Origin of the sequence: Thioclava sp. DLFJ5-1, from assembly GCF_002020115.1 — a bacterium.
GTDB lineage: Bacteria > Pseudomonadota > Alphaproteobacteria > Rhodobacterales > Rhodobacteraceae > Thioclava > Thioclava sediminum.
Genome location: NZ_MPZU01000001.1, coordinates 892,346 through 948,257, shown reverse-complemented (window position 1 = coordinate 948,257; position 55,912 = coordinate 892,346). Strand labels below are relative to the sequence as shown.

The following is a 55,912-nucleotide window of genomic DNA, read 5'->3' as shown; positions in this document are numbered from 1 at the left end:
CGCTTCATTGGCTCGCCGCCCCGGTTTTCCCCGGCCCGCAACTGGCCGACGAGATGCATGAATTTTCCGGCCGTTGGATCGGTGAATTCCAGATCGAGCCGACCCCGTGGCGTCCCGGTCAGCGCGTGCGTGACAACCATACGGGCCGCATTGGGCACGAGCATTTCCCCGGGTTGATCCTGCCTGCGCGCGGGGCGACCAAGACCCAAGGCGAAACCCGCGCCTTTCATTATGGCTGGTCGGGCGGGCATCGGATGGTGGCCGAGGAGCTTCCTGACGGACGCAGGCAAATCCAGTTCGGTCATGCGAGCGGCTCCGAGGCCGAACCGGCGACGCGGTTTGAGACTGCGACGCTCTATGCGGCCTTCTCGGCGGCCGGCTCGAATGGTTGCGCGGTCGCCTTCCAGCGCCATCTGCGCAAACGCGCCCCTTGGGCCAAGGCGCGCCCGGTGCATTACAACTGCTGGGAAGCGATCTATTTCGACCACGATCTGGTCGAATTGAAAGCCATCGCAGAGCGCGCCGCAGCACTTGGCGCGGAGCGTTTCGTGCTCGACGATGGTTGGTTCGGCAAGCGCGACGACGACACCACTTCGCTGGGCGACTGGACGGTCGATCCGCGCAAATATCCCGACGGGCTGACGCCGCTGGTCGATCATGTGCAAAGCCTTGGGATGGAGTTCGGCCTCTGGTTTGAGCCGGAAATGGTCAATCGCGACAGCGATCTGGCGCGCGCCCATCCCGACTGGCTGCTGGGCCCGGAGGATCAGATCGAAGGCCGCCAGCAGCGTGTGCTCGACATGGCGAACCCGGCGGTGCGCGATCATCTTTTCGCGGCGATCGACACGGTGCTCTCGGCCTATGCGATATCCTACGTCAAATGGGACCATAACCGTGTGCTGCCGCATCCCGATGCCGCGCAGGCGCGCGGCCTCTACGATTTGCTCGACCGGTTGCGCGCGGCCCATCCGGGGGTGGAGTTCGAAAGCTGTGCCTCGGGCGGCGGCCGGATCGATTTCGGCATTCTCGAACGCACCGGCCGGGTCTGGCTCTCGGACAGTAACGACGCGCTCGAACGCTTGCGCATCCAGCACGACGCGGCGCTGTTCCTGCCTGCTTGCGTCACCGGCTCTCATGTCGGCCCGCGCCATTGCCACACCTCGGGCCGGGTGATCGACATTCGCACCCGGGCCTGGGTCGCGGCGCAACGACACATGGGTTTCGAGATGGACCCGCGCGAGTTGACCGCGGAGGAGGCAGAGGTTCTGACCTCCGTCACCCGCTGGTGGAAGGACAACCGGGACTGGCGGATGCGCGCGGATATCCTGCGGCTCGACAGCGCCGACCCGGCCGTGATCGCGGAGTTGCAACTGGCCGAGGATGGCAGCCGTTTTGTGGCCTTCGCGGGTCAGGCGGCAACCTCTGCGCAGATCCTGCCGCGCCCGCTGCGGCTGACCGGGTTGGACCCGGCGGCGCGCTATCGGTTGCGGCTGATCACCGCGGAAGACCTGCCCCGGTTGTCGCGTGGGACGCCTGCGCTCAAGACCGGACCGATTACGCTCAGCGGGCAAGCGCTGATGGGGCAGGGGCTTACCCTGCCCTGGACCTTCCCCGAGCGCATTCACGTGATTGAAGGAGAAAGACTATGAGTGACGCGGTTCCCGACTGGATCGCCGCCGATTGGGGCACGACGCATCTGCGCGTCTGGGCGATGCGCGGGCGCGAGGTGCTCGACCGACGGAGTTCCGAGCAGGGGATGGGAAAGCTTACCCCCGCCGAGTTCGGCCCGGTGCTGGAAGAGGCCGTCGCGGGCTGGGGTGCGGCCCCGGTCGTGACCTGCGGCATGGTCGGCTCGCGTCAGGGTTGGGCCGAGGCGCCTTACGCGCCGGTGCCCTGCGCCGCTCAGCCGCGCCTCGTGCGGGTGCCGGATCACGCGGCGCGCCCGGTCTATATCGCCTGCGGCCTGCGTCAGGACAGCCCGCCCGACGTGATGCGCGGCGAAGAGACCCAGATAGCGGGCTTTCTGCTGCGCACGCCCGATTTCGAGGGCACGATCTGCCTGCCGGGAACCCATACGAAATGGGTGGCCCTGCGCGCGGGCCGGATCGAGCGGTTTCGCAGCTGCATGACCGGCGAGATCTACGACCTGCTCGCGCATCGCTCGGTGCTGCGCCACACGATCGGGGAAGGGTGTTCGGACATGGCCGCGTTCGATGCGGCGGTGGCAGAGGCGCTGGCCGACCCGGCAGCAGCCTATGGCGCGCTGTTCGCGCTGCGGGCCGGGGCGCTTCTGGGCACGCAATCGCCCGAGACCGCCGCATGCCGCCTCTCCGGGCTGCTGGTCGGCTGGGAGCTGTCCGCCACGCGCGATCTCTGGCAGGGCCAGCCCGTCGCGCTGATCGGAAGTCCGGTTCTCAGCCCTCTTTATACCCGGGCGCTGGCCGGTTGCGGTATCCAAGCCGCCAGCCATGACGCCGAAGACGTGACCCTTGCGGGGCTCTATGCCGCGCGCCAGACCATCGGAGCTGACACATGAGCCGACCCATCATCGCCATTCTGCGCGGGATCACCCCCGCTGAAGCCCTTCCCGTCTGTGAGGCGCTGATCGCCGCGGGCGTGACCCGGATCGAGGTGCCGCTGAACTCGCCCGAACCGCTCTACAGCATCGCCGCGATGGTGGAGCGCTTCGGCTCCGACGCGCTGATCGGGGCGGGAACGGTCCTGACCACGGATCAGGTCGCCGCCGTTGCTGCGACCGGCGCGAAGCTGATCGTCTCGCCCAATTGCAACACCGAGGTGATCGCTGCCTCCAAAGCCGCAGGGCTGCAGAGCTTCCCGGGTGTGATGACCCCGACCGAGGCCTTCGCGGCGCTCGCCGCTGGGGCCGATGGGCTCAAGCTGTTTCCGGGCGAGCTGATCGGGCCGATTGGTCTCAAGGCGATGCGCGCGGTGCTGCCGCCCGAGGTGCCGCTTTATGCGGTGGGCGGTGTCTCGGCCGAGAACATGCGCGAGTGGCACGAGGCGGGCGCGGCAGGCTACGGCATCGGCTCGTCGATCTACAAACCCGGCGACAGCGTCGAGACCGTGACCGAGAAGGCCCGCGCGCTGGTCGCGAGCTACGACGAGGCCTGCACAGCATGAGCTTCGAGATTTACGACGACCGCGCCTGTTTCCTTGGCGAGGGGCCGTTCTGGCATCCCGAACGTGGCCAGTTGTTCTGGTTCGACATCCTCGCGGGGCGGATGCTCAGCCGCGATGCGACCGGGCCGCGCGAATGGGCGCTCGGTCAGATGGCGTCCGCAGCGGGCTGGGTCGATGCCGAGACGCTGGTGATCTCGACCGAGACCGGGCTGCGCCGTTTCGATATCGCCTCGGGCGCGCATGAGCCGCTCGCCGCGATCGAGGCCGACCGCACCGACACACGTTGCAACGATGGCCGGGCCGATCCGATGGGGGGCTTCTGGGCCTCTACGATGGGCAAAAGCGCGGAGACGGGCGCGGGGGCGATCTACCGCTATTCCCAGGGCACGGTGGAGCGGCTCTTTCCTGAGATCACGATCCCCAACTCGATCTGCTTCGCTCCCGATGGGCGACACGCCTATTTCGCCGACACCCCGACCGGAAAGATCATGACCGTCCCGCTCGATGCGCAGGGCTGGCCTGAGGGAGCGCCGGAGATATTCGTCGATCTGAGCGCGGACGGCGTGAATCCCGACGGCGCGCAGACCGATGCCGAGGGCGCACTCTGGAGTGCGCAATGGGGGGCAGGGCGCGTGGCGCGCTACCTGCCCGACGGGCGCTTCGACCGGGCGATCGCGGTCGGCGGGCGGCACAGCTCCTGTCCCGCTTTCGGCGGGCCGGAGTTCACGACACTCTTCGTGACCACCGCGCAGGAAGGGATCGAGACGCCCGACGCCGCGCAGGGCCGGGTCTATTGCGCCCCCGCCGGGATTGCAGGGCGACCCGAGCCCGCGGTGCGACTGAACGGCTGATCGCAATGCGTGCAGCGAAGTTCGGGCGAACACAGCACGGGCTTGCTGCGCTTTCTCGGGGACGATCCGGCTTTCCGGATCGTCTCAGAAGCGGAGCTCAGACCGGAGCCGCTCCAACTCGCCCTCGGGCAACGACTCGACACCCTTCGTCATCTCGTGAAGCTCTTCCAGGAGCGCTCGGGCTTCCTCGGCCTCAGCGTCTTCGATCTTCCGCGAAGGGTGGGTGAAAAATCCAGCGGACCGGGAGGTCTCCCCGATCGCGATGGCCTTCCCGAAGCGCAGTCCGAATTCGGCGGCCTGACCGAACACATTGCTCTCGTCTTGATCCGCGAGCTCGGACCAATCGCAAATACCTGTGTGGGTCATCGCCCATTTGACCGTCGGATCGACGAATACGAGGCCATTTGCGGTGTAGAAATTCATCCATTCTTGTGGATATGTCTGGTAGAGCAGCGTAGGATTGGCGAAGCGAATGTGCAGCCCCAGGGCGAATTTCCAATCCGATACTTCACCCAGACGTTGCAAGCTCTGGCGCATTTCATGCACGTCGATCATGCAGCTATCCTTGTATAAACTTGACAGAAATTCTTGACCAAAACGCCGCGGCACTAGCTTGGCCTAATTGAGCTCTCCTCTTTGGTGACTATAAATCCCTCGGAGGGAATGGAAGATCGAAACGACACGATGCTAAGTGATTTTCAAAGTCTTTTCGCCGAACGCGCTCCAGCCGGTTGCTACATCGCATTGCGGGCGGGTTTCTTCGCGCCTGAGGCTGAGTTGAACCTGTTTCCGGCTGACTGGATCAATCATTATACCTTTTCTGGACTGGCGCTGGCCGACCCGCTGTTGCGTTGGTGTCAGGAAAATTCGGGCTATGCGCGATGGAAGGACATAGACAGCTTCGTCGGCACGGACTTCATGCGTGACTATCGGAAATTTGGCTTCGAATTCGGAAGTGTCGTGTCGATCCATGGGACGGAGGAGATGCCGAAGCGAAGCCTCGGGATCTTTGCGCGCGCTGACCGGGAGCTGCACGTCTCCGAGATGGAAGAGATCGAGACGGTGCTGTCGCGCATCCATGCAGCCGAGCCCGAGATGCCGACAGAGGCGCAGATGCAGGCACTTCAACTCTATTCCAAGGGCTATCTGCACAAGCAGGTCGCCCATGAATTGCAGCTCTCCGTCGGCGGGGTAAAGGCCCGTCTCAGGGGCGCTGCGGACCGCCTCGGGGCCAAGACATTGAGAGAAGCTGCGAGCATCGCTGCAAGTCGCGGCCTGCTGTAAGCTTTGACGCTCCACCGGGTTTTCCTCTTGCGAAGACGATAGCCGAAAGCCGCGTTGCGCCAATCGGCGCGGGGGGGCTTTAGGGGGCTTACGAAGGTCCGCGTCACAGGCGCAGGCCGGTCTCGGCATCGAAGACCTTGGCCTTGCCCATATCGACCTCGAAGCTGAAGGGGGAACCCGGGGGCAGGGCGTCTTCCGGGCGGACCCGGGCGATCACCTCGGTCTCTCCAAGGGCGAAGACGATCATCGTGTCGGGGCCGGTCGGCTCGACCAGGTCGACCGGGCGTTCAAAGACGAAACGGTCGGGGCCGGGCAGTTCGGTTCCGGCCATGAAGATCGCCTCGGGCCGGAGCCCCAGAACGACCTTGTGTCCATCGGGGGCTGTGACCCGCTCGGTGAACCTCGCAGGCAGGGGAAAGCGAAGCGCCCCCGCCGTGCCCTCGGCCACCTCCACCGAAAGCGCGCCCGTCTGCCCATCGCGCCGCAGGGCACCGGGCAGCATGTTCATCGACGGCGACCCCATGAAGCTCGCGACGAAGAGGTCGACCGGATCGTCATATATTTCTCCGGGTTCGGCCACCTGACGGATATGGCCGTTATCCATCACCGCGATCCGGGTCGCCAGCGTCATCGCCTCGATCTGGTCGTGGGTGACATAGACGACGGTCTTGCCCAGCCGCTGGTGCAGCTTCTTGATCTCGGTGCGCATCTCGATCCGCAGCTTGGCGTCGAGGTTCGACAAGGGTTCGTCGAACAGGAAGACCTCGGGCTTACGCACCAGCGCGCGGCCCATCGCGACGCGCTGGCGCTGGCCGCCCGAAAGCTGACCGGGCTTGCGGTCCAGATAGGGGTGGATCTGCAAGAGCGTGCTGAACTCCTCGACCGCGGTGGCCTGTTCGGCGCGCGGGACGTGGCGGGTCTGCATCCCGAAGGTGATGTTCTCGCGCACCGTCTTGGTCGGGTAGAGCGCGTAGGATTGGAACACCATCGCGATGTCGCGGTCGCGCGGCGGGGTGTCGTCGACCAGCCGCCCGGCGATCTCGATATGGCCGTCGCTCAGCGTCTCGAGCCCGGCGATCAGGTTGAGCAGGGTGGACTTGCCGCAGCCCGAGGGCCCGACGAGGACGATGAATTCGCCCGCCTCGATCTCGAGGTCGATGCCCTTGATCACCTCGTTCGTTCCGAAGCGTTTGCGCACGCCCTGAAGGGAAATTCCCGCTGCCATTGCTACCCTTTCACCGCTCCGGCCGAGAGCCCGCGCACGAACCAGGCTCCGGCGACGACATAAACCGCCAGCGTCGGCAGCGCCGCGATGATCGCCGCGGCCATGTCGACATTGTATTCCTTCACCCCCGTCGAGGTGTTCACCACGTTGTTGAGCGCCACCGTCACCGGATTGCTGTCCCCGATGGTGAAGGCCACGCCGAACAGGAAGTCGTTCCAGATCTGGGTGAACTGCCAGATCACGGTCACCACGATGGCCGGCAGCGACATCGGCAGCACGAGCCGGAAGAAGATGCCGAAGAAGCCCGCCCCGTCGACCTTCGCCGCCTGAATGATGCCGCTGGAAACCCCGATGAAGAAGTTGCGGAAGAACAGCGTGGTGAAAGCGAGGCCATAGACCGTGTGTACGAGGATCAGCCCCGGGATCGTGCCCGCAAGGCCGAGCTGGCCCAGCACCCGCGCCATCGGCAGCAAGATCACCTGAAACGGGATGAAGGCGCCGAACAACATCAGCGCGAAGATCGTGTCGGCGCCGCGAAAGCGCCACTTGGTCAGCGCATAGCCGTTCAGCGCGCCGAGTATCGTCGAGATCGCCACCGCCGGCACGGTCATCATCACCGAGTTCCACATATAGGGTGCCAGCCCGTTGCAGCGTACGCCCACGCAGGCGCTGTTCCACGCCTTCTCCCAGGCGCTGAAGTCGAACTCTTTCGGCAAGCTGATCAGCGAGCCCTCCCGGATCTCGGTCAGCGATTTCAGAGAGGTCGAGATCATCACCAGAAGCGGGATCAGGTAGTAGATGCAGAACACCCCGAGCACGGCGAACAGCACGGCGCGCATCAGGCTGTGATGCAGCCCCCTGCGTTGGACGATCCCGCTTGTGTTGCGCTGCCTCATCCGCTGGTCTTCCTCAGTTCCGAGTAGAGATAGGGCACGATGATCGCGATGACCGTCATCAGCATCATCGTGGCGCTCGCCGCCGCCACGCCCAGCTCGCTGCGCTGGAAGGCGAAGGAATACATGAAGGTGGCGGGCATGTCGGTCGCATAGCCCGGCCCCCCGCCGGTCAGCGCGATCACCAGATCGAAGCTCTTGATCGCGAGATGGGCGAGGATGATGACGGTGGACAAGAACACCGGCCGCAGCATCGGCAGCACGATCCCGGTATAGGTGCGCCACAGCCCCGCGCCGTCGATCGCCGCCGCTTTCAGGACCTCGTCATCGACCGAGCGGAGCCCCGCCAGAAACAGTGCCATCGCGTAGCCGGAGCTTTGCCAGACGGCTGCGATCACCACCGTGTAGATCGCGTAATGAGAGTTCACTAGCCAGTCGAAACTGAAATTCTCGAAGCCCGCCTGATGCATCAGCCGCTCCAGCCCGAGGCCGGGGTTCAGCATCCATTTCCAGACCGTGCCGGTGACGATGAAGCTGAGCGCCATCGGGTAGAGGTAGATCGTGCGGATCACCCCCTCGATGCGCACTTTTTGGTCGAGCAGGATTGCCAGAAGAATGCCGATCGCCATCGAGATCGAGATGAACAGGCCCGAGAAGACGAAGAGATTGCGGATCGCCACATACCAGCGTGGCGTTTCCCAGAGCCGGACATATTGGCTCAACCCGTCGAACTCGTAGTTGGGCATCACCCCCGACCGTGTCAGCGAGATATAGGCCGTCCAGAGGATGAAGCCGTAAACGAAGAACAGGCTCGCCGCGAAAAGCGGCGAGACCACGATCGCGGGCAGGCGCCGTTCCAGCGCCCGCCCGAACCTTGCCATGGGCCCCGTGCCTCCGGGCATTGCAGGCTCTAGTTTTCCTGCGCGCGCTTGATCGCGGCCGCAAGTTGCTTGACCGCGTCCTCAGAACTCATGTCAGAGTTGAAGAAAGCGGTCACGAGATCGAGGAACTCACCCCGCACCGAGCGCGGCACCGCCATCTCATGCGCCATCGACGGCACCAGCGTGTCGTTCTCGATCGCCGCCAGCAGATCGGCATGCGAGCGTTTGGCGCAGGCGTCGAAATCGTCGAGCGGCACGTCGGTGCGCGCCGGGATCGACCCCTTGGCGAGGTTGAACACCTTCTGGAACTCGGGCGACATGATCAGTCGTGCGAGCACTTTCTGGCCCTCGATACGGTCCTCGCCCTCCACCTTGAAGAAGGTGAAGCTGTCCGAATTCAGCACGAAGCCCTTGCCCGGCGTGGGCCAGCACAGGAAATCCTGTTCCGGTACTTTGCCAGCAGCAAGGAATTCGCCCTTCGCCCAGTCGCCCATGATCTGGAACCCGGCCTCGCCGCGCATTACCATCGCGGTCGCGAGGTTCCAGTCACGCCCCGAGAAGTTCGGATCGACATAGCCGCGCAGCTTGCGCAGCTGGTCGAAAGACTTGACCATCATGTCCGAGGTCAGCGCCTCCGGATCGAGCTCCACCAGCGCCTTGCGGAAGAAATCGGCGCCGCCGATCCCCAGTACCACGTCTTCGAACAGCGTCGCGTCCTGCCACGGCTGACCACCATGGGCGAGCGGCACGATACCCGCCGCCTGCAGCTTGTCGGCGGCCGCGTTGAACTCGTCCCATGTCGTGGGCATCTCTTCGACGCCTGCTTTCTTGAGCGCCTCGGGGTTGGCCCACATCCAGTCGACGCGGTGGATGTTGACCGGCGCGGCGACGTATTTGCCCTGGTATTTCATGATCTCGGCCAGCGCCGGTGGCAGGACCGCATCCCAGTTACCTTCGTCCGCGACGGATTGGACGTCGTTGAGCGCGCCTTGCTCTGCCCATTCCTGGATGCCCGGCCCCTTGAGCTGCACGGCCGTCGGCGGGTTCCCGGCCACAACGCGGGCGCGCAGCGCCGTCATCGCGGCATCGCCGCCACCGCCCGCGATCGGCGAGTCGATCCATTCGCCGCCCTCGGCTTCGAAGGCTTTCTTCAGTTCTCCGACGGCCTTGGCCTCGCCGCCCGAAGTCCACCAGTGCAGGACTTCGACCGTGCCATCCGCCCGCGCCGCGCTCGCTGAGAGCGCGCCGGCGACACTCGCGGCCGCCATCATGGCTTTACAAATGTGCATGTTTTCCTCCTCCTCCCGGTCGAGTTCGCGGTCCATGATCGCAGCCCGACACGAGATTTAGGCTGAGACGACAGGCGCAGGACGTCATTGATCTCGATCAACGATTTGTGAATCACGGGTGAGGCGGACGGGGGCAGAGGCGAGTTTGACCCGTGGCATCCCTACACAGGTCCGAGCGATTGCGCTGCCTGCCGAAAGGCTTACCATCGCCTCGGGATGACTGAAGGCCTCGTGATGCAGGATACCGACGCCGCGCCAGCTTTTGCCGAAACCGCCGAGGCGGTGATCGCGCGACTGTCCGTCCCTTTTCCGAACGGGCTGAGCGCTCAGGAAGCCGCCACGCGCCTCGCGCGCCACGGCCCGAACGCTCTGCGTCGTCCCAAGCCCCGAAGCGCATTGCGCATCCTGCTGCATCAGTTTCAGGGGGTGATCGTCGCGCTTCTCGTTCTGGCAACGATATTCTCGCTGGTCATCAACGATATCGTCGAGGCGCTGGCGATCCTCGTCGTGCTGCTCTTGAACGGCGCGATCGGGTTTTTCACCGAGTTGCGCGCCACGCGCTCGATGGAGGCGCTGTTCAGCGTCGCCGAGGTCCGCACCCGCGTCCGTCGGGACGGAATGCTGATCGAGGTGGATGCACGCGATCTCGTGCCGGGCGATCTCGTGATGCTCGAAGCGGGCGATGTGGTGACCGCCGATCTGCGGCTCGTCGAGGCGTCGGGGCTTCATTGCGACGAATCCGTGCTGACCGGCGAGTCCCTTCCGGTGCTCAAGACCACCAAACCGCTACCATCCGATGCGGTGCTGGGGGATCGCACCAATATGGGGTTCAAGGGTGCGGCCGTCACACGGGGGGCCGGAACCGGCGTGGTGGTGCGGACCGGCATGGAGACCGAGATCGGCAAGATCAGCCAGCTTGCGATGGCGGCCAGCACGGAACCCACACCGCTCGAACACCAGTTGACGCGGCTCGGGCAGCGACTGGTCTGGCTGACGATCGTTCTTGCCATCGCGATCATCGTGACGGGGCTGGCGCAGGGCCACCCGCTCACCAGTATGATCCAGACCGGGGTCGCCCTTGCCGTGGCCGCGATCCCCGAAGGCATCCCTGTTGTGGCCACCTTGTCGCTTGCGCGCGGGATGTGGCGCATGGTGCAGCGCAATGCCCTGATCAGCCGCCTGTCCTCGGTCGAGACGCTCGGGGCGACGACGCTGATCCTGACGGACAAGACCGGGACACTGACCGAGAACCGGATGAGCGTGGTGCAGGTCTTGCTCGACGGGGGGAGTGTGGATCTGGATGGGCCGGAGACCGGTATCGCGGAGGACCTTCTGCGTGCGGCGTTGAAGATCGGCATGCTGTGCAACAATGCCGAGCTGGGCGATGGCGATGAGGGCCGGATCGGCGACCCGACCGAACTGGCCTTGCTGAGTGCGGCACGACAGGCGGGGGTGACCGAGGACGAAGCGGAGCCACGCCTGCTCCAACATGCGTTCGAGAGCGACAGCCTGATGATGGCGACCGTCCATGCGTTGCCGGACGGAGGCGCGCTCTATGCGGTGAAGGGCGCGCCCGAGGCGGTGATCGCCTCTTGCTCCGAGGTTCTGGGGGCGGAAGGCCCGCGCCCTCTGAGCGCCGAAGACAAGGCCGACTGGATCGCGCGAAACGCGGACGCTGCGAGCGAGGGGCTGCGTGGGATCGGCCTCGCGATGAAGCGGACGGACGGGGCGGAGGACGCGCCCTATGAGGGGCTGACGCTTGTCGCGATTGCCTGCCTCGCCGATCCGTTGCGCAAGGATGTGCCCCCCGCGATCGCGGCCTGCCAGAGCGCCGGGGTCCGGGTGATCATGCTGACAGGCGATCATGCCGAGACCGCCGCGCGCATCGCGAAGGATGCCGGGATCAGCGGAAACGGTGCGGTGTCGATCGAGGGGCGAGACCTCACCGGGCTCGATCTGGAAAACGCCCCGGAGGAAACGCTCGACCGCCTGCGCAAGGCCAGCGTCTTCGCCCGCGTGGCTCCGGCGACGAAGCTGGACCTCGTCAGCTTCTATCAGCGCGAGGGGGAGACTGTCGCGATGACGGGCGATGGGGTGAATGACGCGCCGGCGCTGAAGAAAGCCGATATCGGCATCGCGATGGGCCAGCGCGGCACCCAGGTCGCCCGCGAGGCCGCACATATGGTGCTCAAGGACGACGATTTCGCGACCATCGTCGAGGCGGTGCGACAGGGCAGGGTGATCTTCGGCAATATCCGCAAGTTCATCGTCTACCTGATGTCGTGCAATCTCTCGGAGATCCTTGTGGTCGGGATCGCCGTGGGAGTGGGGCTTCCTTCACCGCTCCTGCCGCTGCAGATCCTGTTTCTCAATCTCGTCACCGATGTCTTCCCCGCGCTGGCGCTCGGTTTGGGGCATGGGGACGGCCATGAGATGCGCCGCCCGCCCCGTGACCGCGCCGAGCCGATCCTCGCGCGCAGGGAATGGGGACGCATCATTGCGCTCGGGGTCATCGTGACGCTGGCGACGATGCTGGCTTTCGGAGGCGCGCTCTACGGTCTGCAGCTTGCGCCCGCCGCCGCCGTCACCGTGGCCTTCGTCACACTCGCGCTGGGCCAGCTGTGGAACGTGTTCAACATGCGCGAGGCCGACACCCACGCCCTGCGCAACGATGTGACGCGCAACCCCTATGTCTGGGGGGCGCTTGTCCTGTGTCTCGTGCTGATCGCCGGGGCGCTGTGGCTGCCGGGGCTCTCCGATGTGCTGCAGCTGCCGTCGCCCGGAATCGCGGGGCTGACGCTCGCCGGGGCGATGAGCCTGCTGCCGCCGCTGCTGGGGCATCTGGTCGTATCGCGCGCAACCCGCAGATAATTTCCGCTCCCGCGTTGAGCCACATCAATGAAACTGCCTCCTGTCTTCGCCTAGGCAAGATTATGGCCGTTCGTGACAGGGGGCGGCCCATCGACTGGCATCACCTTGGGAGGAGGCGTGATGACTTGGGCGATTATCCAGAAGTCGGATGCCGAACGGGCAGCCGCAACGTTGACCGATGAGGTCCGCAAGGCGTTCACCTGGGACACCGCGCGGGCGATGCTCGACGGCTTTCCCGATGGCGGGTTGAACATCGCCTACGAGGCGGTGGATCGGCATGTCGCCTCGGGGCACGGCGGTGACGAGGCGATCCTGTGGCTCGGCAAGGACGGCGCGCAAGAAAGCCTGAGCTATGGCGACCTCGCCGCCCGGACCGCACGCTTCGCCAATGTGCTTAAAAGCCACGGACTGAAACCGGGCGACCGGCTCTTCGGTCTCGCAGGGCGCGTGCCCGATCTCTACGTCGCGGCGCTGGGCACGCTGAAAGCCGGGATGATCTTCTCGCCGCTCTTTTCCGCCTTCGGGCCCGAGCCCTTGCGCACGCGGCTCGAGATTGGCGAGGCCAATGCGCTGATCACGACCGCGTCGATCTACCGTCGCAAGATCGCGGCGTGGCGCGACCAGATCCCGTCCCTGAAACTGGTGCTGATCATCGGCGACGAGGCGCCCGACGATTGCGTCGCACTCGGCCCCGCGATGGCGACGGCCTCGGAGGAGTTCGAGACGGTCCGCACGGCACCCGAAGATCCCGCGCTGATCCATTTCACCTCCGGCACCACGGGCCGCCCGAAAGGCGCGGTGCATGTGCATAATGCAGTCGTGATGCATGTCGCCGCGGGGCGCTACGCGCTCGAACTGACGCCGGGCACGCGCTACTGGTGCACCGCCGATCCGGGATGGGTGACGGGCACCTCCTTCGGGATCATCTCGCCGCTGGTGAACCGGGTGCGGATGGTCATCGACGAGGCCGATTTCGATCTCGACCGCTGGTATGGCATTCTCGAGCGCGAGCAAATCGAGGTCTGGTACACCGCGCCCACCGCGATCCGCATGATGATGCGCGCAGGGAAAGAGGCAGCCGCGCCTTACGATTTCTCGAAGCTGCGGTTCATGGCCTCGGTGGGCGAGCCGCTCAATCCCGAGGCCGTGGTCTGGGGCAACGAGGTCTTCGGTAAACCCTTCCACGACAATTGGTGGCAGACCGAGACCGGCGGCATCATGATCGCCAATACCCGCGCGATGGATGTGCATCCCGGCTCGATGGGCAAGCCGCTGCCCGGGATCGAGGCGGGGATCGTCGAGCGTGTCGATGAGGGGCTGCGCGAGTGCAAACCCGGCGAGATCGGCGAACTGGCGTTGCGCCCCGGCTGGCCCTCGATGATGCGCGCCTATCTGCACGAAGAGGCGCGCTACAAGAAGTGTTTCGTGGATGGCTGGTATCTCTCGGGCGATCTCGCGATGCGCGACGCGGACGGGTATTTCTGGTTCGTCGGCCGCGCAGACGATCTGATCAAATCCTCCGGCCACCTGATCGGCCCTTTCGAGGTCGAAAGCGCGCTGATCGAGCACCCGGCGGTGGCCGAGGCCGCCGTGATCGGCCTGCCCGACGAGACCGCGGGCGAGGTCGTGAAGGCCTATGTCGCGCTCAATCCGGGGTTTGAGCCCTCCGAGGACCTCGAACGCGACATCCGGGGCCTCGCGCGCAAGAAGCTCGGCGCGGCGGTCGCCCCGCGCGAGGTGGTGTTCCGCAAAACCCTGCCGAAGACCCGTTCGGGCAAGATCATGCGCCGTCTGCTGAAAGCGCGCGAGCTGGGCCTGCCGGAAGGCGATATTTCGACGCTGGAGAGTGACGAGACATGACTGCCGATAAACCGCATCTGACCCATGACCACATCCGCGAATTGCTCACGGCGATGATCCGTGTGCGCCATTTCGAGGATAAATGCGCCGAGCTCTACACGCAGGAAAAGATCCGCGGCTTCCTCCATCTCTACGATGGCGAGGAGGCGGTGGCCTCTGGCGTGATCCCGCGGCTGGGCCCCGAGGATCGCGTGGTGGCCACCTATCGCGAACACGGCCATGCGTTGGTGCGCGGCGTGCCTATGGAGCGCGTGATGGCCGAGATGTATGGCAAGGCCACCGGCGCCTCGGGCGGGCGGGGCGGCTCGATGCATATCTTCGACGCCGAGCGCAATTTCTATGGCGGCAACGCGATCGTGGGGGGAGGGCTGCCGCTGGCCGTGGGCCTCGCGCTGCGCGACCGGATGATGGGTGCGCCCAATGTCACCGCCTGCTTCTTCGGCGAAGGCGCGGTGGCCGAGGGCGAGTTCCACGAGTCGATGAACCTCGCGCAGCTCTGGTCGCTGCCGGTTCTGTTCGTGTGCGAGAATAACGGCTACGCGATGGGCTCGGCCCTGGCGCGCACCGAGGCCGAGACCGATATCCGGCGCAAGGCAGCGGCCTATGGCACGGTGACCGAACAGGTCGACGGGATGGATGTGGTCGCGGTCGAGGCGGCCACCCGTCGCGCGCTCGCCGCGATCCGTGAAACCGGCAAACCCTATTTTCTCGAATGCCTTACTTACCGGTTCCGGGCGCATTCGATGTTTGACGCCCAGCTCTATCGCGACAAGGACGAGGTGGCCGCGTGGCGCGAGAAGGGGCCGATCGTGAGGTTCCAGTCCTGGCTTTTCGAGAGCGGGCTGATGCATCCCGAAGAGGTCGCGCAGATCGAGGCCGGCGTAGAGGATGAGATCGCCGCCGCCGTCGCCTATGCCGAAGCGAGCGAGTGGGAGCCGCTCGAGACCCTCACGCGGCACGTCATGGCCGAGGAGCGCCCGGCGCTGCCCGCGCCGCCCGAACCTAGCGCCGAGACCGTCGAGATGACCTATCGCGAGGCGGTCAAGCAGGGCATCCGCGACGCGATGAGCCGCGACGAGCGGGTTTTCCTGATGGGTGAGGATGTGGGCGCTTACGGGGGGTGCTACGCGGTCTCGAAAGGGTTGATGGACGAATTTGGCGAAGACCGTATCCGCGACACGCCGCTGTCGGAGTCCGGCTTCACCGGGGCTGGAATTGGCGCGGCGGCGGCGGGGATGCGCCCCATCGTCGAGGTGATGACGGTGAACTTCTCGCTGCTCGCGCTCGACCAGATCATGAACACCGCCGCCACGATCCGGCACATGTCGGGCGGGCAGTTCGGCGCGCCCGTGGTGATCCGTCTCGCCACTGGCGCGGGCAAGCAGCTGGCGGCGCAGCATTCCCATTCTCTTGAAGGGTGGTATGCGCATATCCCCGGGCTGCGGGTCCTGGCGCCCGCCACGCTCGAGGACGCGCGCGGGATGCTCTGGACCGCGATTGAGGATCCCGATCCGGTGCTGATTTTCGAGAATGTCATGCTCTACAACATGACCGGGCAGATCGCGGCGAATGCCGGGCCGGTCGATATCGACAAGGCCGCGATCCGGCGCGCGGGCAAGGATGTCAGCCTGATCACCTATGGCGGGTCGCTGTGGAAAACACTTGAGGCCGCCGAAGCGCTGGCAGGCGAGGGGGTCGAAGCCGAGGTGGTCGACCTGCGGTCCCTGCGGCCGCTCGATGACGAGACGATCATGGCCTCGCTTGCGCGCACGCGCCGCGCGGTGATCGTCGACGAGGGCTGGCGGTCCGGTTCGCTCTCGGCCGAGATCGCGGCCCGGATCGGCGAGCAGGCCTTCTGGCATCTCGATGCGCCGGTGGGGCGGGTGTGTTCCGCCGAGGTGCCGATCCCCTATCCCAAACATCTCGAGGACGCCGCCATTCCGCAGGTGCCCGCCATCGTGGCCGCCGTGAAGGCGACGCTTGGGAAAGGGTGACGCGATGGCCGTTTTCAAGATGCCCTCGCTCGGCGCGGATATGGAGGCGGGCAAGCTGGTCGAATGGCTGGTGAAGCCCGGCGATACGGTCAAGCACGGCGATATCGTCGCGGTGGTCGAGACCCAGAAAGGCGCGATCGAGATCGAGGTTTTCGAAGATGGCGTGGTCGAAAAGCTGGTGGCCGAACTGGGGCAGAGCCTGCCCGTCGGCGCGCCGCTCGCCGTTATTCAGGCACCGGGGGAGGCCGGGGAGCACCCTTCGGAGGAAGCGCCGCCAGTCGCGCCGCAGGCCAGCGCCGAACCTGCCGCGCCCGTTGCAGAAGCAGCGCCGCCAAGTGCTCCGCCTGCCGCCACCGGAGCAGGCATCGCAGCATCACCTGCCGCCAAGGCGCGAGCGGCGGAATTGGGGATCGCGCTGGAGAGCCTTACCGGAAGCGGGCCGGGAGGCGCGATCATCCTCGCCGATGTCGAGATGACGAAACCCGCCGCGGCACCGTCTCCTGCGCAAGTTCGCGGCGCCTATCTCGCCGAGATGCGCAAGGCTATCGCCGCCGCGATGGCCCGGTCGAAACGCGAGATCCCGCATTACTACGTCACCCACACGGTCGACCTCAGCGCTGCGAGCGACTGGCTAAGCGCCGCAAATGCCGACCGCCCGCCCGAAGAGCGCATCCTGATGGGCGCGCTCTTGATGAAGGCCATGGCGTTGGCGGCACGCGAGGAAAAGGCGGTGAACGGGCATTTCGGGAAAGAGGGCTTTACGCCCTCCGCGGCAATCCATCTCGGGCTGGCCATCGCGCTCAGGGGCGGCGGGCTTGTCGCGCCCGCAATCCTCGATGCCGACAAGAAGAGCCTGCAGGATTTGATGGAGGCGATGCGCGACCTCACGATGCGCGCCCGTGCCGGGCGGCTCAAAAGCTCGGAGATGAGCATGGCGACGCTGACCTTTTCGGCGCTCGGCGAAAGCGGGGTCGAGGCGATGGCCGGTATCATCGTGCCGCCGCAGGTCGCCATCGTGACGGCCGGTGCGCCTGGCCCGCAGCCGCTGGTGCGCGACGGCGAAGTGATTGCCGCGCAGGCCGTGACGCTGACGCTGGCCGCCGATCACCGTGTGAGCGACGGGCGGCTGGGCTCGAAATTTCTGACCGCGATCGACGCGAAGCTGCAAACCCCGGAGGAGCTATGACCGAAGACGAAATCCGCAGCGCCTATATCGAGGAACTCGTGCGCGTCGCCCCTGATCTCGACCCTGCCGAAATCGCGGGATCGGACCATCTTCAGGACGATCTCGAACTCGACTCGATGGATATCCTGAACCTCGTGATCGCGCTCAACCAGCGCTTCGGCGTCGCGATTGCCGAGGCGGATTATCCCCAGATCGCCACACCGGATCTTGCTGCGGCGTTTCTCGCAAAGCGGGTTTGAAGGATCGGCTTAGGCGGTCAGTTGCGGCATCCGACGTCTGATGGCGTCCGATCCGGGCTGATGCTGATGGGGAGCACTGTCGCACGGATCGCTCTAAATCGGGGCACAAATCGGGGGGCTTCGTTTCTCGCGCGAAGGCCCGACACTCCAATTTGACCCTGCCGGACCACCCGCTGAACATTCAACTCAGGGGGGATTTCGGCACGCCGTGAGTCAATTCACTGTTACCGCGGAAAAAACTGAGGAAATCCGCAATGCGCGGAGTCGCATTCCTTTGTTACCAGTGGGTTATTCGCAACAATTGTCTATTCGCAAAAATGTTATTTTCGGGAGGGCCCCGGCTGTATCGCGAGCCTCTTGCGCCCTTGACGAGTTAGAGATGGAGATCGTTATGATCGAAACGCGTATCGAAGTAGAGTGCTTGGAAGACGGGGCCATCCGGGTGCGCAGAGGTGCGTGGTCGGACCGTGTGCCGCGTGCGCGGATCGACCACTGGGCAGACCACTATGAGCTGATGCATCTCAATAATGGCAATGCCGGCTATCTCGAACTCGCGCATGCCCTGCGGGAGGCCAAGGCGAAACTCCTGTCTTGATTGAACTGGACAGGTTCTCGCGGCTGCCTTCGTCCTGACCCTCTCTCCAGACGTCTGTCGCCCGTAGGCAGAGTTTTCCGGCTTTGCTCAGGGTGACGGGCTGCGGCGCAAGCGATACGCTTGTTTGTCGAGAATGGAGACAAACATGAGAATCGCGCTCGTCCAGCCGCACCCGCTTTCCTCTGATCCGGCGCAGATCTTTACGACGATCGAGGCATGGGTGCGCGGCCTGTCCTCGCTCGGCGTCGATCTTGTCGTGCTGCCCGAGCTGATCCTGCCCGGCTACAATCGGCCCGAGGACCATCGCGTGCAGGCGCAGCCCCTCGGCGCAGAGTGGTGCGCCACGATGGGCGATATCGCGCGCAAATACGACTGCGCGATCTGTTATGGCTGGGCCGAACGGCTGGGCGATGACGTGTTCAACGCGGCGTCTGTGCTCGAAAAGACAGGCGCGCGGGTCGGGCACTATCGCAAGATCCAGCTTTTTGGCGAGATGGAGCGCGCGAGTTTCGCCTTCGGGACGGAAACGCCGCCCGTCTTCGAGCTGAATGGGATCCGGACCGGCCTGCTGATCTGCTACGATATCGAGTTCCCGGAACACGCACGGACCTTGGCGAGAGCGAAGGCAGAGTTGATCCTCGTGCCGACGGCGAACCCGGTTGGCTACGATCACGTCCCCGATCTGCTCGTGCGGGCGCGCGCGAATGAGAACGCGGCCGTCGTGGTCTATGCGAATTACGCCGGACCTGATCGCGATATCGACTTCGGTGGCAAGTCTGTGATCGCGGGTCCCGACGGACAGGCTGTGGCGCAGGCCGGACGTGGGCCGACGACGTTGATTGCGGAGCTGCCGAAACCCAAGGATTATCCCGGCGAGGTCATCTCGGTTCAGCTCGATGATCTGCGCAGCGTCGAATAGCCGAGGGACTTCGCGGCTCCGCGGCATTTGAAATTCTGCCTTCCGAGCATAGCTCCGAGTTACGCGCGGCTTAGGGGCGGTGCGACAGTCCAACCCGGGTTGGGGCAGACATTTCGGAGGACAGATGGAAATCAACGCGGAATTCTCGGAGCGCGTGCTCGTTCATTCCGACACGCTCGACTGGCACGGCTCGCCGTCGGCGGGTGTCGAGCGGCGGATGCTCGACCGGATCGGCGACGAGGTGGCGCGGGCGACGAGCATCGTGCGCTTCGCACCGGGGCATAGTTTCTCGGCGCACACGCATGGCGGCGGCGAGGAATATCTCGTGCTCGAAGGCGTGTTCCAGGACGAGAGCGGCGATTATCCGGCGGGGACTTACGTGCGCAATCCGCCGCAGACCCGGCACCGGCCGGGATCGGAGGGTGGCTGCACGATCTTCGTGAAGCTCTGGCAGTTCGACCCTGACGACCGCAATCAGTTTCACAAGGATATGCGGGCCGATCTGGCCCAGACCGGCGAGGGCGTCGAATGCGCTGAGCTTCATCGCGACGCGCGTGAGATCGTCCGCTACTTCCGGCTCGCGCCGAATGCGAGCCTCTCGCTCGATGATCCGGGCGGGATGGAGTTGCTCGTGCTGGGCGGGACGCTGTCCGAAGGCGGCGATGACCTGCGCGAGGGATCGTGGCTGCGCCTGCCCGTGGATCGATCGCTGCAGGTTCAGGCCGGGCCGGGCGGTGCCGAGTTCTGGATCAAGACGGGGCATCTGCGCTTCGTTGCCGCGCCGGAACAGTGATGGGAATCCATTTCTCAACATGACGGGTGTTCGATGAAAACGCAGGTCGCGATCGTGGGCGGCGGGCTCGCGGGCTTGGCGCTCGCGCGGGATCTGCACGCGCGCGGTGTCTCTTTCGAATTGTTCGAGGCGCGGCCGCGCTTTGGCGGCCGGATCAAGGCGCTTGAAACCGCAAAGGGCAGCGTCGATCTCGGCCCGTCATGGTTCTGGCCAGGGCAACCCCGGATCGCCGCGCTCACCGAGGCGCTGAACCTGCGCAAGTTCGAGCAGTTCGCGCACGGCGCGGTGTCGCTGGAAGATGCGAGCGGCGACGTTCACCGCAATATGGGCTTTGCCAGCATGGCGGGGTCGTGGCGTCTCGAAGGCGGCATGGTCGCGCTGACGAATGCGCTTGCCGCCGCCCTTCCCGCCGCGCAGCTTCATCCCGGGTCGCGCGTCGTCGGGATCGGGGCAGGGCCCTCGGTCACGCTTGAGGATGGCCGGGCCTGCGAGGCCGAGCATGTCGTGCTTGCCGTGCCGCCCCGCGTCGCGGCGCAGATGTCTTTCGCGCCGCAGCTGAGCGATGCGCAGAGGCAGGCGCTCCGCGCGATCCCGACTTGGATGGCGGGGCACGCGAAATTCGTAGCCCTCTACGAGCGACCGTTCTGGCGCGAGGCCGGGCTGACGGGGGATGCGATGAGCCAGCGCGGGCCGCTGGCGGAAATCCACGATGCGTCCGGGCCGGAGGGCACGCCCGCGGCGCTTTTCGGCTTTCTGGGTGTTCCGGCGCGGGCGCGGATCGGGCAAGAGGAGGTGGTCAAAGCGGCCGCGCTCGAACAGCTTGGCCGGGTCTTCGGGCCGGAGGCGGCCAAGCCGCTAACCTATGCGCTCGAAGACTGGGCCGTCGCGCCCGAGACGGCGACGGAGGCCGATCTCGAACCGCTCAGGTTCCACCCCGATTACGGCCTGCCGCCGGTGCTGCGCGGGCTCCATGACGGGCGGGTTCATTTCGCGTCGTCGGAGACCGCGCCCGAGATGGGCGGCTACATGGAAGGCGCGCTGGCGGCGGCAGAGCGCGTGGCGCGTGACCTCGTGGGAGGGTTCGCGGCGACCCCATAGCCCGACGCGCTCAGCCACGCCCCCGTCACAACACGATTGACCCGCCCCGGATTGACCATATTCTTGAGTCTCGGGTGAATCTTGGTTCGCCTCGGCAATCGGATCTGAGGGAGGAGAGACGATATGTGCCATGTTTTCGCGGGTCAGGACCCCGAGCGCTATTCCAGCGAGACGCGCAGGCTGCGGCTCAACGGCCAGAGCACGAGCATCCGGCTCGAGAACGCGTTCTGGGACATTCTCGACGAGATCGCCGCGCGCGATGGGGTGTCCACGCCGACCTTCATCTCGACGCTTCATGCCGAAGTGCTGGAGCTGCGCGGGGAGCCGTCGAACTTCACGTCGCTGCTGCGCTGTGCGTGCCTGAAATTCATGGAAATCTCGAACGATCGCGCCCCGCTCGCGGTCGCGGCAGAGTAAGCGCAAGCCTGACGACAAACATTCTTCAGGGGTAGTATAGACCTACTACCCGCCCCACCGCGGCCCGCTGCTAGGCTCTCAGGACAACTGACAGCACTACAGCGGGAGCAAGCGGTGGCAAAATCCATTCATTCCATGATCCGTGTCCTCGACGAGGACCGCTCGGTCGCGTTTTACGACAAGGCTTTCGGCCTCAAGGTCGCCGACCGTCTCGACTTTCCGGATTTCACGCTCGTCTATCTGAGCAATCCCGAGAGCGAGTTCGAGCTTGAACTGACGATCAACAAGGGGCGCACCGAGCCCTATGACCTCGGCGATGGCTACGGCCATTTCGCGGTCTCGGTCGATGATCTCGAAGCCGAACACAAACGCTTCGAGGCGGAGGGCCTCGCGCCTCGCAAACTCGTGGAATTCGCGCCGGCAGGGGAGGTCGTCGCGAAGTTCTTTTTTGTGGCCGATCCGGACGGATACCAGATCGAGGTGCTCGCGCGCGAAGGCCGCTTCAAGTGAGATTTTCCTAAGGGAGACATCAGGGAGGAGACGACAATGGCAACCAAGGCAAGCTCGAAAGGGCTGACCAGACGGCAGCTGCTGGCGCGGGCAACCGTGGCGGGGGCGAGCTTCGTCGTGGGTTCGGGGTTCATGGCGGCGCGCAATGCCGCCTGGGCCACCGAGCTCTCGGCGCTCAAGCCCACGACCTTCGCGACGCTCGTGCAGATGGCGCGCGATATCTACCCGCACGACAAGGTCGACGACCAGTATTATGTCATCGCGGTGAAGGGCTACGACACCGCCGATGCGGCGCCGGAGATCGAAGCGGGGATCGCCGCGCTCGATGCGGCGGCGCGCGGCAAGGGTTTCGCGAATTACCTCGAGACGGGCTGGGAGAAGGATCGCGTCGCGATCCTGCGGGGCATGGAGGAGAGCCCCTTCTTCCAGAAGATCCGGGGCGGTCTGGTGACAGGTCTCTACAACCAGAAAGCGGTCTGGCCGGTCTTCGGCTACGAGGGCGAGTCCTATTCTAAGGGCGGCTACATCAACCGCGGTTTTGACGACATCGACTGGCTGTAAGGGAGGCAGACATGGTTGCGAAATTTGATCTGAGCGACGACAGCGTCGTTGTCATCATCGGCACCGGCGCGGGCGGCGGCGTGCTGGCCAACGAACTGGCGCAGAAGGGCGTCAAGGTCGTGGCGCTCGAGGCGGGCGGTCGCTATCTGCCCGAGGATTACATCAACGACGAGTGGGAAAGCTTTGGCCAGCTTGCCTGGACCGAGCCGCGCACCACGAGCGGCGACTGGCGCGTCGCGAAGGATTTCTCGGGGCTGCCCGCATGGATCGTGAAAGCGGTCGGCGGCACCTCGATCCACTGGGCCGGCGCGAGCCTTCGCTTTCAGGACCACGAATTCAAGACGAAGACCCATTACGGCAATGTCGACGGGGCGAACCTGCTCGATTGGCCGATCGATCCGGCGGAGCTTGCGCCCTATTACGACAAGGCGGAAGCGAAGCTGGGTGTGACCCGCACCGGCGACCGTCCGGGCCTGCCGGGCAACAACAACTTCAAGGTGCTGGAGAAAGGCGCGAAGGCGCTTGGCTATGCGGAAGTGAATACCGGGCATATGGCGATCAACTCGATCGACTATGACGACCGGATGGCGTGCCAGCAGACGGGCTTCTGTTTTCAGGGCTGCAAATGGGGCGCCAAGTGGTCCTCGGCCTATACCGACATCCCGCGCGGCGAGGCGACCGGCAATCTGGAGGTGCGCGATCACTGCCACGTCGCCCGCATCCTGCATGACGATCAGGGCATGGCCTCCGGGGTCGAGTATTTCGACAAGGCGGGCAATCTGCAGATGCAGAAGGCCAAGATCGTCTGCGTCGCGGGCAACTCGATCGAGAGCCCGCGCGTGCTCCTGAATTCGCATTCGGCAATGTTCCCCGACGGGCTTGCGAACTCCTCGGGGCAGGTGGGGCGCAACTACATGCGTCACACTACGGGCTCGGTCTATGGCGTCTTCGACAAGCCGGTGAAGATGTGGCGCGGCACGACGATGGCGGGCATCGTCCGTGACGAGGCGCGCCACGATCCCTCGCGCGGCTTCGTCGGCGGCTACGAGCTGGAGACGCTCAGCCTCGGTCTGCCCTTCATGGCGGCCTTCCTCGATCCGGGCGGCTGGGGGCGCGAGTTCACGACTGCGCTCGACAGCTACGAGAACATGGCCGGGATGTGGATCGTGGGCGAGGACATGCCGCAGGAGACCAACCGCATCACGCTCAACCATGAGGTCGAGGACGCCTGCGGGCTGCCGGTCGCGAATGTGAACTACACCGATCACCCGAACGACCGGGCGATGCGCGATCACGCCTATGCCCGTGGCGCTGCGATCTACGATGCGGTGGGGGCGACCCGGACCTTCCCGACGCCGCCCTATCCCTCGACGCATAACCTCGGCACCAACCGGATGTCCGAGAACCCGCGCGACGGGGTGGTGAACAAGCACGGCCAGACCCATGACGTGCCGAACCTGTTCATCTCGGACGGCTCGCAATTCACGACCGGTGCGGCAGAGAACCCGACGCTGACCATCGTGGCGCTCGCGATCCGGCAGGCGGATTTCATCGCCGGGGAGCTGTCCAAGGGTAACATCTGATCCCGAGAGGATCAGCTAAGGCAAAAGACGACCGGGCTGCCCATGGGTGGCCCGGTTCTTTTTGCGGAACCTTTGCCCGTCTGCGCGCTTGCGCACAGGACATGCGGGACCTTCGCTAATTCAAATTTCCACGGGAAGCCCCACACTATCACCAACGATATTTGGAGGCTCCCATGACTTTTCGACCTGTCTCGGCCACCAGCCAAGCGCAACCCGCGCTCGAAGGCGCTGGCGTTCATCTTCATCGCGTGTTCGGCTTCGGCGATCCGTCGCTGACCGATCCGTTCCTGATGATGGACGATTTCCGCAACGACGATCCGCGCCTTTATTCCAAGGGCTTCCCGTGGCACCCGCATCGGGGCATCGAGACGATTACCTATGTTCTCGACGGCCAGGTGGAGCACGCGGATTCCCTCGGCAATCGCGGTCTTCTCGGCGCGGGCAGCGTGCAATGGATGACCGCCGGGTCCGGCATCGTCCATCAGGAGATGCCCTCGGGCAACGCGAAGGGGCAGATGCACGGGTTCCAGCTTTGGGCCAACCTGCCCGGCGCGCTCAAGATGACGGCGCCGCGCTATCAGGACATCACCGGCAGCGACATCCCGATCGAAGGCGACGATGACGGCACGACCGTGAAGGTCATCATCGGCTCGTTCTGGGGCAAGACCGGCCCGGTCGACGGTATCGCCGCCAATCCCATGCTGCTCGACGTGTCGATCCCCGCAGGACGCCGCAAGGTGCTGCCGGTCGACACGCACTCCAATGCGCTCGCCTATGTGTTTGCAGGTTCCGGCACCTTCCGCGACGCCAGCGATCCGGTCGGCATCAAGGTCGAGAAGGAATATCGCGGGCAGGAGCTGAATATCCGCGACATGACCGGCAACCGCACGCTGGTCCGCTTCGGCGCGGGCGACGAGATCACGGTGCAGGCCGGGGACGAAGGTCTCCGCTTCCTGCTGATGACCGGTCGCCCGATCCAGGAGCCCGTCGCATGGCACGGCCCCATCGTCATGAACACGCAAGACGAACTGCGTCAGGCGCTGACTGAACTCAACAACGGCACGTTCATCAAACACGGCTGAGGGCGCCGTTGCCCCTCAGACCCTTCCCAACACAGGAGTTAGAAATGGCACAACCGAAGATCGCAATCGTCTTTTATTCCACCTATGGCACCAACCACGCCGTCGCACTGGCGGCAGCGGAAGCCGCCGAGGCAGCCGGGGCCGAGGTGCGCCTGCGCCGCATTCCCGAGACGGCCCCGAAAGCCGTCGTCGAAGGGCAGGACGCCTGGAAGAGCCAGCTCGAGAAGATGAGCGATATTCCGGAAGTGACCGCCGACGACATGGAATGGGCCGAGGGCTATTTCTTCTCCGGGCCGACCCGCTACGGCGTCTCCGCGAGCCAGATGCGCGCCTTCATCGACACGCTGGGCGGGCTCTGGGGCGCGGGCAAGCTGGCGAACAAGACCTTCACCGCGACCACCAGCGCGCAGAACGCACATGGTGGGCAGGAGGCGACGATCCTCGGCCTCTACACCACGGCCATGCATTGGGGCTGCGTCATCGTTCCGCCGGGCTATACCGACGAGGCGATCTTCAATGCGGGCGGCAACCCCTATGGCTTCTCGACCAATGCCGGGGGCGTCGACGAGGCTGGCAAGGCCGCGATCGCCCATCAGGCGAAACGCCTCGTCGAGATGACGGCGAAGCTCGTCGCCTGATCTGACTTCAAGTCTACAAAGCGCCCCCGCCTCTCTCGGCGGGGGCGTGCTTGTTTCCCGATCGCAAAGTGTCCAAACCTTTCAATTCCCCGTGCGTCCGCCGATCAGCGTGGTATTTCGACTGAATGGATATCGTCGTCATCACCACGATTGTCGCGTCGCTTTTCCTCGTCATCGGGGTGGCGGAGCCATTGGCCGCGCGGCTGCGTCTGCCCTTCAGCGTGATCCTTGCGGGCATCGGTATTCTCATCGGTGTGGCGGCTGTGTTTTTCCTCCGGACCGAGCTGACCGACGCGCTCAACCCGGTGGCGGAAGCGATCCTGAACCTGCCGATCCGCTCGAACGTGTTCCTCTACGTGTTCCTACCCACGCTGCTGTTTCAGGCGACGTTGGGGATGGATCTGCGCAGGATGCTGGACGACTGGGTTCCGATCCTGATGCTTGCGGTGGTGGCGGTCGTCGCGGCCACCCTTAGCGTCGGTTACGCGCTGTCCTGGGTCAGTTCGATCCCGCTCACCGCGTGCCTGCTCATCGGCGCGATCGTGTCCACGACCGATCCGTCCGCCGTCGTCTCGATCTTCCGCTCGATCTCTGCCCCGCGCAGGCTGTCGCGGATCATCGAGGGGGAAAGCCTGCTCAACGATGCCGCGGCCATCGCGCTGTTCGGGCTTTTCATGGGCTTCGTCATGATGGGCGTGCCCGATCCGAAGCTGGGCGATGCGCTCGCCCGGTTTCCGTATCTCATCCTCGGCGGCGCGTTCACGGGCTGGCTGAGCGCGCGGATCGCCGTCGGGATGATGTCGTTCTTCCGGCGCCATGAGCTTGCCCAGCTCTCGATTTCGGTGGCACTGCCTTACCTGGCCTATATCGGCGCGGAGCAAAGCATCGGCGCCTCGGGTGTCATCGCGGTGGTCGCAGCCGGTCTGACGCTGAACCTGACCGGGCCCGGACGTCTGCAACCGCAGACATGGATCAATCTGCGCGAGCTCTGGGGCGTCCTGGCGCATTGGGCGGGAGCCCTCATCTTCGTTCTCGCGGCGCTGTTGATCCCGAGACTTCTGGAGGAAATCCGGATCGGGGATATCGCCCTCGTCGGTGTTGTGGTCCTCGCATCCATTTTCGCGCGCGCGGTGATCCTGTTCGGGCTTCTGCCGCTGCTTACGTCGCTGCGGGTCTCCCCCACGGTCGAACGGCCCTATCGGGTCGCCATCCTCTGGGGCGGGTTGCGCGGGGCGGTGACGCTTGCGCTTGCGCTGGCCGTGACCGAGAGTTTCCGCGTCCCCGACGAGGTGCAACGCATGGTCGGCATCCTCGCCACCGGCTTCACCCTGTTCACGCTGATCGGGCAGGGCACCACGCTGCGCTGGATCATCGGTCGGCTGGGGCTGGACCGGCTGTCGCCGATCGACGATGCGCTGTCACGTCAGGTGGTCGCCGTCTCGCTGCAGAAAGTGCGCGAAGACCTCGCACGAACCACCGAGAATTACGAACTCAGCCGAGACGTCGTCCGCTCCGAAGCCAAGCGGTTCGGGGAGCGGCTGGAGGGCGCGGTCAAGGCCGCCGACGACAGTCAGGACATCCACGACCGCGACCGCATTACCCTGGGGCTCATCGCGCTCGCTGGCCATGAACGCGACACCATCCTGATGCGGGTGCGGGAGCGGACGATCGCCTCTCGCATCGCCGAAAAGGTTCTGTCGAATGCCGACCGTCTGATCGAGGGCGCGCGCGCGGACGGGCGGCACGGCTATAACCGGATCGCGCGGCGCAGCGTTAAATATGGCTTCGGGTTCCGCGTCGCGAATATTCTTCATCGCCGCCTTCACCTGTCGCGCCCCCTCGCGCGGATGACGGCGGACCGGTTCGAGATGCTCCTGTCGCAGCGTTTGGTGCTGCGTGATCTCGGCGGCTTCATCAGCGGCCGCATCCGCCGCATTCATGGCAAGCGCGTGAGCGACCTGCTCTCTGACCTGCTGTCGCGCCGCATCGAAATCGTCGAAACCGCGCTGCAGGGGCTGCGTCTGCAATATCCCGGCTACGCCGAAGAGCTCGAACGGCGCATCATTCGCCGGACCGCGCTGCGGCTGGAGGAGCGCGAATACGAGACGATGCGCGAAGACGGCCTGATCGGCGATGAGGTCTACACCAAGCTCCGGGCCGCCCTTGCCCAGAAGCGGTCACGCGCGGAGGATCGCCCCAAGCTCGATATCGCGCTGCGGCGCATCGAGCTCGTTCGGCAGTTTCCGCTGTTCTCCGGTCTCGATGCTCGGGACCAGAAACGCTTGAGCCGGTTGCTCAAGGCGCGGCACGCCAACGCGGGGGAGGTCATTCTCGGCCGCGACAGCGTCGCGAAAAGCGTGTTTTTCATCGCCTCCGGGGCGGTCGAGGTTGAGGCTGCCAACCAGACGTGGCGGCTGGGTCGCGGCGAGATGTTCGGCCAGCTGTCGATCCTGATGAGACGGACGCGCAGGACCGAAGTGCGCGCGATCACCCCGTCGACTCTTCTGGAATTGGACGAAGCCCGCTTCCGTCGTCTGCTGAGCCGTAGCAAATCACTGCAGCAAGCCGTCCGCGCCAGTGCGGAGAAACGCGGGATCGCTCCTGACGCGCTCCTCGCGGATGTCGAGAGGGCGCGTCAGTAGCGGGTCGGCTTTGGTGCTGCGAAAAGACTCCGATCGCTTACATCGGGTTTTCGATGTTCGCTTTCATGTTCGGAACGTTTGCAGCGGTCGCCGTGCCTTCGGTTTGGGCGCAGGCGGCCAGAATGCCCATGGCGCAGCATGCGACCAGAGCGAGCACGGCTTTTTTCTTCATCGGGTTTTGCATGTCGGGTTCCTTTCAAAACGACTCGGGCCCTCAAAGTGAACGGACCAGTTCAACTATTTGAGGCGCACCGTGCTCGCGGCAATATTTTTCTGTTGCTGTGGATGTATTTAGCGCCACTGACGCAGCGGCGCCACGCAGAGGAATTGCCAGCGCGCATGAGCGGGAGATTGCCGCAAGGGTATTTCTCGATGGCAGGCCCCGAAGATGGAGGCCTAATCGTCAGCTCGAAAGGTCACGCAGCGTCAGAAACTAACTTTGACATAGTTGCCCAATTCAAGTCACAACATCGCCGCTCTTGCATGTGATCCAGCCGTCGTAGGCGAGCCGCACAGGTCCATTCGGAGCCACTCGCGCCCAACGGAGGTATTGATTATGAATGTTAAACACGTGTCGCTTGAATTGTTGGTTAAGCTTGATGAGCGCGGTGTGGCTGAAGTGGGCAAATTCTCCCTTAATTTCCAGGACGACACCCGTGACGCTCTCGGCGACTCGATCGACTTGAAAGGTCTGGCGACGCTGGCGCAGCCGGAAAAGGTCTTCACCGCGGCCCTGCGCACCGAATTGCTCGACCAACGCGCGACTTTCGACCCGCAGAAATTCTCGGTCTCCGTCAACGTGAGTTCCTTCGCCACCTCCGATCCGTATATCGAGATCGAACGCCGGTGGCGCATCGCCCTCGTCACCTTCCTCGAGGGATACATCATGCAGTCCCAACCGATGCTCTCGTCGCTCAAGGTTCGGGGCGCATATGCGGAACAGCTCGCGGCCTCGAATGCGCCGCTGCACTGATCGGTAGTCCTAACCCTCATCGACTTTCCTATCCCGCGCAGATGTCGCGGTAGTCGTCCGGCTCGCGGTGAAGCGCGAAGTTGAAGACGTTCTCGCGCAGCTCGCGGCAGCGGTCGAGGTCGATTTCGGCCATCGCCAGCTCATCGCCGAAGCCTTGGGTTTTGGCGATGATCTCGCCGGTGGGCGCGATGATGCACGTGCCGCCGATCAGGTCGCAGCCCTCTTCGCGCCCCGCTTTCGCGGTGCCGATCACCCAGCACCCGTTCGCATAGGCACCCGCCTGCATCGACAGGTGGTTGTGGAAGTCCTGCAGGTGGTCATGCTCGGGCGCGAGCGGATAATGCACCGGCGTATTGTAACCCAGCATCACCAGTTCCGCCCCGCGCAGACCCAGCACGCGGAAGGTCTCGGGCCAGCGGCGGTCGTTGCACAGGCACATGCCCAGCTTGCCGCCGAACCCGTCGAAGACGCCAAAGCCCAGATTGCCATGTTCGAAATAGCGCTTCTCCAGATGCTGGAAGGGGCGCCAGTCCTCGTATTCAGGATGGCCGGGCAGGTGGATCTTGCGATATTTGCCGATGATCTGGCCGGTCTTGTCGACGGTGATCGACGTGTTGAACCGGCGCTTCTGGCCGTGCTCGTAGGCGATCTCCGCATAGCCAAGATAGAAGCCGACACCGAGGTCACGGGCAGTGTCGAACAGCGGCTGCACCTCCGCATTCGGCATCTCGGTCTCGTAGAATGCGTCGAGCTCGGCCTCGTCCTCGATCAGCCAGCGCGGGAAGAAAGTGGTCAGCGCCAGTTCGGGAAAGACGACCAGTTCCGCGCCGCGCCGATGGGCGTCGATCAAAAGCTTCTGCATCCGCGCCACGGCGGAGACGCGAGGCTCGTCACGCGCAATCGGTCCAAGCTGGGCGGCGGCGGCAATGAATTTGCGGGTCATGGCAATTGTCCTGTCTCGATCGTTTGAAATTCGGGCGCGTCCTGAAGCTCCGCCTGCTGGCAGACGACATCCATCAGCACCTGTGCCCCGCCCGCGATGTCCGAGGGGGCGGTATATTCGTGAATGTTGTGGCTGACCCCGTCCTGCGAGGGCACGAAGATCATGGCCGAAGGGCAGTTCGGCGCGAACATCTGCGCGTCATGGCCTGCGCCCGAGGGCATCCGGCGATGGCCCAGACCGCGCGCATGGGCGGCGGCCTCTACGCTGTCCACCAATGCGGGGTCGAACTCCACCGGCTCGAAGCGGGCCAGCGTCCGGCGCGTGATCGCGCAGCCCCCGGCACGTGCGAAATCCTGCGCGGCGCGCCAGAGCCGGGTCTCGGCCTTTTGCAGCGTGGCCTCGTCGGTATGGCGCAGATCGACGGTCATCACCGCTTCCTGCGGCACCACGTTCACCAGATCGGGTGAGACGCGCATCCGCCCCACGGTCGCGACCTGCGGTGGGCCGTGATCTGCGGCGATCTGTTGGGCCTCGACCGCGATCCGCGCCGCCACCGCGCCCGCATCGTGGCGCAGCGCCATCGGCGTCGTGCCCGCATGGGCGGAGGCGCCTGTGACGGTGATCTCGGTCCAGGAAATGCCCTGCACGCTGGTGACGACGCCGATCTGCAGCTCCTCGGTCTCCAGCACCGGGCCCTGTTCGATATGCAGCTCCAGATAGCTGTGCGGTTTCAGCGCGCCGACCGGGGCGGGGCCTGCGGCATTGATGGCAGCGAGCGCATCGCGCAAGCGCACCCCGTCGATGCCTTCGACCTCCAGCATCTCGTCGAGCGGCAGCGCGCCTTGCGCCACGCCCGAGCCCATCATGTCCGGGGCGAAGCGCGCGCCTTCCTCATTGGTGAAGAACGCGACCGCAACGGGGCGGCGGGTGTGCGCGCCAGCCGCATTGAGCGCCTCGATTACTTCCAGCCCGGCCAACACGCCGAGGCTGCCGTCATAGAGACCGCCCGTCGCGACCGTATCGATATGCGAGCCCATCACGACCGGCGGGCCGTCTTCCTCGCCCGCGCGGATACCCCAGCAATTGCCGATGACATCCGTGGTGATCTCGAGCCCGAGGTCGCACATCCAGCGCATCACGAGGGCGCGGCCTTCGGCGTCTTCAGGGGAAAGTGCGAGGCGCTTCACGCCGCCGCCGGGCAGGGCGCCGATTTGTGCCAGCCGCTCCAATCGCGCCATCAGACGCTCGATGTCGATCGCGATACTCATGCCGCGCCCCGCACTTCAGCAGCGCTGCGGCCGACGAGGGTTTTGAACAGCGCGGCGTCGGTGTCGCCTTCCGTGCCGAAACACAGGATGCGGGAATTCGCGACGATCCCGAGGGCTGCGCGCGCCTCATCATTCTCGGCGGCGGCGAGGAAGGCTGCGAGCCCCGCCACGGCGGATTCTCCGGCGGCCACGGGCGGATCGCTCCCCTCGGGGTTGGCCAGCGCACGCATCACCGCGACGGCATCGGGGTCGGCGACGGACATCACCGCGAAGGTCAATGGCTCCAGCACGTCCCACGCCAGCAGCGAGACCTCGCCACAGGCCAGACCTGCCATCAGCGTGTCCAGATCGCCCTCGACGGCGGTGGGTTTGCTTTCGCGGATCGTCTCGAGCCAGCAGGCCGATTGGTCGGGATCGGCAAGGATCACGCGCGGAGCATCGGGGCCGTAACGGCGCGCGAATTGTGCCGCGACCGCCGCCGCCAGCCCGCCGACGCCGGTCTGGATGAAGATATGGGTGGGCGGGGTGCCAAGCGTATCGGCCGCTTCCGCCGCCATCAGTTCGTAGCCCTGCATCACGTCTTTCGGGATCTCGGTATAGCCCGGATAGGAGGTGTCGGAGACGACGAACCAGCCTTCGCGGGTTGCGGTCTCCTGCGCCTCGCGGACGCTGTCGTCGTAATTGCCTGCGCAGCGGCGGACCTCGGCGCCGTAAGCCTCGATGGCCTCCTTGCGGCCCTCCGAGACGGTGGCGTGGATGAAGATCACACAGCGGCAGCCGAAGCGTTGCGCGCCCCATGCGACCGAGCGCCCGTGATTTCCGTCGGTGGCGCAGCAGACGGTCAGTTGCGAGACGATATCGGCATATTTGTCCGCCACGATATCTTCGGCACTGGGTTCGGGAATGTCCTTGGCCTTCGCGATCTCGCGGGCCAGAAGCCGCAGCACCGCATAGGCGCCGCCAAGCGCCTTGAAACTGCCGAGACCGAAGCGCCCGCCCTCATCCTTGAACTGAATCTCGGCCACGCCTGCCTTCGCCGCCATTGCGGGCAGCGACACGAGGGGCGTCGGCGCATAGCCGTCCCACGAAGAAATCGTGCGCTTGGCCAGATCGAAAGCCGCGTCGTTCAGAACGGCTTCCTGCTTGGGCCCGTAGCCTTTCGCGGTGTCGTAATGCGGGTTCAGAATGAGCTCGTTGGATTGCCCCTCTCCGAGGGCATTTTCGAAAATCATGGTGGGGTCCTTGTGGTTGGTCATCGCGCTCAGGCCCCCGTCTTGGAGGCGCGGCGGCGGATCAGCTCGGCCAGTGCCACGAGGGCGATGTTGCCGAACACGATCATCACGGCGAGCGCGTTGAGTGAGGGAGAGAGCGCGAAGCGGAAGTCGGAGGCGACGAGCACCGAGAGCGGTTGCGCGCGGCCAGAGACGAAAGCGGTCAGCACATATTCGGCAGAGGACAGCACGAAGGCCACGACCCACGACGCCATCAGCCCGTTGGCCATCAGCGGCAGCACCACCCGGCGGAAGGCCGAGAGGCCCGAGGCGCCCAGATCGGCGGCGGCTTCCAGCAGTCCGCGGTCGATCCGGATCAGCACCGAGGCGATCACCAGCGTCGAGAAGGGCAGCACGATCACCGTCTGCGCGGCGATCGCCGTCAGCAAGCTGCGCTCCACCCCGGTCTCGTTGAACATGATCAGCTGCGCCACGGCGAGGATCAGCTTCGGGATCAGGAAGGGCGCGAGCAGCAGCACCGCGAAGATGCCGCGTCCGCGCATCGGGTAGAAGCTGATCGCGAGCGCTGCGAGCCCGCCCAGAAGCGTCGCGCAGATCGCGACGGGGAAGGCGACGCTGAGCGTGGTCAGGAAGCCGCCGCCCAGACGCCCGTCGCCCATCACCTCGGCATACCATTTCAGGGTAAAGCCTGAGAAGGGCAGGGACATGATCTTGGAATCGTTGACCGAAAACAGCGCGATCATCGCGATCGGCAGATACATGAAGGCGAAGACCGCCCAGACCCAGAGCGTGGAGAGGCGCGACATGTCAGGACCCTCCCACAAGGCTGGAGCGGCGGATCAGCATCGCGCCTACGGCAAAGAAAGCCATCAGGATCGCGAGCATCGTCCAGGCGATGGCCGAGCCCAGCGGCCAGTCGAAGGCGGTGCCGAAGAGGTCGTTGATCGCCGAGATCACGGTGATCCCCGAGGCCCCGCCCAGCAGCTGCGGCGTGAGGTAATCGCCGACCACCATCACGAAGACCATCAGCCCGCCCGCCACGAGGCCGGGGAAGGTCAGCGGCAGGGTCACGCGGGCGAACCGGCTGGGGCTGCGCGCGCCCAGATCGGCGGCGGCTTCCAGCCACGCGTCATCGAGGCTCTCGAAGGCGAGCCACAGCCCGATCACCATGAAGGGCAGATAGTTGTAGGTCAGCGCGATATGGGTCGCGAGGGGCGAGAACAGCAGCCCCTGAATGGGCGCGTCGGTGACACCTGCCCAGATCAGCGAACGATTGATCACCCCCTCGGCGCCCAGAAGCACGCGCCAAGCGAACACGCGCACCAAGTCGCCCGAATAAAGCGGCACGAGCAACAGCGTCAGCAGCGCGGATTTCATCGCACCCGCGCGTTTGGCGAGGAACCACGCGACCGGGTAGCCGATCACGGCGGTGATCGCGACGACGAGTGCGCCCGAGCCGAAGGCTTTCAGGATCAGCCCGCGATAGGTCGCAGACCCCGCGATCTTTGCATAGTTGGCAAAGGACGGGTCGTAGGAGATCGCGACGAAATCGACGCGGAAGAAGCTGTAGGCAAAGAGGATCAGTAGCGGCGCCACGCAAAGCGCCAGCAGGAAGGCCGTCACCGGGGCGGCGAGGAGCGTGCCGACGCGCAGGCTCATGGCTTGGCCTCCGCGGCCCGGTCTGCCTTCCGTTCGGCCTCGGGCCGCGCGATCCAGACCTGCGCGGGATCAAAGCCGATGCGGATCTCCGCGCCGATCTCGGGCACGTCGTCATGGCCGACGGTCAGCGCCAGCGTGACGCCCGCGGCCTCGGCTTCCACCAGCCACTCCGCGCCGCGATAGACGGCATGGGTCACGCGCGCGGAAATCCGGCCCTGCGGGTCGAGGAACAGTTGCTCTGGGCGCAGGCAGAGCACGGCGGGAGAGCCGGCTTTGAGACCGCGCACGCCGGGCGTCGCGAACTGGCCCAGAGGAGTCTCGATCTCATAAGCCCCGATGGCAGTGTCGGTAATTTTGCCCGGCACGCAGGCCGCGCCCCCGATGAAATCGGCCACATAGGCGGTCTCGGGGCGGCGATAAATCGTATCCGGCGCGCCTTGTTGTTCGATGATCCCGTCACGCATCACGATGATCCAGTCCGAGAGCGCGAAGGCCTCTTCCTGATCGTGGGTGACATGGAGAAAGGTCATTTTCAGCCGCCGCTGCAGGTCTTTCAGCTCGATCTGCATGTCCTTGCGCATCCGCCGGTCGAGCGCGGAAAGCGGCTCGTCCAACAGCAGAAGGCGCGGCTCGTTGGCAATCGCGCGGGCCAGCGCCACGCGCTGTTGCTGCCCGCCGGAGAGCTGGCGCGGGCGGCGGTCGGCCATCGCGGTCATCTGCACGGTTTCCAGCGCTGCGCGGGCTTTTTCGCGTTCTTCCTTGCGGCTCAGCCCCTTGTAGCGCAGGCCGAAGCTCACGTTTTCCAGCACGCTCAGATGCGGGAAGAGGGCGTAGCTTTGAAAGACGGTGTTGATCGGGCGGGCGCTTGCGGACACGTCGTTGATCTTCTTGCCGTCAAGCTCGAGCATCCCCTCGCTCACCTCCTCGAACCCGCCGATCATGCGCAGTATCGAGGTCTTGCCGCAGCCCGAAGGCCCCAGCAGCGTCACGTAGGAATTCTCGTCGAGCCGGAAATTCACACCGCGCACGGCCTGCACGGTGCCATAAGTCTTACAAAGGGCACGCGCGCGGAGCAGGGGCATTGTCTGCCCCTGCCCACCCGTCGGCCCGGAACCTGCCTCGGTCATTCTTAGCTGGCCTTCACTTCGTTCCAGAGTGCGACCCAGTCGTTGTAGCGCGGCGGATTTTGCTTCCAGACGAAGTTATCCATCACCGACAGGTCCTTGATGAAGATCTTCTCCTGCTGGGCTTCGTCGATCTCGTCGCGCGCGGCGGAGGTCGATTGCGCATAGGGGCCGCCATAGGCGAGCATTTTGCCGTAGGTCGGGCCGAGCAGGTAGTTGACCAGTTCGAAGACCGAGTCCCTGCGCGCACCCTCGACGCCTTTGGGCACGGCAATCGTGTCGCACCAGCCGATGACGCCCTGCTTGGGTTTGGCCATGCCCATTTCGAGACCTTTTTCCTTCAGGTCGTAATAGGGCGGCACCCAGGAGAAGGCGCAGACCACTTCGCCGGTCGCGAACAGGTTGGTCAGGTCGCCGATCGAGTTCCAGTAGGTGCGCAGCTTGCTCTTCTGGATCATCAGCACCTTTTTCACTTCGGCGAGCTGCTTGTCGTCCATCGTGAACATTTCGTCGCGCGGGATGCCCAGATACATCGCGGCGATCATGATCCCTTCGAGCGCGTAGTCGCGCATCGCGAGCTTGCCGTTGTACTTGTCGCCCTCGAAGAAGACGGACCAATCGGGCTCTTCATCCATCAGGTCGGCGCGATAGACGATCGGGTTGATGCCCCAATAGAAGGGGATGCCGTAGGTCTGGCCGTCCGTCTTGCCCAGATCGGTCTTCTTGAACGTGTCGTAGAGGAGCTTCGCGTTTGGCACCTTGTCGAAGTCGATCGGCTGCAGAAGGTCTGACGCGGTGTAGTAGGACACCTTGTCGAGGCCGGGCGTGATCAGGTCGACCGAGGAGGCCCCGCCGGCGCGCAGTTTCGCGAATTGCTCGTCATCGGTGCCGATGAAGGTCTTGGTCAGGTCGACGTCATGGCTGTCGAGGAAGGGCGCGAGATAGTCGTCTTTCGCGAGGTTCTCCCAGGTCATCCAAAGAAGATCGGTCGCGGCCAGCGCTCGTCCCGCCGGGCCGAACGCCCCGAGAGCGGTGCCCGCAAGCGCAGATTTCAGGAATAGTCGGCGATCCATGGCATATCCTTTCGCTGCATGAGATGGCGAGGTCACCTTCGCAAGAAAGAATTATTTCACAAAATGCTAAAAATGAAAATACGCTTTCATTCGAGCCATGCGCAGTTTTTAGGCGCTATTTCTCCTGTTTTGCAGCCTTGGTGAGCGCCTCAAGGCTCTCCGGGGGCGGTCCGAGGTCGTCGAAACGCGCATGAAGGTCCTCGATCCGGGCGAGTCGGGCGCGCGCTTCGGGGCCCAGCGAGTCCACCAGACTCGAGCAGAGGAAGTTGATCAGGCTCATCGCGACGACGGTGCTGTCGAAGATGCCTTGCCCGCGATTGTGGCAGCGCAGGGTGATCGTCGCGTGGCGCGCGGTCTGCGCCACGGTGGGGTCGCCGATCAGGATCGTCGGGATGCCCGCCTCGCGCGCGACGGTCATCACCTCTCCCAGCGCGCGCGGCCTGCGCCGCAGCCCGATCGCCAGCAGCACATCGCCCGGCGCGAACCCCGCGACATCCTCGGCGAGCGACGCGCCCTCATAGGGCAGAAGCTGCACGTCCGATTTCAGATTGAGCAGCAAGGCGCGGGCATAGATCGCGAGCGCCCGCGAATTCCGGTAGCCCAGCACCCAGATCCGGCGCGCCGAGGCGAGATGTTCGACCGCGTCGGCCACCGCCTCTTCGGACAGGATCTCGGTGCTGCGGGTCAGGTTCTGCATATCCTGCGCAAAGTGATCGGCCAGTTGCCCCGGCGTGGTGCCGTCGCTCAACTCGCTCAGCGGCGAGCCCCAGCTACCATTGCGCCGCGAATGCAGCCGCGCCTCGTTGTAATTGCGATAGCCCAGCCGCTTGAAGAAGCGCGCCGCCGTGGCAGAGGAAATCCCCGCGCTCTCGGCCAGCTCCGCAGCCGTATAGCTCGACAGGGTCGATTGCGCTTCGAGCACGACCTCGGCAAGGCGTTTCTCACTGGGGGTCAGCTCGGGAAAAATCGCCATGATCCGCATGTCGATCGGGTCATCTCCCGACCCGGGTTGCGCCTCGGGGGACATCTCTTGCGTCACATCGGCCTCGTTTCTGCTCGAGCCCAAGTCTTGTTGCATGCGGGCGCGCTTTTCAAGCGATGCGTGTGCGTGCCGGGGTTGTGGGGGGCTCAACTCAGCTGGACGTGACGCCCGCCGAAAGTTCCAGAATTTCCGTCGTCACCGACTCTTGCCGCGAAATCCGCGCGGTCTGTTGCAGCGCGTCGAGCTTGCGTTCGGTCATCCCCTGGGCGGAGGCCATGGCGAGCATCCGGGCGGTGTTTTCCGCCGCCGTGGCATGCAACGCCACGCGGCACAGCTCCGCATGCAGCAGCTCGGCAAAGAGCGACGCGCAAAGCTGCGCGGGCGGCAGCGTCAGCAGAGGCGGCTGGCTTGGCGGCGGGGTCGACCGGGTCGGGCGGGGGAAGATGCGGCGGCGGCGGGCCTTCCAGCTGCCATCCTCCGTCTGGGCGTAGAAGGCGTCGATCGGGGCGCGACCGGCCAGTTGCAGCAGCGTCTCGGCCAGCCGGTCGGCAAAGGGCGGAACCGCCGGGCCGTGCGAGGGCAGGGGGAACTGCGCCAGCGCGTTCAGCCCCTGTTCGGCGGCCAGCGCTGCGCCCCGCGTGCCGATCACGACGAGACCGCCGGGCGGCGTGCCCAGCTCGCTCAGAAGCCGGGCGTTGAACGATCCCGCAAAGCCCTGCTCGGCCAGAAACAGAACGGTGAGCGGCGGGCCTTCGGGCTTGGGCGGTGTCGGCGCGAGCGACAGAACCCGGTCGAGCGCACGGCTCACGGTCGCCGCATGCAAATCCACCGAGGCAAGCTCTCCTTCTGTCTGACGCACGCGCGCACCCGCGATGGCGCGCATCGCCCGGATCACTGAGGCGAGCGTGCGGATACTGCCGATCCGCGCTTCGATCTCGGCAAGCTGCTCGCTCATTTTGAAGGCTCCGGCAAAAGCCCTTTCAGGCACTCCACGATCTGGTCATGCAGACCCTCACTGAGCGTGGCGGAGAAATCCGCCCCCGACAGCCCCGCCGCATCGAGCGCATCGGGCAGCGCCGCGCGCAGCGTGTCGATCTGCTCGGGCTCCAACCCGTCGAGAAGCCCCGTCTGCACCGCCAGAACCAGCGCCACCTCGTCGGCGAGGCGCAGCGGCGCGTGCTGGATCTGGGCCAGCACCGCGCGCACCGCCCGCCCGCGTGCAAGCTGTGCCTTCACCCGGGTGTCGGGCATGCCCCCAAAACGCGTGAAGATCTCCAGTTCGAGGAACTGCGCGTAATCGAGCCGCATCGACTCCGCCGCGTCGCGCAGGCTGCGCGCCTGCGTCTTGCCGCCAACCCGGCTGACTGAGGTGCCGACATCCACGGCGGGTTTCTGGCCGCGGTTGAACAGCTTGGCGTCCAGCGCGATCTGCCCGTCGGTGATCGAGATCAGGTTGGTCGGGATGAAGGCCGCGAGGTTGCCCGCATCTGTCTCCGCAATCGGCAACGCGGTCAGCGTGCCGCTGCCCAATGCGTCCGACAGCCGCGCGGCGCGTTCCAGAAGCCGGGCGTGAAGATAGAAGATATCGCCCGGATAGGCCTCGCGCCCCGGCGTCTGGCGGGTCAGCAGCGCAAGCTCGCGATGCGAGGCGGCGTGGCGTGTGAGGTCGTCGAGCACGATCAGCGCGTGGCCGCCGGTGTCGCGCAGCTCTTCGGCCATGGTCATGCCCGCGAAGGGGGCGAGCCATTGCATCCCCGGCGGCGTTGATGGCCCGGCGACTACGACGATGGTGCGGGACAGCGCGCCGTTGCGCCGAAGGGTCTCGATCACGCGCTCCACCGAGGAGGTCTTCTGCCCGATCGCGACATAGACCGATGTCACGTCGCCGTCCTTCTGGTTCAGGATCGTGTCGAGCGCGAGCGTGGTCTTGCCGGTCGCGCGGTCGCCCACGATCAGCTCGCGCTGGCCCCGGCCAAGCGCGAAGAGGGCATCCACGACCAGCGTGCCGGTCTGCATCGGCTCCACCACCGCGGCACGGTCGATGATCGCCGGGGCGGGGCGTTCGACCGGGTGTTTTGCACTGGTCGTGATTGGGCCGAGCCCGTCGAGGGGCCGCCCGAGCGGATCGACGATCCGGCCCAGCAGTTCCGGCCCGACCGGCACTCGCATCACGTCGCCCGTGCCGGTGACCGCATCGCCCTGCGCGACGCCCGCGATATCGTCGAGCAGCACCGCCGCGAGGGTCTCTTCGTCGAGCACATGCACGAAGCCCGATTGCCCGCCCTCGAAGACCAGCCGCTCGCCGGCGCGGGCTTCGGGCAGGCCCGACACCATCGCGACGCCGTCGGACACGCGCTCCACCCGCCCGCTGCGGCGCACGACGGGGCCGAGCGGGGCGCGCGCGATGGCCTCCAAGCTGCGGTCCAGCCACTCGTCGGGATCATTGGGTGTCATTGGCGACCTCCTTGCGCATCCGGGCGAGATCGGCAGCCCATGAGCTTTCGAGGTGCAGGTGCTTGGTCTCCAGCGCGAGGCCGCAGATCAGCTCCGCATCCGTTTTGATCGCGGGGCGGATCTCTTCGCCCAAGGTCTTTCCAAGGCGGTCGGCGAAAGCCTCTCCGTAGCCCGCCTCTGTCGCCTCGCTGATCCGCATCATGAGCTTTTCCGAGCCGAGCGCGGCGCGATCTTCCGTGTCGAGGGCCGCGACCTGCGCCAAAAGATCGGTTGCGTAGGCTTCGAGCAATGCGGGCCGCGACAGGCGCGCGCCGATCCGCTCGGCCATGCGCTGCGCCAGATCGGCGGCGCGCGCGGCATAGCGCTTCTCGGCCTCCTCCGCGCGGGCGGCGCGTTCGGCTTCGGCGGTGCGGGCCATATCGGCGGCCTCTGCGCGTGCGTGATCCAGAAGCGCCTTGCGCGCGGCTTCGGCCTCGGTCTGCGCCTGCGCCAGCATCTCGGACTTGCGCGTGCCGACCTGATCCAGCGCCGCCTCGGCCTGCGCTTTCGCCTCATCGGCTTTGCGCGCGGCCTCGCTCGCGTCGCTCAATTGCTTGTCTGCCTCGGCCTGACGCGTCTGGATGGCACTCACGATCGGGCGCCAAAGCACCCGGCTTAGAAGCCAGATCAGCACCGCCGCATTGAGCGTCTGCAGCCCGAGCGTCCACCAGTCGAGGGTCATGATCAGCCGACGAACGGGTTGGCGAACAGCAGCAGAAGCGCGATCACGAGGCAGTAGATCGCCGTCGTCTCGATCATCGCGAGTCCGACGAAGAGCGTGCGCGAGATCGCGTTCGCGGCCTCGGGCTGGCGGGCGATCGCGTCCATCGCAGCCGCGACCGAGCGCCCCTCGCCAAGCGCGGGACCGAGCGCCCCGAAGGCCACCGCCGCGGCGGCCGAGATAACGCTCGCCACTTCAATATATTCCATGATCAGTCCTTTCCGGATCCGTGGGAGGTTTGGGATTCCGCCACTGCCGCCGCGATGAAGACCATGGCGAGGACGGTAAAGATGTAGGCTTGAACAAGGCCGGTCAGCAGGTCGAGCGCCATGAAGGGGATCGGCACGAACAGCCCCGCGAGCGAGAGCACGATGCCGATCACGAAGACCCCGCTCATGATATTGCCGAACAGGCGGATCAGCAGCGAAAAGCTGCGCGTCAGCGTCTCGACGAGGTTAAGCGGGATCATCAGCGGCGTCGGCATCGCGAAGCTGCGCAGATAGCCACGCACGCCGCCCGCGCGGATGCCGTAGACGATCACCGCCACGAAGACGAGCAGCGCCAGCGCCGCGTCGGTTTCGAGGTTGGCGGTTGGGGGTTCAACGCCAGGGATCAGCGAGGACCAGTTCGCGATCAGGATGAACAGGAACAACCCGCCGAGGAAGGTGCGATAGCGTTCGGGCGCGACGCTCATCGTCTCGCGGATCTGGGTGTCGAGCACCGTCACCAGCAGCTCCAGCGCCGCTTGGCGCCGTCGGGGCTTGAGGCTCAGGTTTCGGGTCAGCGCGTAGCACCCTGCCACGATCACCACCATCATCACCCATGTCGTGACGACGGGTTGCGTGATCGGCACGGGGCCGATCCAGAACAGGACGGTGGTCTCCAGCGGCGAATTCATGCGGACCTCGCGCGGCGCAGGGTGAGCATCCGCCCGATGCCGATCCCGAGAGCCGCCGCCAGCAGCGGCACCGCGCCCAGAAGCGCGCAGCCCACGAGAGCCCCGATCGTCAGCCCGAAGCGCAGCGCGGTCAGCGCGATCGCCTTCAGCGCCTTGCTTTCGAGCAGCATCGCATCCGTGCCCGCCCGCAGCAGGGTGAAATGCAAGAGGCCCACGCCGATGCCGAGTATCAGGGCGCCTGCGCCAATAAGAAACTCCACCGCGCTCATTGCTGCTGCACCCAGCGCCAGCCCAGCCAGCACCCCACGACAAGCCCCACCATCATCAGCGCGGCGGTCCAGAAGATTCCCGACTGGGCGCTCCGGTCGATCCATCTGCCACCCGCGGCCCCCGCGAGCATCGGCAGCACCACGATCCATCCGAGCACACCGATCTGGCCCAGCCGTCTTGCCAGCGGGATGTCACCCTCCTCTCGGGCTTTCTCGATCCGGGCGGCGTGGCGGCGCGCGGCGCTCTCCATCGGCTCCTCCGTCTGTTCCGGGTCTTCCGGCGAGTGGGTCATGTCCAATCCTTCCGAGCCTGCGCGCCGTCGAGGCTGGCCACCAGCTGCCGGATCGCGAGCAGATGCAGCCGGGTGGAGTCGGCCTGTTCGGTCTTCGCGGCGTCATCCTCGGCCTGAAACCGTTTCAGGATCGTGTCGCCCAACTCGGGCAGATCGCCGGTCACCGCGGCGCGGGTCGAGACCGAGACGTCGCTTCCATTCTCGACCATAAGAACACCGCCCTTCACCGCGCAATAGTGCCGTTGGCCCTCGACCTCCCAGGAGATGACCGAGATGCTGAGGCTGGTGAGGAACTCGGCATGGCCGGGCAGAATGCCGAAGCCGCCGCTCTCGTCCTCGGCCCGGATCGCGGTGACGTCCTTGGCATCGACGACGATCTCGAGAGGCGTGGCGATGGTGAGCCTCATGCCGCGGCCTCCTCTCGCTGGCGGGCCTCGTCGATTCCGCCGATCATGTAGAGCGACTGATCCGACCAGTCGTCCGCCTCGCCCGCGAGGATCGCGCGGCAGCCCTCCAGCGTATCGGCCAGCGGCACCGAGCGCCCGGTCTGGCCGGTAAAGGCCTCGGTCACGACGAAGGGCTGGGTGAGGAAGCGTTGCAGCTTGCGCGCGCGGCGCACCGCCAGCCGGTCGGCCGCGCCCAGCTCCTCGACGCCGAGAAGCGCGATGATGTCCTGCAATTCGCGGAACCGCGCCAACAGCGCCCGCGCTTCGCCCGCCAGCTGGAAATGCTCCGCCCCGACGATCTCGGGGTCGAGAAGTTGCGACGACGAGGCAAGCGGGTCGATCGCGGGGTAGATTCCCTCCGAGGCCAACTGACGCGACAGCACGATGGAGCTGTCCATATGCCCCGAAATCGCGGTCACCGCCGGATCGGTGAAATCGTCAGCCGGCACGTAGACCGCCTGAATTGCCGTGACCGACGCCCCGGCGGCGGAGGCGATGCGTTCTTCAAGTTCCGCGACCTCAGACGCGAGGGTGGGCTGGTAGCCCACGCGCGAGGGCAGGCGGCCCAGAAGCCCCGAAACTTCGCTGCCCGCCTGCACGAAGCGGAAGACGTTATCCATCATCAGAAGGACGTTGCGGTGATCGCGGTCGCGGAAATCCTCGGCGATGGAGACGGCCGTCAGCGGTACCCGCCAGCGCGCGCCGGGCGGCTCGTTCATCTGGCCATAGACCAGCGCCGTGCGCGCCAGCACGCCGGAGTCGGTCATGTCGGCGAGCATCTCGTGACCCTCGCGCGAGCGTTCGCCCACGCCCGCGAAGATCGCGATGCCCTGATATTTCTCGACCATCGTGTTGATGAGTTCCATCACCAGCACCGTCTTGCCCACGCCTGCGCCGCCGAACATCGCGGCCTTGCCGCCGCGCGCCAGCGGCAGCATCAGGTCGATTACCTTGATGCCGGTCTCGAAGGCGGTGACCGCGCCGCTGCCCGAGAGGCGCGGCGGCGTGCCGTGGATCGGGCGGCGTGGCGTGCCCTTGGGCAGGGGATCGCCGCCGTCGCGCATCGCCCCCGTCACATCCATCAGTCGCCCCAGAACGGCCTCGCCGACGGGCACTTCCAGCGGCTTGCCCGTGGCGCGCAGCTTGCGCCCGCGCGACAGGCCAAGCGTCGATTGCAGCGCGATGGCGCGCACCCGATGCGCGTCGAGATGGCCATGCACCTCGAAGCTGCCTGGCATGTCGTCATCCGTCAGCGTCAGGATCGAATGGATCGGCGGCAGCGGGCCATCGAAACTTGCGTCGATGACCGGCCCGCGCACCGCGATGATTCGCCCCTCGGCCACGCTCATCGCGAGGTGTATCCGCCGTCGACGAGGTGATAGCTGCCATTCACGAAGCTCGCGGCATCCGACAGCAGGAAGCAGGTCAGCGCCGCGACCTCCTCGGGCGTGCCGAGCCGTCCGGCGGGATGCAGCGCGACCAGCGAGTCCTTCACCTCGGGCGCCAGCCCCGACAGAAGCGGCGTCTCGATGAAGGCGGGGCCCACCGCATTGACGCGGATGCCCTGTGCTGCGTGATCGATCGCCGCCGCCCGCGTCAGCCCCAGAAGCGCATGTTTCGCCGCGACATAGGCGCAGGCGCTCGGGAACGCGACCGAGCCGAGGATCGAGGACATGTTCACGATCGCGCCGCCGCCCGATTTCAGCATCGCGGCGATCGCGAAGCGCATCCCGTAGAACACCCCGTTCAGGTTGACGTCGATCACCTGTTTCCAGCCGTCGAGCGGATACTCCCCGAACGGCACTTGCGGTCCGCCGATACCCGCATTGTTCACGGCCAGATCCAGCTTGCCGAAGGTCGCGACGGCCTTCTCGACCATCGCTTCGACCTCTGTGGCGGAGGTGACGTCGACCGCCATCGGCTCGGCGGTGCCGCCCGCCTTGCGGATTTCCTCGGCCACGGACTTGGCCGCGTCCGCGTTCTGATCGGCAAGCAGGACCGAGGCGCCGCGCGCCGCCAATTCCTTGGCGATTGCAGCGCCGATCCCTGATCCCGCGCCCGTAACGATAGCTGATTTACCTTCGAAATCCCGTGTCATAGCAGTCCCGGCCTCCGTTTTGGATGCGCAGAGGGTAACGATCTCCGTGCTTTAGGACTTTGATGGGGATCAAGCGGGGCGAGCCCGGTTGGGGCGTACACGAACTCGTGATTACGGTGCGTCGTTCGCGGCGTGTGAAGACCCGCGAAACGGAAACCGCCCGCGGCTCTGCGCGAGCCGCGGGCGGTGATCTTTCAGCGTAGAGGGCGCGCTTACATCGCCCAGGGGCCGTGGAAGTCGCCACCCTCGCGGTCGGTGCGCTCGAACCCATGCGCGCCGAAGAAATCGCGCTGGCCCTGGATCATGTTCGCGGTGCCGCGTGCGGTGCGCATCGTGTCGAAATAGCTCAGCGCCATCGACAGGGCCGGAACCGCCAGCCCGTGCGCGGCCGCGATGCTGACGACCTTGCGCAGCGCGCCGTGATGCGCCTTCAGCAGATCCGCGAAATAGGGCGCATACATCAGGTTGCGATCGGGCGACTCGCTCAGCGCGCTCGCCATATCGTCGAGCATCGCCGAGCGGATGATGCAGCCGTCGCGCCAGACCAGCGCAATGTCGGGCAGCGGCAGGTCCCAGTCGAAAGGCGCATTGGCCGAGCGCAGCAGCTCGAACCCCTGCGCGTAGCACAGGATCTTGCCCGCGATCAGCGCGTTCTCCAGATCCTCCGCGCTTAGCGCGCCTTCGGGCAGCGCCTCGGGGGCGGCGCCGAACATATCCTCACCCTGCTTGCGCGCATCGAGCCGCGACGACAGGTTGCGCGCCATCACCGCCGCTTCGATCACCGGAACGGGGGCGGCCAGATGCTGCGCCTCGATCACGGTCCAGCGGCCGGTGCCTTTCTGACCCGCGCGGTCGAGGATGATGTCGAGCATCGGCTCGCCGGTCTCGGGATCGGTGGCACGGGCGACCTTGCCGGAAATCTCGATCAGGTAGGATTTCAGCGCGCCTTCGTCCCATTGCGCGAAGATCTCGCCGCAGGCCTGCGAGTTCAGACCCATCCCGTCGCGCATCACGCCATAGGTCTCGGCGATCATCTGCATGTCGGCATATTCGATGCCGTTATGCACGGCTTTGACGAAATGGCCCGAGCCGCCCTTGCCCATGAAGCCGGCGCAGGGCGTGCCGTCGAATTTCGCCGCGATCGCGTTGAGCATCGGGGCCACGCGGTCCCAGTCCTGCTGCTCGCCGCCGCCCATGATCGCGGGCCCGTGGCGCGCGCCTTCTTCACCGCCGGAAACACCGATGCCGAGGAAACGCGGACCCGCCTTTGCCGCTTCTTCCGCGCGACGCTCGGTGTCGTGGAAATTCGCGTTGCCCGCGTCGATGATCAGATCGTCCGCGTCGAGATGGGCGCGCAGCGCCGCGATCTGCTGGTCGACGGGATCGCCTGCAGGCACCATCAGGATGATCGCGCGGGGTTTCGCGATCGAGGCCACCAGATCTTCGAGATTTTCGCAGGGCGTGATTTTTGATGCCAGCTCGCCCGCGTTTTCATGGAAGCTCTTGGTGACGCTGGTGGTGCGGTTGAACACCGAGATGTCGAACCCTTTTTCCGCGATATTGAGGGCGAGCATGCCGCCCATGGTGCCAAGGCCGATCAGCCCGATTTGCGATTGTGCCAAAATACGGCCTCCGAATTTGTTGCATGCGGGCCGTCCCCGGCCCGGGGCGTCGTCTCTTTCGCTGCGCCGGACCGCCAGATTGCGCGGCGCTGCGAGGGCGACCCGCACGAATTGCCCCAAGATGGCGGAAGTTGCAAATCGCCCGCAACGGCAGGGTCGAAGAAATGCGACAGCAGGAATCCGATAAATTTACTCGGAAAAGGGGTTGCGTCCTTCAATTCACGACACTAACGAATACCCTATCAATTTACTCGGGAATCGACGGGGTGCCCACGGCATGTTGGCAACATTCATCATCGGCCTGCGCGAAGGGCTCGAGGCGGCGCTGATCGTCGGGATCATTGCGGCCTTCCTGCGCGCCCGGGGCGAGCGTTTGACCGAGATGTGGCTTGGCGTCGCGGCCGCCGTAGCGCTGGCCGTCGGTGTCGGCGCAGGGCTCGCGCTGGTCGAGGCCGCTTTGCCGCATAGCGCGCAGGAAAAGCTCGAATGCGTGATCGCGGCCGTCGCGGTCGTCTTCGTGACGCTGATGGTGCTCTGGATGACGCGCCACGCGGCGGGGCTGAAGGGCCAGATCGAGCGCGACGCCGATGCGGCGCTGGGGCAGGGGAGCCGGGTCGCCCTGGCGGCGATGGCCTTCCTCGCCGTGCTGCGCGAAGGCTTCGAGACCGCCGTCTTCCTGCTCGCCACGATCTCGGGGGCGCAGACCGGCCATTGGGCTGCGCTCGGTGCGGCGCTTGGTCTCGCGGCATCGGTCGCGCTTGGCTGGGCCATCGCGCAGGGCGGGATGCGGCTCAATCTGGGGCGCTTCTTCCGCTGGACCGGCGTGTTCCTGATCCTCGTCGCGGCGGGGCTGGTGCTGCAGACGCTGCGCTCGGCTCATGAGGCGGGCTGGTTGCTGGCGGGTCAGCAGCGCATCGCCGATCTGAGCTGGCTCGTGGCCCCCGGCACCGTGCGCTCGGCGCTGATCACCGGCGTGCTGGGCATTCCCGCCGATCCGCGCCTGATCGAGGTGCTGGGCTGGATCGCCTATCTGATCCCGGTCGCGGCACTGACCTATTGGCCGCGGGCACTGCGCCCCGATCCCCGCACGGCGCAATGGCTGCGCGGCTCTCTCGCGGTCGCCTTCGCGGCGCTCGCCGTCGGTATCGCGGCGCTTTGGCCGCAGCCGCAGGTGACGCTGCCCGATCATGCGCCGCGTGTGCTGGAAAGCGATGTCGACACCTCCGCCGGGCCTGACCTGCGCTTGCAGGGACAGGTTCTCGAGATGGGCGCGACCCGCGTCGATCTGACGGGCGCCGAGGCCACGCCGGAGCGGCATCTGGGCCTGCCAAGCCTGCATCGTGAAGTGCAGACCCAAACCGAAATTGCGGGCGCACCCGGCCAGATCGATCTCGCCACGCTTGCGCAGCTCGCGGGTGGGCGGCTGCCGGTGGGCGTCAGCCCCGCGCGCAACCCCGGGCCTTTCGTCGCCGAATGGACGCGACTGGAACAGGTGACCTTCTGGACCGCAGGCGATGCGCTTCTCGATGCGCAGGGCCGTAGTGCCGTTACGCTGCGCCTCTCGGGTGGCGGACTGACGACGCCGCGCACGCTGCGCGTCGACATGGCCCCCGGTGGCATGGCGACCGGCGCCTGGGTCATGGCCCCCGCCGCCGCGCAAGGCGCCGCCGATGCGCTGCGCTCCGTGCGCCGTGCCCGTATCGAGCATCAGTTCTGGGCCCGAGAGTTGCCCGTGATCCTCTTCCTCATCGCGCTCGCACTGGCGGCCTCCGCGCTCGCCCGTGCGCGCCCCGCACCGTTTTTCCCCGCCAGGTCCCTCTGACCAAGCCAAAACCGCAGAGCAAATACAGGAGCCTGACAATGAACATGTCGTCCCGCGCGCGCCGCCGCGCTGTCCCCCTTCTCGCCGCAACCGCGTTCTTCGCGCAGCCCGCACTGGCCGATGCGCCCACGAATAACGGGGCCGCGCAGGTCGCGATCACGCTGACCGGCGATAACGGCGGCGCGTGTGTCCTCGATCACGACAGCGCGGCGGCGGGGCCGATCACCTTCACGGTGACCAATGAATCCGCTCCCGCGATCTCCGAGCTGGAGCTGCTGTCGGACAGTCGTATCCTAGGCGAGAAAGAGAACCTCGCCCCCGGTCTGCCCGCGTCGAGCTTCACCGTCACGCTCGACGGTGGCGACTATCGCATCTATTGCCCGGGCGCGGCTGAAGACACCGTGGCCTTCACCGTGACCGGTGAGAGCAAGCAGCGCGCGCAAAGCGCGATCGGCGATCTGCTGGACGAAGGCACCGCAGGCTACGCCAACTACGTCGAAGGCATGGTCGGCGCGATGGTCACGGCAAGCGAACGCCTCGCCGCGAAAGTGGACGAAGGCGACGTGGAGGGCGCGAAGGCGGCCTATGCGCAGGCGCGTCCGTTCTACGAGCGGATCGAGCCCGACGTCGAAGGCTTCGTCCTGCCCGGCACCGACCCGACCGACAACTCTGGCAACCTCGATTACCTGATCGACATGCGCGCCTCGAACCTCGACCCGGCGGTCGGCTGGCACGGCTTCCACGCGGTGGAGCGCGACCTGTTCGAAAAAGGTGAAATCACCGACGAGACCAAGGCCTATGCGGCGGAGCTGGTGAAGAACGTCAAGATGCTCGCCGATCTGTCGGGCGGAATCGAATATCGCCCCGAAGATCTCGCGAACGGTGCGGCGGCCCTTCTGGAAGAAGTGCAAAGCGGCAAGATCAGCGGTGAGGAAGAGGCCTATAGCCATATCGACCTCGTGGACTTCGCGGCCAATATCGAAGGCGCGCATCAGGCCTTCGCCTTCCTCGAGCCGGGGCTGAAGCGGATCGACCCGGACGTGGCCGAGACCATCGCGCAGCGCTTTGCGGATGTGCAGACGATGCTCGAAGACTACCGCGATGCCGACGCTCTGGGCGGCTACAAGATCTACGATGCTGAGCTGCGCAAATCCGACGCGGTGAAGCTGAGCCGCGCGATCCAGATGCTGCAGGAGCCGCTGTCGCGGATCGCTGAAAAAGTCGCGACGGCAAGCTGAAGACGAAGGAGGCCATGATGCGCGGGCAAGACGATAAACCGGCAGGACTGTCGCGGCGTGGGTTGTTTCTCGGCGCGGCAGCGCTTGGCGGCACCTTCGCCACGGCGGGGCAGGCGGCGGAGACCGGCAAGGTCGCGCCCGACGCCATGCCCGATCCGGACCAGAGGCGCTATGCCTTTTACGGCACCGGGCCGCAGGCCGGGATCGCCACGCCGCCGCAGCAGCATCTGATGGCCATGGCCTTCGACCTGACCGGGACCGATCCGCGCGCGTTGCAAGTGCTGCTCGCGCGCTGGTCGGCCTCGATCGGGCTGATGATGGAAGGGCAGCCGGTCGGTCCGGCAGAGCCCGACCGCGAGACAGCCACCGCGCTCGAGACCGGCGAGGCGCTCGGGCTTGGTCCGGCAGGGCTGACGGTGACCGTGGGCCTTGGCCCGCGCGTCTTCTCCAAGGAGATGGGGCTGGCAGCGAAAGCCCCGCCGCATCTGCGTCCGCTGGCCGATTTGCCCTCGGATGCGCTGCGCCCCGAGATCAGCGGCGGCGATCTATCGCTGCAGGCCTGCGCCGACGATCCGCAGGTCGCCTATCACGCGGTGCGCATCCTCGCACGGATCGCGAAACGCACCGGCGCCGCGACGGTGCGCTGGACCCAGCTCGGCTTCGGGCGCGCCTCGGCCGGGGCAGGGCAGGAGACGCCTCGCAACCTCTTCGGTTATCGCGACGGCACCCGCAACATCACTACGCCCGAGCAACTCGCGCAGCATGTCTGGGCCAATGACGGTCCCGAATGGCAGCATGGCGGCACCTATCAGGTGATGCGCCGGATCGAGATGCATATCGAGAACTGGGACAACGCGCAGGTCAGCCACCAGAATGACGTCTTCGGGCGGCACAAGCTCACCGGCGCGCCGCTGACCGGCGAGAACGAATTCGACACGCCCGATTTCAAAGCGAAGAACGCGCAAGGCGAGCCGGTCATCCCGACGCATGCGCATATTCGGCTGTCGGCGCATGAAACCAATGACGGCATCCGCATCCTGCGGCGCGGCTACAACTTCACCGGCGGGCTGAATGCGGTCGGGCGGCTCGATGCGGGGCTGTTCTTCATCAGCTACCAGAACGATCCCGCGCATTTCGAGGCGCTGCAACGGCGGCTCGGCGCGTCGGATCTGCTGAACGAATACATCTCCCACACCGGATCGGGGCTGTTCTGGGTGCCGCCTGCGGCGCCGAAAGGGTCTTATATCGGGGCGCCGCTTTTCGCTGCGGTCTAAGCGTCGGGGGTTGAGCCGGCGGTGACCCCTTTGCGCGCCGTCGTCGCGGCGAAACCAAGGAGCTTCAGGAAGTCTGAGCCGTGCCGGAGGCATAGGTGCCGGGGGCTGGCGGTTTACAGCAGTTGACTCGGTCAGAGGAAAGGTCACTGTCGGGCCGGGCCATTCGGCTCCGCGCCCCGCTCATCCTCCCCCGCACATCGTCAGTACCGAGGTTTCCCCAGCATGTCGCTTCCCCCCATCGGCCTCGAGGACGCATTCGGCATTGCCGGGATCGGCCGCTGGGAATTCTCGGTCGAGGCGCGCCGCTTGGTAATCGACGAGCCGTGTCGTCTGCTCTTCGACATCTCCGAGGGAGAGATGGACCTGCAGGACGCAGTGCGGACGCGGGTGGTCGAGGAAGATCGCGCGCGCGTTTTCGAGGCGCTCGACAGTGCCGTGAGCGAGGGCGACCTCTATGACGAGGTCTTCCGGATCACCCTTCCCTCCGGCGAGCAGCGCTGGATCCGCGGCGTCGGAAAATACCGCGCGCAGGCGGGCCAGCGCAAAGTCATCGGGGTCAGCTTCGACATCACCTCCGAGCAGGAGTTGCTGGCCGAGCGCGAGCTGCACCTCGCCGAGATGAACCACCGCATCAAGAACCTCTTCGCGCTCGTCTCCGCAATGATTTCCAGCGCGGCCCGCGCGAGCGAAACCAAGGAGGAGATGCTGGACGAGTTGCGCGGCCGCGTGACCGCCCTCGATCGCGCGCATTCCATGATGCTGCGAACGGACAGCACCCAGCCGGTGGCGCTCGGCGGGCTGTTGGAGCGGGTGCTTGCGCCGGCGCGCGCAGAGCAAACCATTCTGCTGTCGGGCGCAGAGGTGATGATCCCCGCGCGGGCGCTGACCTCGCTGGCCTTGATCTTGCATGAATGGGTAACGAACTCCGCCAAATACGGCGCGCTGAGATCCGTGGACGGCCAGATCAAAGTAACGTGGGAGCCCTATGAGAACGGCGTTCACCTCACCTGGAAAGAGCAGGTCCCGGATTACGACGCGGCCGCCGAACAGGGCTTCGGCTCGCGCCTGATCCTCGCCTCTGCGATGCAACTGCGCGCGGAGAAAGAGCGCCGCTATGAGGATGGCTGGCTCATCATCGACATGAAGCTGCCGCTCGACGGGTACTGACGCGCGCGACCCCCGGGAGGAAATCGGGCAACAGCCGAGACTTTCTGCACGATCGGCTCGGCGATGCAGGAACAAGCGTCGCACCCATTGGTTCCCCTACACGATACGATTGAAGTCCCATTACCGAAACAGCCCGTTCATCGCCCGGAGCCCATGCGTTTCCGGGAAGGGAGGCACATGCGCATCGCTATCATTTCCCCAATTCGTCACCCCATTTCGGCGCCCTTCATGGGTGGGATGGAGGCTCATTCCTACGCGCTCGCAGGCGCCCTCGTCGCGCGAGGGCATGAGGTGACACTGTTTGCGTCGGGCGACAGTCAGCCGCCCGAAGGGGTGGAGCTGTATCCGGTCACGGAACAGCATGTCGACAATGCATATCCGTCGAAAGGCGGCCGCGAGTCCGATGTGCCCGATACCCATCTCGACAGCGCCTTCGCGGGCATTCTGCAAAAGTTGGAGACGGGGGGCTTCGACATCATTCACAACAATTCGCTGCACCGCTATCCGCCGCGGTTGGCGCGGCGGGAGCGGATCGCGATGCTGACGTCCCTGCATGTGCCGCCCCTCGAGACGCTGCGCGACGCCGTCCACGATGCCCGCGCGCCATGGTGTCGTTTCACGGTCTGCACGGGGGCGCAGCGCGAGCGTTGGGCCAAGCCCGACTGCGATCTGTCCTTCCATGTCGTGCCAAACGGGATCGACACCGGCGTCTGGGGCTTCTGCCCTCATGCCGATGGCTCGGCGGTCTGGTTCGGGCGCATCACTCCCAACAAGGGCACCGCGGAGGCCGTGAAGACCGCGCGGATCGCGGAGCTGCCGCTGCGGATTTACGGGCCAATCGAGGATCGTGCGTATTTCGACGACACCATCGCCCCCTATCTCGGGTCGCAGATCACCTATGGTGGCAATCTGACGGCGGAGGACCTGAGCCCCGAGGTCGCCCGGGCGTCGGTCTGCTTCTTCACGCCGGTCTGGGATGAGCCCTTCGGGCTCGCTGCAGCCGAGGCGATGTCCTGCGGGGTGCCCGTCGCTGCCTTCGATTCCGGCGCGGTGCGCGAGGTCGTGGGCGAGGCGGGCGTGATCGTGCCGACAGGCGACGTGGCCGCGCTTGCGAGCGCTGCGCGCAAGGCGATGACCTGCGGCCGACAATTCGTGCGCGACCGGGCGATCGCCCGTTTCGGGGTGGAGCGGATGGTCGACCGCTACGAAGAGCTCTATCGCATGTGCATGGCGGGGCTCTCGGAGCCCGCGCCCGAGGTCGATTTCGCGCCGGACGATCTGCCGCCGGCAGAGGTCGGTGTCAGGCTGGCGGTGGAATAGCGCGGGACTGAAAAAGGCGCGGACCGCTGAAGGTCCGCGCCCGAAAGCGTCTCGGAATTGGTACCTAGTGCAGCCGCTCTCTCGAGCGATCGACCATCGCCTGCGTGATCAGGTTGGTGTCGCCGCTGCGGCGGAACCAGCGCATATTCGTGCGTCCGATCCCTTCGACGATCGTTCCGGCTGGCAACGAGACATCGGGCGCCAGCAGCGTATCGGTCAGATGGCAATCGCGCGAGACGGCCCCTTTTGCCGTCAACGCGGAGCGCCGACCGACCCCGATGACGCCCGGCTGCGCCTCGAGATGCAGGCAGTTCAGCGGCGGGCTTCCCCGTGTCGTGCCGCCCTGTGGTGCCGCGAAATCCAGAAGGGCTGAGCGATAGTCGTCGAGCGTGTCGATATCGCGCCAATAGGCTTCGCGGCCGGTGTCGCTGCGCGGCAGACGGTAGGCTTGCAAGGCCTTCTCGCGCAGCGCGGCTTCCAGCAGGTCCGCCTCGATCGAAATATCGAATCGGCCCCGAGACAGTTCGGGCAGTTCCTTGCGCAGCCACGCGGTCTTGAAAAGGTAGATTCCCGTCGCGACCAAACTGCGCCCCGAGTTTTCGCCGATTTCGGCGGGCGCGCTCGGGCGATGGGTGAGCGCGCTGACATGCCCGTCTCGCGCGACTTCCAGCACCGAATGATGCTCTGCATCCGACGATGAGAGCGTTGCAGCGACCAGCGTCGCGGGCGCGTCACTCAGGCGATGGCGCTGGATGAACGGACGCAGATCGATGTCGCAAATCTGATCGGCGGGCATCACCAGAACGTCGCTCACGCCTTCGCGCTCGAGCAGGTCGAGATTGGCGAGAAGCGCATGGGCCGTGCCACGGTAGCCTCCGCGCGAGAGCCGCGTCGCATCGCGGATCCCCAGCCCGTCAGGAAACGCGTCCGCCCACTTGGCGCGCAGGTGCCGGATCAGCGGCGCGGGACGATATTGCGTCGCGATGATCGCCCGCGTGAACCCGGCAGCACGCAGCGAAGCAAGGGTGAAATCCACCAATCGCTGGCCGCCAGCTCCGAAGGGCAGGGCAGGTTTGCAACTCACCTCGGTCAGCTCGTACAGACGCTTTCCGCGCCCGCCGGCCAAGACCATGGGAAGACAGCCGTTCAATAAATTGGGTCTTTTCTGAGTCAGCATCAGAGCTCCTCCACCGTGACGCTGCGACATGAATAAGCTTAACGCTTTTCAAAAATGAAAGCCATGAAACGGGTCCGCGGTTCCCGGATTTCCGCCGGTTCGCGGTAAGATTTTCGCGTGTGTTTTTTGACCATTTCGAGAGCTTCCCGATAACCCTTTGAGTCTAGGGGACGGTCTCGGACGATGTGTCAAAAAGCAGGTCGCGCTGATCCGCCGATCAATTAGGCAGGCGGCGGAAATGCGAGGCGGATGGCAGTGTCCTCTGCTGCCGAATCGCGAATCTCGAAGAGCGCGCCATCGCTGAGATCGCGTAGGTCACGACGGAAGCGCAGGGTGATTTCGCGCCCGCCCGCGCGACGGGTGAGCGTAAAGATACCGTCACGCTCTGCCGCCTCGGCGGTGCCTGCGCGGAACACGTCCTCCGCCTGTCGTCGCAGCTTCAGGAGGTGCCGTGTTGTGTCCGATTTCACCTGCTCGAAGGACGTCAGGGTTTCCGGCAAAGCGAAAGGGCGGCGATTGTCGGGATCGGTCAATTCGTAAAGCGCGCGCTCCCCGCGCTGGTAGATGTCGGGCATGCCGGGCAGCATCATCTTCAGCGCCAGTTGCATCAGCGACATCCGTTGTCCCGTCGCGATTAGGGGCGCGAGTTCGGCCGGCGGCTGCGCCTCCCATGCCGCGCAAATGCGCCGCGCCGCGTCCAAGGCGGCGTCCTCGGCTTCGATATCGGGGAAGGACCAGCGCGTGATCTCCCCGCCCTCGCGTAGCGCTTTGCGAAGATGCTCGGTCAGGCGCTCGCACAGGTTCGGACCGGGCACTGGGTCGTCCCAGATGCCCAGAAGGCTTTGCGTGGCATACCAGACGAACCCGGCATCCGAGAGTGCGGCGTCCTGCATCGCGGTATCGAACAAAGCGGCAAAGGTCTCGGGATGGTGCGAGATCGCAGCGATCCGCATCCGTGTATCCTCGGCGCGTTTCGTGTCATGGCTGGAGGTGAGCGTCAGCGCCGTGTCCCGCTGGCCCTGCGCGCTGGAGAACCACGCATTCAGCCCCTGCGCATCCAGCAGCGGCGTATCGGGTTCCGCGCCAACCTCATTGGCAGCGAGGTAACGGGTGTGGCGGAAGAAGGCGGTGTCCTCCTGCGCCTTTGCCACCACCGCGCCCGTCACCTGCTGGAACCGGATGCGGAACTTGAGGCTCGGCTTATCCTTCCCGTCGAGCAGCAGCCCGGCGAGCAAATCGAGCGCCTCGCGTTGCGGCAATGTCCCTGC

54 protein-coding genes (2 of these 54 cut by a window edge) are annotated in these 55,912 nt (G+C 65.6%); 27 read left to right on the top strand and 27 right to left on the bottom strand.

The features are described from left to right. The 4 genes in view from BMI86_RS04535 to BMI86_RS04520 are tightly spaced (each overlapping or abutting the next) and all read left to right on the top strand, a layout consistent with a single transcriptional unit that may run on beyond the window. A protein-coding gene (locus tag BMI86_RS04535; RefSeq protein ID WP_078539940.1) for an alpha-galactosidase crosses the window boundary here: on the top strand, positions 1-1,649 show its 3' portion. It extends 424 nt beyond the left edge of the window; 1,649 of the gene's 2,073 nt are visible here — the last part of the coding sequence; its start codon lies beyond the left edge, outside the window; it ends in the stop codon at positions 1,647-1,649. Then, complete coding sequence (locus tag BMI86_RS04530; RefSeq protein WP_078539939.1) at positions 1,646-2,536, top strand: 2-dehydro-3-deoxygalactonokinase; 891 nt, start codon at positions 1,646-1,648, stop codon at positions 2,534-2,536. The genes BMI86_RS04535 and BMI86_RS04530 overlap by 4 nt, the downstream gene beginning before the upstream one ends. After that, the gene (locus BMI86_RS04525) at positions 2,533-3,141 is read left to right on the top strand and encodes a 2-dehydro-3-deoxy-6-phosphogalactonate aldolase (protein WP_078539938.1); all 609 of its coding nucleotides are present in this window, start codon (positions 2,533-2,535) and stop codon (positions 3,139-3,141) included. Before BMI86_RS04530 ends, BMI86_RS04525 begins: the two co-directional genes overlap by 4 nt. After that, positions 3,138-3,992 (top strand): SMP-30/gluconolactonase/LRE family protein, encoded by an 855-nt coding sequence (locus BMI86_RS04520; protein ID WP_078539937.1) that lies wholly within the window; start codon positions 3,138-3,140, stop codon positions 3,990-3,992. Before BMI86_RS04525 ends, BMI86_RS04520 begins: the two co-directional genes overlap by 4 nt. A gap of 84 nt (positions 3,993-4,076) precedes the next feature. On the opposite strand, the gene BMI86_RS04515 is transcribed toward BMI86_RS04520, so the two are convergent. Next, complete coding sequence (locus BMI86_RS04515; protein WP_078519892.1) at positions 4,077-4,547, bottom strand: autoinducer binding domain-containing protein; 471 nt, start codon at positions 4,545-4,547, stop codon at positions 4,077-4,079. 108 nt (positions 4,548-4,655) lie between these two features. Here BMI86_RS04515 and BMI86_RS04510 point away from each other — a divergent pair, with 108 nt between their 5' ends. Continuing rightward, positions 4,656-5,276: an autoinducer binding domain-containing protein gene (locus BMI86_RS04510; protein ID WP_078539936.1), complete on the top strand. Its 621-nt coding sequence runs from the start codon at positions 4,656-4,658 to the stop codon at positions 5,274-5,276. A gap of 103 nt (positions 5,277-5,379) precedes the next feature. On the opposite strand, the gene ugpC is transcribed toward BMI86_RS04510, so the two are convergent. Genes ugpC through BMI86_RS04490 form a run of 4 tightly spaced genes read right to left on the bottom strand, consistent with a single transcriptional unit; the run spans position 5,380 to position 9,564 of the window. Beyond that, positions 5,380-6,501, bottom strand: coding sequence for a sn-glycerol-3-phosphate ABC transporter ATP-binding protein UgpC (gene ugpC / locus BMI86_RS04505; protein WP_078539935.1), 1,122 nt, complete (start codon positions 6,499-6,501; stop codon positions 5,380-5,382). A 2-nt stretch (positions 6,502-6,503) separates the two neighbouring features. Next, positions 6,504-7,397: a carbohydrate ABC transporter permease gene (locus BMI86_RS04500; protein ID WP_078539934.1), complete on the bottom strand. Its 894-nt coding sequence runs from the start codon at positions 7,395-7,397 to the stop codon at positions 6,504-6,506. Further along, complete coding sequence (locus BMI86_RS04495) at positions 7,394-8,275, bottom strand: sugar ABC transporter permease (protein ID WP_078519888.1); 882 nt, start codon at positions 8,273-8,275, stop codon at positions 7,394-7,396. The genes BMI86_RS04500 and BMI86_RS04495 overlap by 4 nt, the downstream gene beginning before the upstream one ends. A 29-nt stretch (positions 8,276-8,304) precedes the next feature. Beyond that, the gene (locus BMI86_RS04490) at positions 8,305-9,564 is read right to left on the bottom strand and encodes an ABC transporter substrate-binding protein (protein WP_078539933.1); all 1,260 of its coding nucleotides are present in this window, start codon (positions 9,562-9,564) and stop codon (positions 8,305-8,307) included. 216 nt (positions 9,565-9,780) lie between these two features. On the opposite strand from BMI86_RS04490, the gene BMI86_RS04485 reads away from it, so the two are divergent. The 16 genes from BMI86_RS04485 to BMI86_RS04410 all read left to right on the top strand — a co-directional run bounded on the left by BMI86_RS04485 (position 9,781) and on the right by BMI86_RS04410 (position 28,552). Then, a complete protein-coding gene (locus tag BMI86_RS04485; protein WP_078539932.1) occupies positions 9,781-12,435 on the top strand; it encodes a cation-transporting P-type ATPase in 2,655 nt (884 codons plus the stop codon). Positions 12,436-12,555: 120 nt separating this feature from the next. Continuing rightward, positions 12,556-14,295 (top strand): acetate--CoA ligase, encoded by a 1,740-nt coding sequence (gene acsA / locus BMI86_RS04480; RefSeq protein WP_078539931.1) that lies wholly within the window; start codon positions 12,556-12,558, stop codon positions 14,293-14,295. Continuing rightward, positions 14,292-16,289 carry a pyruvate dehydrogenase (acetyl-transferring) E1 component subunit alpha gene (pdhA, locus tag BMI86_RS04475; protein WP_078539930.1) on the top strand — a complete coding sequence of 666 codons (1,998 nt, stop codon included), beginning with the start codon at positions 14,292-14,294 and terminating at the stop codon, positions 16,287-16,289. The genes acsA and pdhA overlap by 4 nt, the downstream gene beginning before the upstream one ends. A 4-nt stretch (positions 16,290-16,293) precedes the next feature. Further along, the gene (locus tag BMI86_RS04470; RefSeq protein WP_078539929.1) at positions 16,294-17,475 is read left to right on the top strand and encodes a dihydrolipoamide acetyltransferase family protein; all 1,182 of its coding nucleotides are present in this window, start codon (positions 16,294-16,296) and stop codon (positions 17,473-17,475) included. Beyond that, on the top strand, positions 17,472-17,714 hold the full coding sequence (locus tag BMI86_RS04465; RefSeq protein ID WP_078539928.1) for an acyl carrier protein: 243 nt from the start codon (positions 17,472-17,474) through the stop codon (positions 17,712-17,714). Before BMI86_RS04470 ends, BMI86_RS04465 begins: the two co-directional genes overlap by 4 nt. A gap of 391 nt (positions 17,715-18,105) precedes the next feature. Further along, complete coding sequence (locus BMI86_RS04460) at positions 18,106-18,309, top strand: hypothetical protein (RefSeq protein WP_078519881.1); 204 nt, start codon at positions 18,106-18,108, stop codon at positions 18,307-18,309. Between the two features lie 145 nt (positions 18,310-18,454). Next, positions 18,455-19,228: a carbon-nitrogen hydrolase family protein gene (locus BMI86_RS04455; protein WP_078539926.1), complete on the top strand. Its 774-nt coding sequence runs from the start codon at positions 18,455-18,457 to the stop codon at positions 19,226-19,228. Positions 19,229-19,352: 124 nt separating this feature from the next. Continuing rightward, on the top strand, positions 19,353-20,021 hold the full coding sequence (locus tag BMI86_RS04450) for a cupin domain-containing protein (protein ID WP_078539925.1): 669 nt from the start codon (positions 19,353-19,355) through the stop codon (positions 20,019-20,021). 33 nt (positions 20,022-20,054) lie between these two features. Continuing rightward, entirely contained in the window at positions 20,055-21,119 is a 1,065-nt protein-coding gene (locus tag BMI86_RS04445; RefSeq protein ID WP_078539924.1) for an FAD-dependent oxidoreductase, read from the top strand. A gap of 123 nt (positions 21,120-21,242) precedes the next feature. Next, the gene (locus BMI86_RS04440; RefSeq protein ID WP_038079934.1) at positions 21,243-21,536 is read left to right on the top strand and encodes a ribbon-helix-helix domain-containing protein; all 294 of its coding nucleotides are present in this window, start codon (positions 21,243-21,245) and stop codon (positions 21,534-21,536) included. A 114-nt stretch (positions 21,537-21,650) separates the two neighbouring features. Continuing rightward, positions 21,651-22,046: a VOC family protein gene (locus BMI86_RS04435; protein ID WP_078539923.1), complete on the top strand. Its 396-nt coding sequence runs from the start codon at positions 21,651-21,653 to the stop codon at positions 22,044-22,046. Between the two features lie 36 nt (positions 22,047-22,082). After that, complete coding sequence (locus BMI86_RS04430; protein ID WP_078539922.1) at positions 22,083-22,607, top strand: Twin-arginine translocation pathway signal; 525 nt, start codon at positions 22,083-22,085, stop codon at positions 22,605-22,607. A gap of 11 nt (positions 22,608-22,618) precedes the next feature. Next, positions 22,619-24,190, top strand: a complete 1,572-nt coding sequence (locus BMI86_RS04425; protein ID WP_078539921.1) for a GMC family oxidoreductase — start codon at positions 22,619-22,621, stop codon at positions 24,188-24,190. Between the two features lie 173 nt (positions 24,191-24,363). Next, positions 24,364-25,272 (top strand): pirin family protein, encoded by a 909-nt coding sequence (locus tag BMI86_RS04420; RefSeq protein ID WP_078539920.1) that lies wholly within the window; start codon positions 24,364-24,366, stop codon positions 25,270-25,272. A gap of 44 nt (positions 25,273-25,316) precedes the next feature. Then, entirely contained in the window at positions 25,317-25,910 is a 594-nt protein-coding gene (gene wrbA / locus BMI86_RS04415; RefSeq protein WP_078539919.1) for an NAD(P)H:quinone oxidoreductase type IV, read from the top strand. A 125-nt stretch (positions 25,911-26,035) separates the two neighbouring features. After that, positions 26,036-28,552: a cation:proton antiporter gene (locus tag BMI86_RS04410; protein WP_078539918.1), complete on the top strand. Its 2,517-nt coding sequence runs from the start codon at positions 26,036-26,038 to the stop codon at positions 28,550-28,552. 37 nt (positions 28,553-28,589) lie between these two features. Here the strand turns inward: BMI86_RS04410 and BMI86_RS21190 are convergent, their stop codons facing one another. Beyond that, positions 28,590-28,736 carry a hypothetical protein gene (locus BMI86_RS21190; protein ID WP_168173778.1) on the bottom strand — a complete coding sequence of 49 codons (147 nt, stop codon included), beginning with the start codon at positions 28,734-28,736 and terminating at the stop codon, positions 28,590-28,592. Positions 28,737-29,108: 372 nt separating this feature from the next. Here BMI86_RS21190 and BMI86_RS04405 point away from each other — a divergent pair, with 372 nt between their 5' ends. Continuing rightward, positions 29,109-29,525 (top strand): hypothetical protein, encoded by a 417-nt coding sequence (locus BMI86_RS04405; RefSeq protein WP_078539917.1) that lies wholly within the window; start codon positions 29,109-29,111, stop codon positions 29,523-29,525. A 28-nt stretch (positions 29,526-29,553) separates the two neighbouring features. Here the strand turns inward: BMI86_RS04405 and BMI86_RS04400 are convergent, their stop codons facing one another. From BMI86_RS04400 to gndA, 19 genes are all read right to left on the bottom strand, one after another. Next, positions 29,554-30,468, bottom strand: a complete 915-nt coding sequence (locus tag BMI86_RS04400; RefSeq protein ID WP_078539916.1) for an N-carbamoyl-D-amino-acid hydrolase — start codon at positions 30,466-30,468, stop codon at positions 29,554-29,556. Then, on the bottom strand, positions 30,465-31,736 hold the full coding sequence (locus tag BMI86_RS04395; RefSeq protein WP_078539915.1) for a Zn-dependent hydrolase: 1,272 nt from the start codon (positions 31,734-31,736) through the stop codon (positions 30,465-30,467). The genes BMI86_RS04400 and BMI86_RS04395 overlap by 4 nt, the downstream gene beginning before the upstream one ends. Then, positions 31,733-32,992, bottom strand: a complete 1,260-nt coding sequence (locus BMI86_RS04390; protein WP_246831619.1) for a diaminopropionate ammonia-lyase — start codon at positions 32,990-32,992, stop codon at positions 31,733-31,735. The genes BMI86_RS04395 and BMI86_RS04390 overlap by 4 nt, the downstream gene beginning before the upstream one ends. Before the next feature lie 5 nt (positions 32,993-32,997). Next, positions 32,998-33,774 carry an ABC transporter permease gene (locus BMI86_RS04385; protein ID WP_078539913.1) on the bottom strand — a complete coding sequence of 259 codons (777 nt, stop codon included), beginning with the start codon at positions 33,772-33,774 and terminating at the stop codon, positions 32,998-33,000. 1 nt (position 33,775) lies between these two features. Further along, positions 33,776-34,627, bottom strand: coding sequence for an ABC transporter permease (locus tag BMI86_RS04380; protein ID WP_078539912.1), 852 nt, complete (start codon positions 34,625-34,627; stop codon positions 33,776-33,778). After that, positions 34,624-35,709 (bottom strand): ABC transporter ATP-binding protein, encoded by a 1,086-nt coding sequence (locus BMI86_RS04375; RefSeq protein ID WP_078540424.1) that lies wholly within the window; start codon positions 35,707-35,709, stop codon positions 34,624-34,626. Before BMI86_RS04375 ends, BMI86_RS04380 begins: the two co-directional genes overlap by 4 nt. A 47-nt stretch (positions 35,710-35,756) precedes the next feature. Next, positions 35,757-36,824 carry a substrate-binding domain-containing protein gene (locus BMI86_RS04370; protein WP_078519866.1) on the bottom strand — a complete coding sequence of 356 codons (1,068 nt, stop codon included), beginning with the start codon at positions 36,822-36,824 and terminating at the stop codon, positions 35,757-35,759. Between the two features lie 115 nt (positions 36,825-36,939). Next, the gene (locus tag BMI86_RS04365) at positions 36,940-37,902 is read right to left on the bottom strand and encodes a MurR/RpiR family transcriptional regulator (RefSeq protein ID WP_078539911.1); all 963 of its coding nucleotides are present in this window, start codon (positions 37,900-37,902) and stop codon (positions 36,940-36,942) included. Between the two features lie 55 nt (positions 37,903-37,957). Next, on the bottom strand, positions 37,958-38,761 hold the full coding sequence (locus BMI86_RS04360; protein WP_078539910.1) for a F0F1 ATP synthase subunit gamma: 804 nt from the start codon (positions 38,759-38,761) through the stop codon (positions 37,958-37,960). Further along, positions 38,758-40,260 carry a F0F1 ATP synthase subunit alpha gene (locus BMI86_RS04355; RefSeq protein WP_078539909.1) on the bottom strand — a complete coding sequence of 501 codons (1,503 nt, stop codon included), beginning with the start codon at positions 40,258-40,260 and terminating at the stop codon, positions 38,758-38,760. The genes BMI86_RS04360 and BMI86_RS04355 overlap by 4 nt, the downstream gene beginning before the upstream one ends. Continuing rightward, on the bottom strand, positions 40,247-40,981 hold the full coding sequence (locus tag BMI86_RS04350) for an ATP synthase F0 subunit B (protein ID WP_078539908.1): 735 nt from the start codon (positions 40,979-40,981) through the stop codon (positions 40,247-40,249). The genes BMI86_RS04355 and BMI86_RS04350 overlap by 14 nt, the downstream gene beginning before the upstream one ends. Before the next feature lie 2 nt (positions 40,982-40,983). Further along, positions 40,984-41,229 (bottom strand): F0F1 ATP synthase subunit C, encoded by a 246-nt coding sequence (locus BMI86_RS04345; RefSeq protein WP_078539907.1) that lies wholly within the window; start codon positions 41,227-41,229, stop codon positions 40,984-40,986. A 2-nt stretch (positions 41,230-41,231) separates the two neighbouring features. Next, a complete protein-coding gene (locus BMI86_RS04340; RefSeq protein ID WP_078539906.1) occupies positions 41,232-41,918 on the bottom strand; it encodes a F0F1 ATP synthase subunit A in 687 nt (228 codons plus the stop codon). After that, entirely contained in the window at positions 41,915-42,178 is a 264-nt protein-coding gene (locus BMI86_RS04335) for a hypothetical protein (RefSeq protein WP_168173777.1), read from the bottom strand. Before BMI86_RS04335 ends, BMI86_RS04340 begins: the two co-directional genes overlap by 4 nt. 5 nt (positions 42,179-42,183) lie before the next feature. Continuing rightward, on the bottom strand, positions 42,184-42,480 hold the full coding sequence (locus tag BMI86_RS04330; RefSeq protein WP_078539904.1) for an AtpZ/AtpI family protein: 297 nt from the start codon (positions 42,478-42,480) through the stop codon (positions 42,184-42,186). Next, positions 42,477-42,887: a F0F1 ATP synthase subunit epsilon gene (locus BMI86_RS04325; RefSeq protein WP_078539903.1), complete on the bottom strand. Its 411-nt coding sequence runs from the start codon at positions 42,885-42,887 to the stop codon at positions 42,477-42,479. The genes BMI86_RS04330 and BMI86_RS04325 overlap by 4 nt, the downstream gene beginning before the upstream one ends. Then, complete coding sequence (atpD, locus tag BMI86_RS04320; protein ID WP_078539902.1) at positions 42,884-44,275, bottom strand: F0F1 ATP synthase subunit beta; 1,392 nt, start codon at positions 44,273-44,275, stop codon at positions 42,884-42,886. The genes BMI86_RS04325 and atpD overlap by 4 nt, the downstream gene beginning before the upstream one ends. Further along, a complete protein-coding gene (locus tag BMI86_RS04315) occupies positions 44,272-45,024 on the bottom strand; it encodes an SDR family NAD(P)-dependent oxidoreductase (RefSeq protein WP_078539901.1) in 753 nt (250 codons plus the stop codon). Before BMI86_RS04315 ends, atpD begins: the two co-directional genes overlap by 4 nt. Positions 45,025-45,236: 212 nt before the next feature. After that, a complete protein-coding gene (gene gndA, locus BMI86_RS04310) occupies positions 45,237-46,646 on the bottom strand; it encodes an NADP-dependent phosphogluconate dehydrogenase (protein ID WP_078539900.1) in 1,410 nt (469 codons plus the stop codon). Positions 46,647-46,923: 277 nt separating this feature from the next. On the opposite strand from gndA, the gene efeU reads away from it, so the two are divergent. The 5 genes from efeU to BMI86_RS04285 all read left to right on the top strand — a co-directional run bounded on the left by efeU (position 46,924) and on the right by BMI86_RS04285 (position 53,467). Beyond that, positions 46,924-48,468 carry an iron uptake transporter permease EfeU gene (efeU, locus tag BMI86_RS04305; RefSeq protein ID WP_078539899.1) on the top strand — a complete coding sequence of 515 codons (1,545 nt, stop codon included), beginning with the start codon at positions 46,924-46,926 and terminating at the stop codon, positions 48,466-48,468. 38 nt (positions 48,469-48,506) lie between these two features. Next, positions 48,507-49,706 carry an iron uptake system protein EfeO gene (gene efeO, locus BMI86_RS04300; protein WP_210402686.1) on the top strand — a complete coding sequence of 400 codons (1,200 nt, stop codon included), beginning with the start codon at positions 48,507-48,509 and terminating at the stop codon, positions 49,704-49,706. Between the two features lie 17 nt (positions 49,707-49,723). After that, a complete protein-coding gene (locus BMI86_RS04295; protein WP_078540422.1) occupies positions 49,724-50,980 on the top strand; it encodes a Dyp-type peroxidase in 1,257 nt (418 codons plus the stop codon). Positions 50,981-51,202: 222 nt separating this feature from the next. Beyond that, positions 51,203-52,147: an HWE histidine kinase domain-containing protein gene (locus BMI86_RS04290; RefSeq protein WP_078539898.1), complete on the top strand. Its 945-nt coding sequence runs from the start codon at positions 51,203-51,205 to the stop codon at positions 52,145-52,147. A 228-nt stretch (positions 52,148-52,375) separates the two neighbouring features. After that, on the top strand, positions 52,376-53,467 hold the full coding sequence (locus BMI86_RS04285) for a glycosyltransferase (protein WP_168173776.1): 1,092 nt from the start codon (positions 52,376-52,378) through the stop codon (positions 53,465-53,467). Positions 53,468-53,531: 64 nt separating this feature from the next. On the opposite strand, the gene BMI86_RS04280 is transcribed toward BMI86_RS04285, so the two are convergent. Together BMI86_RS04280 and treY are read right to left on the bottom strand one after the other, a co-directional pair. Continuing rightward, entirely contained in the window at positions 53,532-54,599 is a 1,068-nt protein-coding gene (locus tag BMI86_RS04280) for a sugar phosphate nucleotidyltransferase (RefSeq protein WP_168173775.1), read from the bottom strand. A 266-nt stretch (positions 54,600-54,865) separates the two neighbouring features. Then, on the bottom strand, positions 54,866-55,912 hold the final stretch of the coding sequence (gene treY / locus BMI86_RS04275; protein ID WP_078539895.1) for a malto-oligosyltrehalose synthase. It continues 1,233 nt past the right edge of the window; 1,047 of the gene's 2,280 nt are visible here — the last part of the coding sequence; its start codon lies off the right edge, out of view; it ends in the stop codon at positions 54,866-54,868.

Excerpts from the sequence above, each read along its gene's own strand:
- BMI86_RS04395 (WP_078539915.1), bottom strand. The coding sequence starts at position 31,736 with ATGAGTATCGCGATCGACATCGAGCGTCTGATGGCGCGATTGGAGCGG.
- efeU (WP_078539899.1), top strand. The coding sequence starts at position 46,924 with ATGTTGGCAACATTCATCATCGGCCTGCGCGAAGGGCTCGAGGCGGCG.
- BMI86_RS04525 (WP_078539938.1), top strand. The coding sequence starts at position 2,533 with ATGAGCCGACCCATCATCGCCATTCTGCGCGGGATCACCCCCGCTGAA.
- BMI86_RS04330 (WP_078539904.1), bottom strand. The coding sequence starts at position 42,480 with ATGACCCACTCGCCGGAAGACCCGGAACAGACGGAGGAGCCGATGGAG.
- BMI86_RS04500 (WP_078539934.1), bottom strand. The coding sequence starts at position 7,397 with ATGAGGCAGCGCAACACAAGCGGGATCGTCCAACGCAGGGGGCTGCAT.
- BMI86_RS04360 (WP_078539910.1), bottom strand. The coding sequence starts at position 38,761 with ATGAGCGAGCAGCTTGCCGAGATCGAAGCGCGGATCGGCAGTATCCGC.
- BMI86_RS04460 (WP_078519881.1), top strand. The coding sequence starts at position 18,106 with ATGATCGAAACGCGTATCGAAGTAGAGTGCTTGGAAGACGGGGCCATC.
- BMI86_RS04440 (WP_038079934.1), top strand. The coding sequence starts at position 21,243 with ATGTGCCATGTTTTCGCGGGTCAGGACCCCGAGCGCTATTCCAGCGAG.
- efeO (WP_210402686.1), top strand. The coding sequence starts at position 48,507 with ATGAACATGTCGTCCCGCGCGCGCCGCCGCGCTGTCCCCCTTCTCGCC.
- BMI86_RS04365 (WP_078539911.1), bottom strand. The coding sequence starts at position 37,902 with ATGCAACAAGACTTGGGCTCGAGCAGAAACGAGGCCGATGTGACGCAA.
- ugpC (WP_078539935.1), bottom strand. The coding sequence starts at position 6,501 with ATGGCAGCGGGAATTTCCCTTCAGGGCGTGCGCAAACGCTTCGGAACG.
- acsA (WP_078539931.1), top strand. The coding sequence starts at position 12,556 with ATGACTTGGGCGATTATCCAGAAGTCGGATGCCGAACGGGCAGCCGCA.
- BMI86_RS04515 (WP_078519892.1), bottom strand. The coding sequence starts at position 4,547 with ATGATCGACGTGCATGAAATGCGCCAGAGCTTGCAACGTCTGGGTGAA.
- BMI86_RS04290 (WP_078539898.1), top strand. The coding sequence starts at position 51,203 with ATGTCGCTTCCCCCCATCGGCCTCGAGGACGCATTCGGCATTGCCGGG.
- BMI86_RS04280 (WP_168173775.1), bottom strand. The coding sequence starts at position 54,599 with ATGGTCTTGGCCGGCGGGCGCGGAAAGCGTCTGTACGAGCTGACCGAG.
- BMI86_RS04410 (WP_078539918.1), top strand. The coding sequence starts at position 26,036 with ATGGATATCGTCGTCATCACCACGATTGTCGCGTCGCTTTTCCTCGTC.
- BMI86_RS04455 (WP_078539926.1), top strand. The coding sequence starts at position 18,455 with ATGAGAATCGCGCTCGTCCAGCCGCACCCGCTTTCCTCTGATCCGGCG.
- pdhA (WP_078539930.1), top strand. The coding sequence starts at position 14,292 with ATGACTGCCGATAAACCGCATCTGACCCATGACCACATCCGCGAATTG.
- BMI86_RS04420 (WP_078539920.1), top strand. The coding sequence starts at position 24,364 with ATGACTTTTCGACCTGTCTCGGCCACCAGCCAAGCGCAACCCGCGCTC.
- BMI86_RS04400 (WP_078539916.1), bottom strand. The coding sequence starts at position 30,468 with ATGACCCGCAAATTCATTGCCGCCGCCGCCCAGCTTGGACCGATTGCG.
- BMI86_RS04430 (WP_078539922.1), top strand. The coding sequence starts at position 22,083 with ATGGCAACCAAGGCAAGCTCGAAAGGGCTGACCAGACGGCAGCTGCTG.
- BMI86_RS04325 (WP_078539903.1), bottom strand. The coding sequence starts at position 42,887 with ATGAGGCTCACCATCGCCACGCCTCTCGAGATCGTCGTCGATGCCAAG.
- BMI86_RS21190 (WP_168173778.1), bottom strand. The coding sequence starts at position 28,736 with ATGCAAAACCCGATGAAGAAAAAAGCCGTGCTCGCTCTGGTCGCATGC.
- BMI86_RS04450 (WP_078539925.1), top strand. The coding sequence starts at position 19,353 with ATGGAAATCAACGCGGAATTCTCGGAGCGCGTGCTCGTTCATTCCGAC.
- BMI86_RS04285 (WP_168173776.1), top strand. The coding sequence starts at position 52,376 with ATGGGTGGGATGGAGGCTCATTCCTACGCGCTCGCAGGCGCCCTCGTC.
- BMI86_RS04445 (WP_078539924.1), top strand. The coding sequence starts at position 20,055 with ATGAAAACGCAGGTCGCGATCGTGGGCGGCGGGCTCGCGGGCTTGGCG.
- BMI86_RS04355 (WP_078539909.1), bottom strand. The coding sequence starts at position 40,260 with ATGACACCCAATGATCCCGACGAGTGGCTGGACCGCAGCTTGGAGGCC.
- wrbA (WP_078539919.1), top strand. The coding sequence starts at position 25,317 with ATGGCACAACCGAAGATCGCAATCGTCTTTTATTCCACCTATGGCACC.
- BMI86_RS04390 (WP_246831619.1), bottom strand. The coding sequence starts at position 32,992 with ATGACCAACCACAAGGACCCCACCATGATTTTCGAAAATGCCCTCGGA.
- BMI86_RS04470 (WP_078539929.1), top strand. The coding sequence starts at position 16,294 with ATGGCCGTTTTCAAGATGCCCTCGCTCGGCGCGGATATGGAGGCGGGC.
- BMI86_RS04405 (WP_078539917.1), top strand. The coding sequence starts at position 29,109 with ATGAATGTTAAACACGTGTCGCTTGAATTGTTGGTTAAGCTTGATGAG.
- BMI86_RS04340 (WP_078539906.1), bottom strand. The coding sequence starts at position 41,918 with ATGAATTCGCCGCTGGAGACCACCGTCCTGTTCTGGATCGGCCCCGTG.
- BMI86_RS04485 (WP_078539932.1), top strand. The coding sequence starts at position 9,781 with ATGACTGAAGGCCTCGTGATGCAGGATACCGACGCCGCGCCAGCTTTT.
- BMI86_RS04510 (WP_078539936.1), top strand. The coding sequence starts at position 4,656 with ATGGAAGATCGAAACGACACGATGCTAAGTGATTTTCAAAGTCTTTTC.
- BMI86_RS04380 (WP_078539912.1), bottom strand. The coding sequence starts at position 34,627 with ATGAGCCTGCGCGTCGGCACGCTCCTCGCCGCCCCGGTGACGGCCTTC.
- atpD (WP_078539902.1), bottom strand. The coding sequence starts at position 44,275 with ATGAGCGTGGCCGAGGGGCGAATCATCGCGGTGCGCGGGCCGGTCATC.
- BMI86_RS04345 (WP_078539907.1), bottom strand. The coding sequence starts at position 41,229 with ATGGAATATATTGAAGTGGCGAGCGTTATCTCGGCCGCCGCGGCGGTG.
- BMI86_RS04495 (WP_078519888.1), bottom strand. The coding sequence starts at position 8,275 with ATGGCAAGGTTCGGGCGGGCGCTGGAACGGCGCCTGCCCGCGATCGTG.
- BMI86_RS04520 (WP_078539937.1), top strand. The coding sequence starts at position 3,138 with ATGAGCTTCGAGATTTACGACGACCGCGCCTGTTTCCTTGGCGAGGGG.
- BMI86_RS04350 (WP_078539908.1), bottom strand. The coding sequence starts at position 40,981 with ATGACCCTCGACTGGTGGACGCTCGGGCTGCAGACGCTCAATGCGGCG.
- BMI86_RS04295 (WP_078540422.1), top strand. The coding sequence starts at position 49,724 with ATGCGCGGGCAAGACGATAAACCGGCAGGACTGTCGCGGCGTGGGTTG.
- BMI86_RS04490 (WP_078539933.1), bottom strand. The coding sequence starts at position 9,564 with ATGCACATTTGTAAAGCCATGATGGCGGCCGCGAGTGTCGCCGGCGCG.
- BMI86_RS04370 (WP_078519866.1), bottom strand. The coding sequence starts at position 36,824 with ATGGATCGCCGACTATTCCTGAAATCTGCGCTTGCGGGCACCGCTCTC.
- BMI86_RS04385 (WP_078539913.1), bottom strand. The coding sequence starts at position 33,774 with ATGTCGCGCCTCTCCACGCTCTGGGTCTGGGCGGTCTTCGCCTTCATG.
- BMI86_RS04315 (WP_078539901.1), bottom strand. The coding sequence starts at position 45,024 with ATGACACGGGATTTCGAAGGTAAATCAGCTATCGTTACGGGCGCGGGA.
- BMI86_RS04425 (WP_078539921.1), top strand. The coding sequence starts at position 22,619 with ATGGTTGCGAAATTTGATCTGAGCGACGACAGCGTCGTTGTCATCATC.
- BMI86_RS04530 (WP_078539939.1), top strand. The coding sequence starts at position 1,646 with ATGAGTGACGCGGTTCCCGACTGGATCGCCGCCGATTGGGGCACGACG.
- BMI86_RS04465 (WP_078539928.1), top strand. The coding sequence starts at position 17,472 with ATGACCGAAGACGAAATCCGCAGCGCCTATATCGAGGAACTCGTGCGC.
- BMI86_RS04375 (WP_078540424.1), bottom strand. The coding sequence starts at position 35,709 with ATGCCCCTGCTCCGCGCGCGTGCCCTTTGTAAGACTTATGGCACCGTG.